The 56174-nt window shown below is 73.5% G+C and carries 51 protein-coding genes (2 of these 51 running past the window's edge); 26 read left to right on the plus strand and 25 right to left on the minus strand.

Annotation, left to right across the window (positions count from 1 at the left end; all coding sequences use genetic code 11):
* Positions 1-378, minus strand: partial view of a beta-ketoacyl-ACP synthase III gene (locus ACIF6F_RS04605; protein WP_399942142.1) — the 5' portion only. It extends 570 nt beyond the left edge of the window; the window shows 378 of its 948 coding nt (coding positions 1-378); its start codon is at positions 376-378; its stop codon lies beyond the left edge, outside the window.
* A 224-nt stretch (positions 379-602) separates the two neighbouring features.
* On the opposite strand from ACIF6F_RS04605, the gene fdhD reads away from it, so the two are divergent.
* Positions 603-1442, plus strand: coding sequence for a formate dehydrogenase accessory sulfurtransferase FdhD (gene fdhD / locus ACIF6F_RS04610; protein ID WP_399941158.1), 840 nt, complete (start codon positions 603-605; stop codon positions 1440-1442).
* A 28-nt stretch (positions 1443-1470) separates the two neighbouring features.
* Here the strand turns inward: fdhD and ACIF6F_RS04615 are convergent, their stop codons facing one another.
* Complete coding sequence (locus ACIF6F_RS04615) at positions 1471-1932, minus strand: (2Fe-2S) ferredoxin domain-containing protein (RefSeq protein WP_399942144.1); 462 nt, start codon at positions 1930-1932, stop codon at positions 1471-1473.
* 34 nt (positions 1933-1966) lie between these two features.
* On the minus strand, positions 1967-3070 hold the full coding sequence (locus ACIF6F_RS04620; protein WP_399941161.1) for a bile acid:sodium symporter family protein: 1104 nt from the start codon (positions 3068-3070) through the stop codon (positions 1967-1969).
* A 248-nt stretch (positions 3071-3318) separates the two neighbouring features.
* On the opposite strand from ACIF6F_RS04620, the gene ACIF6F_RS04625 reads away from it, so the two are divergent.
* Positions 3319-4188, plus strand: a complete 870-nt coding sequence (locus ACIF6F_RS04625; RefSeq protein ID WP_399942146.1) for a LysR substrate-binding domain-containing protein — start codon at positions 3319-3321, stop codon at positions 4186-4188.
* Positions 4189-4200: 12 nt separating this feature from the next.
* Here ACIF6F_RS04625 and ACIF6F_RS04630 read toward each other — a convergent pair whose 3' ends face one another.
* A complete protein-coding gene (locus ACIF6F_RS04630; protein ID WP_399941164.1) occupies positions 4201-7551 on the minus strand; it encodes an NACHT domain-containing protein in 3351 nt (1116 codons plus the stop codon).
* Between the two features lie 210 nt (positions 7552-7761).
* Here ACIF6F_RS04630 and ACIF6F_RS04635 point away from each other — a divergent pair, with 210 nt between their 5' ends.
* Positions 7762-8559, plus strand: a complete 798-nt coding sequence (locus ACIF6F_RS04635; protein ID WP_399942149.1) for a trypsin-like serine peptidase — start codon at positions 7762-7764, stop codon at positions 8557-8559.
* 25 nt (positions 8560-8584) lie between these two features.
* On the opposite strand, the gene narI is transcribed toward ACIF6F_RS04635, so the two are convergent.
* From narI to ACIF6F_RS04655, 4 genes are read right to left on the minus strand one after another with little or no spacing between them, the layout of a single operon-like run.
* The gene (gene narI, locus ACIF6F_RS04640) at positions 8585-9310 is read right to left on the minus strand and encodes a respiratory nitrate reductase subunit gamma (RefSeq protein ID WP_399941167.1); all 726 of its coding nucleotides are present in this window, start codon (positions 9308-9310) and stop codon (positions 8585-8587) included.
* A complete protein-coding gene (gene narJ / locus ACIF6F_RS04645; protein ID WP_399941170.1) occupies positions 9310-9948 on the minus strand; it encodes a nitrate reductase molybdenum cofactor assembly chaperone in 639 nt (212 codons plus the stop codon). Before narJ ends, narI begins: the two co-directional genes overlap by 1 nt.
* On the minus strand, positions 9945-11579 hold the full coding sequence (gene narH / locus ACIF6F_RS04650; protein WP_399941173.1) for a nitrate reductase subunit beta: 1635 nt from the start codon (positions 11577-11579) through the stop codon (positions 9945-9947). Before narH ends, narJ begins: the two co-directional genes overlap by 4 nt.
* Position 11580: 1 nt before the next feature.
* Positions 11581-15300, minus strand: a complete 3720-nt coding sequence (locus ACIF6F_RS04655) for a nitrate reductase subunit alpha (protein ID WP_399941175.1) — start codon at positions 15298-15300, stop codon at positions 11581-11583.
* A 654-nt stretch (positions 15301-15954) separates the two neighbouring features.
* Between ACIF6F_RS04655 and ACIF6F_RS04660 the strand changes: the two genes are divergently transcribed.
* Both ACIF6F_RS04660 and ACIF6F_RS04665 read left to right on the plus strand, forming a co-directional pair.
* Positions 15955-16614: a hypothetical protein gene (locus ACIF6F_RS04660; RefSeq protein WP_399941178.1), complete on the plus strand. Its 660-nt coding sequence runs from the start codon at positions 15955-15957 to the stop codon at positions 16612-16614.
* Between the two features lie 63 nt (positions 16615-16677).
* Positions 16678-17457 (plus strand): hypothetical protein, encoded by a 780-nt coding sequence (locus ACIF6F_RS04665; RefSeq protein ID WP_399941180.1) that lies wholly within the window; start codon positions 16678-16680, stop codon positions 17455-17457.
* Between the two features lie 45 nt (positions 17458-17502).
* Here the strand turns inward: ACIF6F_RS04665 and ACIF6F_RS04670 are convergent, their stop codons facing one another.
* From ACIF6F_RS04670 to ACIF6F_RS04680, 3 genes are read right to left on the minus strand one after another with little or no spacing between them, the layout of a single operon-like run.
* Positions 17503-18705: an MAB_1171c family putative transporter gene (locus ACIF6F_RS04670; RefSeq protein ID WP_399941182.1), complete on the minus strand. Its 1203-nt coding sequence runs from the start codon at positions 18703-18705 to the stop codon at positions 17503-17505.
* 3 nt (positions 18706-18708) lie between these two features.
* Entirely contained in the window at positions 18709-19263 is a 555-nt protein-coding gene (locus tag ACIF6F_RS04675; protein ID WP_399941184.1) for a toxin-antitoxin system, toxin component, read from the minus strand.
* Between the two features lie 35 nt (positions 19264-19298).
* Positions 19299-19967: a helix-turn-helix domain-containing protein gene (locus tag ACIF6F_RS04680; protein ID WP_399941186.1), complete on the minus strand. Its 669-nt coding sequence runs from the start codon at positions 19965-19967 to the stop codon at positions 19299-19301.
* A 184-nt stretch (positions 19968-20151) separates the two neighbouring features.
* On the opposite strand from ACIF6F_RS04680, the gene ACIF6F_RS04685 reads away from it, so the two are divergent.
* From ACIF6F_RS04685 to ACIF6F_RS04695, 3 genes are all read left to right on the plus strand, one after another.
* Complete coding sequence (locus ACIF6F_RS04685) at positions 20152-21174, plus strand: helix-turn-helix domain-containing protein (RefSeq protein WP_399941189.1); 1023 nt, start codon at positions 20152-20154, stop codon at positions 21172-21174.
* Between the two features lie 153 nt (positions 21175-21327).
* Positions 21328-22680 (plus strand): 6-phospho-beta-glucosidase, encoded by a 1353-nt coding sequence (locus ACIF6F_RS04690; protein WP_399941191.1) that lies wholly within the window; start codon positions 21328-21330, stop codon positions 22678-22680.
* Between the two features lie 57 nt (positions 22681-22737).
* Positions 22738-24843 (plus strand): MDR family MFS transporter, encoded by a 2106-nt coding sequence (locus ACIF6F_RS04695; protein WP_399941194.1) that lies wholly within the window; start codon positions 22738-22740, stop codon positions 24841-24843.
* Between the two features lie 281 nt (positions 24844-25124).
* Here ACIF6F_RS04695 and ACIF6F_RS04700 read toward each other — a convergent pair whose 3' ends face one another.
* On the minus strand, positions 25125-25619 hold the full coding sequence (locus ACIF6F_RS04700) for an NUDIX hydrolase (RefSeq protein WP_399941197.1): 495 nt from the start codon (positions 25617-25619) through the stop codon (positions 25125-25127).
* Between the two features lie 311 nt (positions 25620-25930).
* Here ACIF6F_RS04700 and ACIF6F_RS04705 point away from each other — a divergent pair, with 311 nt between their 5' ends.
* A complete protein-coding gene (locus ACIF6F_RS04705; protein WP_399941200.1) occupies positions 25931-27328 on the plus strand; it encodes an FAD-dependent oxidoreductase in 1398 nt (465 codons plus the stop codon).
* Between the two features lie 10 nt (positions 27329-27338).
* Here the strand turns inward: ACIF6F_RS04705 and ACIF6F_RS04710 are convergent, their stop codons facing one another.
* On the minus strand, positions 27339-28403 hold the full coding sequence (locus ACIF6F_RS04710) for an ATP-dependent DNA ligase (RefSeq protein WP_399941202.1): 1065 nt from the start codon (positions 28401-28403) through the stop codon (positions 27339-27341).
* 74 nt (positions 28404-28477) lie between these two features.
* Between ACIF6F_RS04710 and ligD the strand changes: the two genes are divergently transcribed.
* Positions 28478-29506: a non-homologous end-joining DNA ligase gene (gene ligD, locus ACIF6F_RS04715; RefSeq protein ID WP_399941205.1), complete on the plus strand. Its 1029-nt coding sequence runs from the start codon at positions 28478-28480 to the stop codon at positions 29504-29506.
* On the opposite strand, the gene ACIF6F_RS04720 is transcribed toward ligD, so the two are convergent.
* A complete protein-coding gene (locus ACIF6F_RS04720; RefSeq protein ID WP_399941207.1) occupies positions 29501-29887 on the minus strand; it encodes a DUF6193 family natural product biosynthesis protein in 387 nt (128 codons plus the stop codon). The genes ligD and ACIF6F_RS04720 overlap by 6 nt on opposite strands.
* 164 nt (positions 29888-30051) lie before the next feature.
* On the opposite strand from ACIF6F_RS04720, the gene ACIF6F_RS04725 reads away from it, so the two are divergent.
* Positions 30052-30915 carry an alpha/beta hydrolase gene (locus ACIF6F_RS04725; RefSeq protein WP_399941209.1) on the plus strand — a complete coding sequence of 288 codons (864 nt, stop codon included), beginning with the start codon at positions 30052-30054 and terminating at the stop codon, positions 30913-30915.
* Between the two features lie 42 nt (positions 30916-30957).
* Here the strand turns inward: ACIF6F_RS04725 and ACIF6F_RS04730 are convergent, their stop codons facing one another.
* Positions 30958-31608, minus strand: coding sequence for a TetR/AcrR family transcriptional regulator (locus ACIF6F_RS04730; RefSeq protein ID WP_399941212.1), 651 nt, complete (start codon positions 31606-31608; stop codon positions 30958-30960).
* A 193-nt stretch (positions 31609-31801) separates the two neighbouring features.
* Here ACIF6F_RS04730 and ACIF6F_RS04735 point away from each other — a divergent pair, with 193 nt between their 5' ends.
* Both ACIF6F_RS04735 and ACIF6F_RS04740 read left to right on the plus strand, forming a co-directional pair.
* Entirely contained in the window at positions 31802-32590 is a 789-nt protein-coding gene (locus tag ACIF6F_RS04735; protein WP_399941213.1) for a VOC family protein, read from the plus strand.
* A 123-nt stretch (positions 32591-32713) separates the two neighbouring features.
* Positions 32714-32962, plus strand: coding sequence for a WhiB family transcriptional regulator (locus ACIF6F_RS04740; RefSeq protein WP_399941216.1), 249 nt, complete (start codon positions 32714-32716; stop codon positions 32960-32962).
* 46 nt (positions 32963-33008) lie between these two features.
* Here the strand turns inward: ACIF6F_RS04740 and ACIF6F_RS04745 are convergent, their stop codons facing one another.
* The 4 genes from ACIF6F_RS04745 to ACIF6F_RS04760 form a co-directional block, all read right to left on the minus strand.
* Complete coding sequence (locus ACIF6F_RS04745; protein ID WP_399941219.1) at positions 33009-33983, minus strand: acyl-ACP desaturase; 975 nt, start codon at positions 33981-33983, stop codon at positions 33009-33011.
* Between the two features lie 116 nt (positions 33984-34099).
* A complete protein-coding gene (gene ddaH, locus ACIF6F_RS04750) occupies positions 34100-34876 on the minus strand; it encodes a dimethylargininase (RefSeq protein WP_399941222.1) in 777 nt (258 codons plus the stop codon).
* 105 nt (positions 34877-34981) lie between these two features.
* Positions 34982-35179, minus strand: coding sequence for a hypothetical protein (locus ACIF6F_RS04755; protein WP_399941223.1), 198 nt, complete (start codon positions 35177-35179; stop codon positions 34982-34984).
* Positions 35180-35257: 78 nt separating this feature from the next.
* Positions 35258-36109 (minus strand): helix-turn-helix domain-containing protein, encoded by an 852-nt coding sequence (locus ACIF6F_RS04760; protein WP_399941226.1) that lies wholly within the window; start codon positions 36107-36109, stop codon positions 35258-35260.
* Between the two features lie 274 nt (positions 36110-36383).
* Here ACIF6F_RS04760 and ACIF6F_RS04765 point away from each other — a divergent pair, with 274 nt between their 5' ends.
* On the plus strand, positions 36384-36785 hold the full coding sequence (locus ACIF6F_RS04765) for an ATP-binding protein (protein WP_399941229.1): 402 nt from the start codon (positions 36384-36386) through the stop codon (positions 36783-36785).
* A 16-nt stretch (positions 36786-36801) separates the two neighbouring features.
* Here ACIF6F_RS04765 and ACIF6F_RS04770 read toward each other — a convergent pair whose 3' ends face one another.
* Entirely contained in the window at positions 36802-37218 is a 417-nt protein-coding gene (locus ACIF6F_RS04770) for an SsgA family sporulation/cell division regulator (protein ID WP_399941231.1), read from the minus strand.
* Positions 37219-37444: 226 nt separating this feature from the next.
* On the opposite strand from ACIF6F_RS04770, the gene ACIF6F_RS04775 reads away from it, so the two are divergent.
* On the plus strand, positions 37445-38527 hold the full coding sequence (locus ACIF6F_RS04775) for a WD40/YVTN/BNR-like repeat-containing protein (protein WP_399941233.1): 1083 nt from the start codon (positions 37445-37447) through the stop codon (positions 38525-38527).
* A gap of 60 nt (positions 38528-38587) precedes the next feature.
* On the opposite strand, the gene ACIF6F_RS04780 is transcribed toward ACIF6F_RS04775, so the two are convergent.
* Positions 38588-38887: a YciI family protein gene (locus tag ACIF6F_RS04780; RefSeq protein ID WP_399941234.1), complete on the minus strand. Its 300-nt coding sequence runs from the start codon at positions 38885-38887 to the stop codon at positions 38588-38590.
* A gap of 25 nt (positions 38888-38912) precedes the next feature.
* Between ACIF6F_RS04780 and ACIF6F_RS04785 the strand changes: the two genes are divergently transcribed.
* A complete protein-coding gene (locus ACIF6F_RS04785; RefSeq protein WP_399941237.1) occupies positions 38913-39599 on the plus strand; it encodes an endonuclease V in 687 nt (228 codons plus the stop codon).
* A gap of 99 nt (positions 39600-39698) precedes the next feature.
* Complete coding sequence (mmpA, locus tag ACIF6F_RS04790; protein ID WP_399941239.1) at positions 39699-39845, plus strand: morphogenic membrane protein MmpA; 147 nt, start codon at positions 39699-39701, stop codon at positions 39843-39845.
* A 68-nt stretch (positions 39846-39913) separates the two neighbouring features.
* Here mmpA and ACIF6F_RS04795 read toward each other — a convergent pair whose 3' ends face one another.
* Complete coding sequence (locus ACIF6F_RS04795; protein ID WP_399941242.1) at positions 39914-41113, minus strand: saccharopine dehydrogenase family protein; 1200 nt, start codon at positions 41111-41113, stop codon at positions 39914-39916.
* Between the two features lie 78 nt (positions 41114-41191).
* On the opposite strand from ACIF6F_RS04795, the gene ACIF6F_RS04800 reads away from it, so the two are divergent.
* The 6 genes from ACIF6F_RS04800 (at position 41192) to ACIF6F_RS04825 (ending at position 48690) form a co-directional block, all read left to right on the plus strand.
* On the plus strand, positions 41192-41572 hold the full coding sequence (locus ACIF6F_RS04800; protein WP_399941245.1) for an MmcQ/YjbR family DNA-binding protein: 381 nt from the start codon (positions 41192-41194) through the stop codon (positions 41570-41572).
* A gap of 217 nt (positions 41573-41789) precedes the next feature.
* Entirely contained in the window at positions 41790-42950 is a 1161-nt protein-coding gene (locus tag ACIF6F_RS04805) for a CaiB/BaiF CoA transferase family protein (protein ID WP_399941248.1), read from the plus strand.
* A gap of 4 nt (positions 42951-42954) precedes the next feature.
* A complete protein-coding gene (locus ACIF6F_RS04810; RefSeq protein WP_399941251.1) occupies positions 42955-43980 on the plus strand; it encodes an LLM class F420-dependent oxidoreductase in 1026 nt (341 codons plus the stop codon).
* A gap of 9 nt (positions 43981-43989) precedes the next feature.
* On the plus strand, positions 43990-45132 hold the full coding sequence (locus ACIF6F_RS04815; protein ID WP_399941253.1) for an acyl-CoA dehydrogenase family protein: 1143 nt from the start codon (positions 43990-43992) through the stop codon (positions 45130-45132).
* Between the two features lie 123 nt (positions 45133-45255).
* Complete coding sequence (locus ACIF6F_RS04820) at positions 45256-46470, plus strand: acetyl-CoA C-acetyltransferase (RefSeq protein WP_399941256.1); 1215 nt, start codon at positions 45256-45258, stop codon at positions 46468-46470.
* Between the two features lie 51 nt (positions 46471-46521).
* Positions 46522-48690 carry a 3-hydroxyacyl-CoA dehydrogenase NAD-binding domain-containing protein gene (locus tag ACIF6F_RS04825; protein ID WP_399941258.1) on the plus strand — a complete coding sequence of 723 codons (2169 nt, stop codon included), beginning with the start codon at positions 46522-46524 and terminating at the stop codon, positions 48688-48690.
* Between the two features lie 21 nt (positions 48691-48711).
* On the opposite strand, the gene ACIF6F_RS04830 is transcribed toward ACIF6F_RS04825, so the two are convergent.
* Complete coding sequence (locus tag ACIF6F_RS04830) at positions 48712-49446, minus strand: MerR family transcriptional regulator (RefSeq protein ID WP_399941261.1); 735 nt, start codon at positions 49444-49446, stop codon at positions 48712-48714.
* Positions 49447-49530: 84 nt separating this feature from the next.
* Between ACIF6F_RS04830 and ACIF6F_RS04835 the strand changes: the two genes are divergently transcribed.
* The gene (locus ACIF6F_RS04835; protein ID WP_399941262.1) at positions 49531-51348 is read left to right on the plus strand and encodes an AMP-dependent synthetase/ligase; all 1818 of its coding nucleotides are present in this window, start codon (positions 49531-49533) and stop codon (positions 51346-51348) included.
* A gap of 81 nt (positions 51349-51429) precedes the next feature.
* Here ACIF6F_RS04835 and sph read toward each other — a convergent pair whose 3' ends face one another.
* Positions 51430-52434, minus strand: coding sequence for a sphingomyelin phosphodiesterase (gene sph / locus ACIF6F_RS04840; protein WP_399941265.1), 1005 nt, complete (start codon positions 52432-52434; stop codon positions 51430-51432).
* 130 nt (positions 52435-52564) lie between these two features.
* Here sph and ACIF6F_RS04845 point away from each other — a divergent pair, with 130 nt between their 5' ends.
* Positions 52565-53422 (plus strand): oxygenase MpaB family protein, encoded by an 858-nt coding sequence (locus ACIF6F_RS04845; RefSeq protein WP_399941267.1) that lies wholly within the window; start codon positions 52565-52567, stop codon positions 53420-53422.
* Between the two features lie 36 nt (positions 53423-53458).
* Here ACIF6F_RS04845 and ACIF6F_RS04850 read toward each other — a convergent pair whose 3' ends face one another.
* Positions 53459-54997 (minus strand): M1 family metallopeptidase, encoded by a 1539-nt coding sequence (locus tag ACIF6F_RS04850; RefSeq protein ID WP_399941270.1) that lies wholly within the window; start codon positions 54995-54997, stop codon positions 53459-53461.
* Between the two features lie 252 nt (positions 54998-55249).
* Between ACIF6F_RS04850 and ACIF6F_RS04855 the strand changes: the two genes are divergently transcribed.
* On the plus strand, positions 55250-56174 hold the 5' portion of the coding sequence (locus tag ACIF6F_RS04855) for an ABC-F family ATP-binding cassette domain-containing protein (RefSeq protein WP_399941273.1). 713 nt of this gene lie beyond the right edge of the window; the window shows 925 of its 1638 coding nt (coding positions 1-925); its start codon is at positions 55250-55252; its stop codon lies beyond the right edge, outside the window.

A 56174-nucleotide genomic window follows, 5' to 3' on the forward strand; every position in this document is an offset into this window, starting at 1 on the left:
GGCGTGGTCCGCGGTGGCCAGGGCGTGGGTGAAGCCCGCGCAGACCACGTTGAGGTCCATCACCGCCGGGGAGCCCATGCCGAGCCGGGCGGCGACCCGGGCGGCCGTGTTGGGCGAGCGGTCGATCGCGGTCGAGGTGGCGACCAGGACCATGTCGACGTCGGCCGGCGTCAGCCCGGCCTGGGCCAGCGCCTTCGCGCCCGCCTCGGCGGCCAGCGCGTCCACGGGCTCGTCGTCGCCGGCGATCCGGCGGGTCCTGATGCCCACCCGGGACCTGATCCACTCGTCGCTCGTGTCGACCATGGCGGCCAGATCCTCGTTGGTGAGGATCCGGGCGGGCTGGTAGTGCCCCAGCGCTACCACTCGTGAGCCGGTCATGGGCGTCATGGGCGGGTTCCCCCTCGTGCCTCGTACAGGAATTACCCAGCTTTGCCTGCTACTGCTGGGTATGGGGGCACGTGACCTCTCAGGATTCGACCCCAGCCTTGTGGAGGTCCCACAAGACCCGCCCGGGCCCGGGCCCCTCTGACGTGCAGGACAATGGGGTCGGGACGGCCGACGGGGGCCGCCCCGCCGTGTGCCGAGGGAGTGGGCTGATCGCCATGGGACGGGTCACCGAACGCCGTCGCGTCATCAGGATCCGGAACGGGCTGGCGGGTGTCCGGCCGGACACCCTGGTTGCCGAGGAGCCGCTGGAGATCCGGCTCAACGGCAAGCCGCTCGCCGTCACCATGCGCACGCCGGGCGACGACTTCGCGCTCGCCGCCGGCTTCCTGGTCAGCGAGGGCGTGCTCGGCGCGGCCGACGAGGTCCGGTCGATCGTGTACTGCGCCGGCGCCACCGAGGACGGCTCGAACACGTACAACGTCGTGGACGTGCAGCTCGCCCCCGGCGTGCCGGTGCCGGACGTCTCCCTGGAGCGCAACGTCTACACCTCCTCCTCGTGCGGCCTGTGCGGCAAGGCGAGCCTGGACGCGGTGCGTACGGCGACACGCTTCCCGGGGCTGGCCGGCGACCCCGTACGGATCGGCGCGGAGCTGCTCAGCGAGCTGCCGGACCGGCTGCGCGGGGCGCAGAAGGTCTTCGACACCACCGGCGGACTGCATGCGGCGGGGCTCTTCTCGCCGGAGGGAGAGCTGCTGGACCTGCGCGAGGACGTGGGCCGGCACAACGCCGTCGACAAGATCGTCGGCCGGGCGCTGCGCGAGGGCATGCTGCCGCTGGCCGGGACGGTGCTGCTGGTGTCGGGGCGGGCCTCGTTCGAGCTGGCGCAGAAGGCCGTGATGGCCGGCATACCGGTCCTCGCCGCCGTCTCCGCGCCGTCCTCTCTGGCGGTGGACCTGGCGGCCGAGTCGGGCCTCACCCTGGTCGGCTTCCTGCGGGGGGCCTCGATGAACATCTACGCCGGCGAGCAGCGCATCCGGACGGGGGCGGACGCGTAGCCGCCGGGGCCCCGGCCCGCCCCCCTCGTCAGCGCCGGCGGCGCCGGCCGCGGGTCTCTCGGGCGGGGGCCTGCTCCGGGGCCGGCGGTTCGATCATCTGGAGCTCCAGCGCCGGCGGGACCGGCGCCCGTCCCGGGCCCCCGGCCGCGGCCCAGGCCAGTACGTCCTCGGTGACGTCGTCGTCCAGCGCGAAGCCGATCCAGGCGGCCTTGGCGCCCCGGCGCCGCGCCTCCGACGAGGGCTGGACCACGATCACGTTCGCCTGCGCGCAGGGACCGAGGCAGTCGCTGGTCCGTACGGCCAGCGCGCCGCCCGAGGCGTCGGCGGCCGCCCGCAGCCGGGCCAGCTGGCCCTCGTGGTCGGAGCCCGGGTTCTTGCGGGGGTCCCCGCAGCAGCAGCCACGGCAGACGACGAGGGTGCAGGGGCGGGACGACGCGAGGGGCCGGAACCCGGGGGTGGCGGGCCGGACACCGGACGCGGTGGGTCGTATCGAGGTCACCGCGGCAACGGTATCCGCCCAGGACTCAGGGCTGTTGGGCGCCGGCTGAGACCTCCGCCACACGGCCGCCGGGGAGTTGCCCGCCCGGCTCTCCCGGCTCTCCCGGCTCATCCGCCCCGCCCGCCCCGTTCGACCCGCTCGACCCTTCCCGGGCTCCCTCCACCGGGTCCAGGGCGCGACGGCGGGCCAGCACGGCACAGACCATCAGCTGCATCTGGTGGAACAGCATCAGCGGCAGCACGGCGAGGCTCGCGTGGGCCCCGAACAGCACGCTGGCCATGGGGAGTCCGGCGGCCAGGCTCTTCTTCGACCCGGCGAACTGGAGGGCGATCCGGTCCGCCCGGCCGAAGCCGAGGCGCCGGGCCCCGTACCAGGTGACCGTCAGCATCACGGCGAGCAGCACGGCCTCGGCGAGCAGCAGCGCGCCCAGGCGGCCGACGCCGACCTGGTGCCAGATGCCGGCGGCCATGCCGGCGCTGAACGCGGCGTAGACGACGAGCAGGATCGAGCCGCGGTCGACGTGACCCAGCACCTTCTTGTGGCGCGTGAGGAACCCGCCCACCCGGGGGCGCAGCAACTGGCCCGCGAGGAACGGCAGCAGCAGCTGGACGACGATCTTCAGCAGGGAGTCGAGGGAGAACCCGCCCCCGGCCGAGCCGAGCAGCGCGGCGGCCAGCAGCGGGGTGAGGAAGATGCCCGCGAGGCTGGAGAAGGAGCCCGCGCAGATCGCGGCGGGCACGTTGCCGCGGGCGATCGAGGTGAACGCGATCGACGACTGGATGGTGGACGGGACCAGGCAGAGGAAGAGGAACCCGTCGTAGAGCTGCGGCGTGAGCACGTGCGGGACGAGCCCGCGGGCGGCGAGGCCGAGGAGCGGGAACAGGGCGAAGGTGCAGAGCAGGACCGCCAGGTGCAGCCGCCAGTGGCGCAGCCCGTCGAGGGCCTCGCGCGTGGACAGCCGGGCTCCGTAGAGGAAGAACAGCAGCGCCACCGCGCCGGTCGCGGCATCGTCCGCGACCCCGGCGAAGGCGCCGCGGGCGGGCAGCAGGGCCGCGAGGCCCACCGTGCCGACGAGGGCGAGGACGTACGGGTCCAGCGGGAGCCGGGCAGGTATCCGGGGGCGGGGCATGGGGCGCACCTACGGGGGACGGAGGACGGGGACGGGGACGGGGACGGGGACGGGCGGTCCGGGTACGGCCGGCCTGCACGAGGCGGGCCGCGTACGGCCGGGCCGCGCGAGACCGGTCCGGGTACGGCCGGACCGCGACGGCGCTCCCATCGTCCCCCCGCACCACGTCATCGGGAAACCCGCACACCGCTCTGACTGTCATCACGGATCGCGATGATCGGACTATCCTGGCGCCCATGACCGACGCGGTGTACGACCCCGTCCAGCTGCGCACCTTCCTCACGGTGGCCCAGACCCTGAGCTTCACGCAGGCCGCGCGGCGGCTCGGGCTGCGGCAGTCGACGGTGAGCCAGCACGTGCGGCGGCTGGAGGACGCCACCGGGCGGCAATTGTTCAGCCGGGACACCCACAGCGTGCGGGTCACCGAGGACGGCGAGGCGCTGCTGGGATTCGCCCGCACCATCCTCCAGGCCCACGAGCGGGCGGCGGCCTTCTTCGCGGGGCCCCGGCTGCGCGGCCGGCTGCGGTTCGGCGCCTCGGAGGACTTCGTGCTGACCCGGCTGCCGGAGATCCTGGAGGCCTTCCGCCACGAGCACCCCGAGGTGGACCTGGAGCTCTCCGTGGAGCTGTCCGGCACCCTTCACGAGCGGCTGGACGCGGGCCGGCTCGACCTGGTGCTCGCCAAGCGGCGCGGCCCGGGGGACGAACGCGGCCGGCTGGTCTGGCGCGACCGGATGGTGTGGATCGGCGCAGAGGGCGTCCACGTCGACCCGGACCGCCCGGTGCCGCTGATCGTCTTCCCGCCGCCGGGCATCACCCGGGCGCGGGCGCTGGAGGCCCTGGAGCGGGAGGGCCGGTCCTGGCGCATCGCGTGTACGAGCGGCTCGCTGAGCGGCCTGGTCGCGGCGGCCCGCGCCGGCCTCGGCGTGATGGCCCACACCCGGGGCCTGATACCGCCGGGCCTGGTCCGCGTCCCGGACCGCGCCGGGCTCCCCGAGCTGGGCGGCGTGGAGTTCGCCCTGCTGGGCACCCCCGACCCCGCCCCGGCCGCCGAAGCCCTGGCGGCGGCGATCCTGTCGAGCGCGGACCGGCTGGGGCCGGGGCGGGTGACGGGGTAGCGCCGTGCCGGGTCAGTACGTGTCCCCGCCGGTCTGCCCGTACACGTCGTTGACGACCTTCTGGGCGAGCGCCTCGTGGCCGTGCGGCACCTCGACGCGGACCCAGTACACGCGCCGGGTGGGGGAAGCACCGGGTTCGGTGCCGGTCCAGAACTGCCGGAGCAGGTACATGCGGTGCGTCCGGCCGGCGTTCGCGACGGCGTAGTGGGTGGTGGAACGGGGGGAAGCGGGGTCCCGGCCGGGACCCCGCAGCCAGCGCAGGCCCTTGTGGTCGGGCAGAGTGCGGACGTACGCGTCGTCCGTCCGGTCCCGCGTGCAGTCCCGCGAGCACGCGTCGACGGCGAAGTCGATCCGGATGTCCGGACCGTACGGGCCCCGGCCCGGCGGGGGCTCCGGGCGGGAGCAGGAGAGGACCAGCGGGGCGGGCAGCCCGACCCGGACGCAGCTCAGGTCCCTGGGCGCCCGGAACACGAAACCGAGGATCCCGTACGCCCACAGGCGGGAGGGCTCGTTCCCGTCCCAGGTCGCGCCGTACAGCCCCGGTCCCGCCGCGGCCCGCCGGTCGTAGGCCGCGAGGCGGATCAGGGGCGGCGGTCCCGGCCGCGGGGCGTCGGGGAGGGACACCGGCGGTCCCGCGTACCGGTCGAGGCCGGCCCGGCGCAGGGCGCGGCGGGCGAGGACCTCGGCCACGCTCGTCAGGCGTGCAGGGGCGGCCTCCTCCTCCCCGTACGAGACGTCGAGGAGCAGGTTCCCCGCGCGCAGGTGCAGCTCGGCCACGTCGTCCGGCACCACGCTCACGTAGGCCTCGTCGCCGAGGCGGGGGAGTCGCCGGACGTCGCCGCGGACGACATCCGACGCGCTGCGCCGCCGGTACTCGTCGGCCGCCTTCTCGGAGCCGCTCGTCTTGGGGCCTCCCCGGCGCAGGCCCACGCTCACCACGACGCTCGTGTCGGGCGCGAACGGCGCACGGGAGGCGTACGCGCACGTGGCCATGCCCGTCGCGTCCCGGTCCGGCCGCTGCGCCCCGTCGGCCAGCAGCTCCGCCACGTCCCGGCCGTCGATCAGGGCGCAGGGGTCCGGCACCGCCCGGACCGGCCCCGGCAGGCGCGATCCCCGCAGGGGCCCGGCGAGCGTGGCGACCAGGACCGCCGCGACGAGCACGGCGAACGGCACGCGCAGGACGCCGAAGACCCTGCGGGCACGCCCCGCACGGGGGCGACGGTCGTCCGGGGCCGTCTCGGCCAGCCGGTTGCGCAGCTCGACGTGCCGGAACCGGTACACGCCGCCCGCCTGCCGCAGCACACCGCGGGCGGCGGCATCCTCCAGGAACGGCAGCAGGTCCCCGGGCAGCTCTCCCCGCGCCGCCAGCCAGAGCCGGGCCAGCGTGAAGCGGCCCCAGGCCGAGACCGCGACCGAGTACAGGGTCCAGGACAGCAGCACCGCAGGCAGGACGGCCGCCCAGAGGCCCACGGAGACCAGGTCCCGGCCCACCGAGACCTGCCACAGGAACTGCACCGCGACCGGTGCGCAGAGCAGGAGGAACAGCAGGTCCTCGTCCCGGATCCGAGGCTGCGGCACCAGCCAGCCCAGCAGGACCGCCGCCCTGCGGTCGGACCGCAGCAGGGCGGCGGGGGAGGCGGCGCGGGCGGGATCGGCCGGACGCCACACCAGGGGTCCCACGGCCTGCACGAAGCCGAGGAGGAGGAAGCCGGTGTACAGGCCCATCGCCCATCGCCCGACCGCCGCGGCGGCCGACGCGCCCGCGGCCGCGGTGAGCGGCCAGCCGAGCACCAGGACCAGCACCGCGGCCGATCCGCCCGCCAGGGCCGACGGGTTCGCCGGCCCCGAGGAGCGGATGGCCTGCCGGTTCGGCCGGACCATCCGGTGCGGCCGGACCCGCCGGCCGGACCGCATCGATCCGCCCGCCAGGAGCAGCAGGGCGACCGACGAGGCGAGGAACGCGGCCCAGGCCGGTACGGGCACCCATGACTCCCACCAGGTCGTGGCCAGGGCGGGGCCGGCGAAGACCCAGGCCATCACCGCGAACGCGGGCACGTAACGGACCGCCCGAACCGGCCTCGGCAGCTCCTCGTCCAGCCGCCACCAGGCGAACTCCTGGTGCCCGCCGTCCCGCATGCGCCGGGCCAGGTGCTCCGTCCACCGGCGGGCGCTCCGCCGGCCCCAGCGTCCCTCGTCGTCGCGCGCGTCGCTGTAGACGACGTCCAGGAAGGCCTCGTACAGATGCCGTTCCAGCTCCCGCCGGGTGGTGAACCTGCCCGGCTTGACGAGTTCCACCGGGTACGTGTCGCCCGTGCCGTACGCGACCCGGGCCAGCTCCACCATCAGCGGGACGCGGAGCACCCGGCGCAGCCTGCGCGCCTCCCGTGTGGTGCCCGCCCTGAGCAGCTTGAGGACCGGGTCCCAGGGCTCGCCGGAGGGGCGGTCCCGTCCGAGGTAGTCCTCCAGGGCGTCGGAGGTCAGGCCGTCCAGCGTGACCTCGGTCCGCTGGAAGGTGCGGTGCTTCCGGGCTTCCTTGCGGTATGCCGGGCCCCGGCTCGTCAGGACGAAGGGCCGGCCGGTCTCCCGCAGGGTCTCCGCGATCTGCTGGAAGGCGTCGGCCCGCGCCGGCTCGGGGAGTTCGTCGAAGCCGTCGAGCACGGGCAGCATGCGCCCGCTGCGCAGCAGGTGGAGGGCGACCTCGTCCGGCGGAGCACCGGGCACCGGGGTGCAGGCCTCCGGGTGCGCGGCCGCGAGCTGGGCCGCGGCCCAGGCGAGCAGGCCCTGCTCGGGGTCCCAGGAGGCGAGGGGGAGCACGGCGGGTACCCGGTCGTACCGGCCTTTCGCGCGCTCGGCCAGCAGGTCCCGCGCCAGGGCGAGGGCGAGGAAGGTCTTTCCCGCGCCCGCGCCGCCCAGCACCACCAGCCGCCCGTGCGGCACGGCGCGGAAGTACCCGGCGGCGGTCGAGGTGTCCGCGTCCGGGGCCGGCGCATGGGTGCCGCCCGTGTACGACCAGGTCACCGCGATCGGCTTGGGACCCGAGATGCGGGACCGGCCGTCCTGCGCGTACCGGCTCGCGAGGACCTCCGCCAGGGCGTCCGCCGCGCGGTCCAAACGCTCGGCCGAACGCCAGGCCCGGGCCCTGCGCCGCCGCCTCCACGTGCGGGCGCGGGCGAGGGCCTCGACCGCCGCGGCCGTGCCCACCAGGACCCAGCCTGCCGTCGTGCCGGCGCCCGCCCGGTGGTACGGGCGCGGCACCGGCAGCCGGTCGCCGGCCACGAGCAGCCCCGCCCCGAGCACGGCGAGGAGCAGGCACAGCACGGTCCGGGCGCGTTGCAGCCCGTGACGCGTCCCCTGGTCGTCCATCGAGCGGCCGCCCCCCGAATCGCGTACTGCGCGTGCCCCGGCCCCGCGGCCGCAGCACCGCCGACGGTACGGCGAGCGGCCGCCCGCCCGCACCCGGTTCCACCGGGCACCCCCGCCGCGGGCTTTCTGTTCGTACGCGCCACTCTGTACCGTCTGGGGTGGTACGGGCAGGGCGCGCGAGGGGCGCGTGGGGTGGGAGGGGTGACGGTGATGGACCGGCGGTCGGTGGTGACCGGGGTGCTCTGTGCCGCGGCGGCGCTCCTGGCGTCGGCCGCGATGACGGTGCTGGTGCCCCCGGAGACGACCGCCCACCAGCGCAACGCCCGCGCCGACGCGCGCGACGGGGCCGCGGGCGCCCAGGCCCCCACCCCGCTCCGGGCCCCGGCGACGTCCGTTGCCGACCCGGCCGCCCTCGCCGGCGCCCTCTTCGAGCACGGCCTGGACGGCGGCCACCACTGCACCGCCACCGTGGTCCGCAGCCCCGGCCGGAACCTGATCGTCACCGCCGGGCACTGCCTGGCCGCCGGCCCCGCCGGGGAGGACACGCTCTTCGCGCCCGGCTGGAACCAGGGCAAGGCCCCCCACGGCGCCTGGCGCGTCGAGGAGGTCTTCGAGGACCCCCGCTGGTCCGACGACGGGGACGACGCCTACGACCTGGCCTTCGCCCGGCTCGCCCCCGACGCGCAGGGCCGCCGCATCGAGGACGTGGTCGGCGGCGCCGAACTCGACACCGGTGCCCGCTCCGACGAGCCGGTGACCGTACGCGGCTACCCCAGCGACCGGGACGTGCCCCGCACCTGCACCGCGCCCGCCGCCCGGGCCGGGGACTCGCTCCAGCGCTTCGACTGCGCCGACTTCCCCACCGGCACCAGCGGCAGCGCCTGGATCGCCGCCGACGGGAAGATCATCGGCGTGCTCACGGGCGGCGACACCGACGACGAGTCCACCAGCACCCTGCTCGGCGGCTACGCCCGGGAGCTGTACGACAGGGCCACCGCGGCCCGTTGACGACGCGTCAGCGGCACCAGGACCGCTACCGGTCCACCCGCTCCCAGCCCCGCCGCGGCGGACGCTGCCCCAACTGCCCCTGCTCCTTGGCCCGGTAGACCACGTACGGACGGAACGGGTACTGCACCGGCGCACTGAACATGTGCACCAGCCGGGTGAACGGCACCAGCGCGATCAGCACCATCCCGATCACGATGTGGACCTGGAACGTGACCGGGACGCCCTCCATCAGCGACACCTTCGGCTGCAGCGTGAACAGGCTGCGCGCCCAAGGTGCGATCGTCTGCCGGTAGTCGTAGCCCGAACTGATGGACGAGTTGGCCAGCTTCGCCCACAGGCCCATCACGATCGCGGCCAGCAGCATCACGTACATCGCCTTGTCGTTGCGCGTGGTCGCCTTGAACACCGGGGCGTTGGTGCGCCGCCGGTACACCAGCATCCCGATGCCCACGACCGCCAGCGCGCCCGCGGCCGTGCCGCCGAACAGCGAGAACAGGTGGTACGTGTGCTCCGACATGCCCACCGCGTCCGTCCACGACTCCGGCACGAACAGTCCCATCAGGTGCCCGACGAGCACGAACAGGATGCCGTAGTGGAACATCGGCGAGGCGATGTTCAGCAGCCTCGACTCGTACACCTGCGAAGACCGGGTGGTCCAGCCGAACTTGTCGTAGCGGTGCCGCCAGATCAGCCCCGACACCAGCAGCACGAAGGCGACGTACGGCAGCACGCCCCACAGCAGCGTGCCCATCAGCTCTCCCCGCTCAGCACCGGCAGCAGCCCCAGGTGCCCGTACGGGGGGAGGCCGTCCAGCCCCACGTCCTCGCGCGGCGGACCCGACCGGGCCAGCGCCCGCGCCTCGGCCCGGTCCTTGGGGGAGGGGCCGGGCAGCGTCGCGCAGACGGCCGCCACCACATGCGCGTACGGGGTGCCGGTCTCCGCCAGCGCCAGCCGCAGCAGCTCCAGGCCCGGCCGGTGCTCGCGCAGCAGCGCACCGTCACCGGTCTGCGCCGTGAACTCCAGCACCGCCGGCAGGAAGTCGGGCAGCTCCTCGTTGCTGAACTCCAGCCCGTGCGCCCGGTACGCCTCCTTGAACCGCACCAGGGACTCGCCGCGCCGCCGGGTGTCCCCGTCCAGCCACCAGCTCAGGTACAGGCAGTGCTTGTTCTTGAAGTCGAAGACCCGCACGTAGTGCGCGGCCAGCGCGTCCAGCGGCACGGACTCGGCGTGGTCGAGGAAGCCGTGCAGCTGGGGCGCGGCGGCCCGCAGCAGCGGCAGCCGCTCCTCGAACGCGGCGTCGGGGTACGTCAGGCACAGCGCGGCGGCCTGGTGCAGGACCGCGGGGTCGGCGGCCGGGGAACCGGGCCGGATACGGGTTCCGGTGCTCACTTCTCCTCCTCCTTGTCGGCGGTCTGCCGCCTGCGCAGGGCATGGAAGTTCTCCAGGGTCACCAGCGGCAGGGCCTTGCGCCCCGAGTCACCGCCGAACGACCCGTCGTCGGTCGGGCCGGCGCCGCCCATGCCGGGCCCGTCGGCGTGGTCCAGGCTGCACGCGTCGGGCACCGCGGACTCCTCCAGCCGCCGGGCGTCGCCGACCGCGGCCGTCGGGATCACGTACCGCTCCTCGTACTTGGCGACGGCAAGCAGCCGGTACATGTCCTCGATGTCCTGGCCCTTCATCCCGACCCGCTCCGCCACCGAACTGTCGGGCCGGCGACCGAGGTTGACGTCACGCATGTACGAGCGCATCGCCGCCAGCCGGTCCAGCGAGGCCCGCACGGGCTCGGTGTCGCCGGCCGTGAACAGCTCCGCCAGGTACTCCAGCGGGATCCGTAGCGTGTCGATGGCGCCGAACAGGTTCCCGGCGTCCTCGCCGTCGAAGCCCGTCTCGGCCAGCGCGTCCACCACCGGCGACAGCGGCGGGATGTACCAGACCATCGGCATGGTCCGGTACTCCGGATGCAGGGGCAGGGCCACCCGGTACGTGCTGATCAGGGCGTGCACCGGGGAGCGCCGCGCGGCCTCGATCCAGTCGTGCGCGATGCCGTCGCGCTCGGCGGCCCGCCGGACCTCGGGGTCCTCCGGGTCGAGGAACACGCCCAGCTGCGCCTCGTACAGGTCCTGCTCGTCCGCCGTGGACGCGGCCTCGGTGACCCGGTCGGCGTCGTACAGCACCACGCCGAGGTAGCGCAGCCGGCCCACGCAGGTCTCCGAGCAGACCGTGGGCAGCCCCACCTCCAGGCGCGGGTAGCACAGGGTGCACTTCTCGGCCTTGCCGGTGGCGTGGTTGAAGTAGACCTTCTTGTACGGGCAGCCGGTGACGCACATCCGCCAGCCGCGGCAGCGGTCCTGGTCGACCAGGACGATGCCGTCCTCCTCGCGCTTGTACATCGCGCCGGACGGGCAGGACGCCACGCAGGCCGGGTTCAGGCAGTGCTCGCAGATCCGCGGCAGGTAGAACATGAAGGTCTGCTCGAAGGCGAACCTCACCTTCTCCGCGGCCTTCTCACGGGTCTTCACCACCATCGGGTCGGCGCCGCCGTGCTCGGTGGCGCCGCCGAGGTTGTCGTCCCAGTTGGAACTCCACTCCACCTTCATGGGCTTGCCGTCGAGCAGCGACCGCGGCTCCGCCACCGGGAAGTCCTCGCCCAGCGGCGCGTCGGTCAGGTTGCGGTAGTCGTACGTCCAGGGCTCGTAGTAGTCCTTGATCTCCGGCAGCACGGGGTTGGAGAAGATCGACACGAGCTTGTGGAAGCGGCCGCCGGCCTTGAGTTTCAGCCGCCCGCGTTTGTTCAGCTCCCAGCCGCCGCGCCACCGCTCCTGGTCCTCGTAGCGCCGCGGGTAGCCCTGGCCGGGCCGCGTCTCGACGTTGTTGAACCACACGTACTCCATGCCCGTGCGGTTGGTCCACGTCTGTTTGCAGGTCACCGAACACGTGTGGCAGCCGATGCACTTGTCGAGGTTCATCACCATCGCGAGCTGTGCCATGACACGCCCGATGGGGGCTCCGTCACGGGCCATGTCAGTACTCCACCTTCTGCGACCGGCGCCGGATGACCGTCACCTCGTCGCGCTGGTTGCCGGTCGGCCCCAGGTAGTTGAAGGCCCAGGAGAGCTGGGCGTACCCGCCGATCAGATGGCTCGGCTTGAGGATGAGTCGGGTCAGCGAGTTGTGGATGCCGCCGCGGCGGCCGTTGTGCTCCGCCTTGGGCACGTTGACCGTGCGCTCCTGCGCGTGGTGCATGTAGACCGTGCCCTCGGGCATGCGGTGCGAGACGATCGCCCGCGCCACGACCACGCCGTTGCGGTTGACCGCCTCGATCCAGTCGTTGTCCGCGACGCCGATCGCCTCCGCGTCCTGCGGCGACATCCAGACGGCCTGGCCGCCGCGGGACAGGGACAGCATGAACAGGTTGTCCTGGTACTCGGAGTGGATGGACCACTTGTTGTGCGGGGTGAGGTAGCGGACCGTCACCTCCCGGTTCCCGTCCGGCCCGAGCACCGGCTCGCCGAACAGCCGGTGCATGTCCAGCGGCGGCCGGTACACCGGCAGGCCCTCGCCCAGCTCGTGCATCCAGTCGTGGTCCAGGAAGAACTGCTGGCGGCCGGTGAGCGTGTGCCACGGCTTGAGGTGCTCGGTGTTCAGCGTGAACGCCGTGTACCGGCGGCCGCCCGACTCGCTGCCCGACCACTCCGGGGAGGTGATCACGGGCACGGGGGCCGCCTGCGTGTCGGCGTACGTGATGTGCTTGCCCTCGTGCTCGGACGCCAAGTGCGCCATCTCCCGGCCGGTGCGCTCCTCCAGGGTGCGGAAGCCCTGCGTGGCCAGCCGCCCGTTGGTGGTGCCGGAGAGCCGCAGGATGGTGTTGGCCGCCTTGACCGCCGTGTCCAGCAGCGGGCGGCCGTCGGCCGGACCGCCGCGGACCGTGCCGTTCAGTGCGCCGAGCGCCTCGACCTCCTCGTCGGGCCGGAGCACGATGCCCTTGGCCGCCAGGCCCAGCTTCTCGACCAGCGGGCCCAGCGAGGTGAACTTGGCGCCGACCGCGGTGTAGTCGCGCTCCACGACGGTCAGCTGCGGCATCGTCCTGCCGGGCACCGGCTCGCACTCGCCCTTGCGCCAGTCCAGCGCCACGCCGCCCGGCTGCGCGATCTCGCCCGGGGTGTCGTGCTGGAGCGGCGAGGCGACCAGGTCCTCGCGGGTGCCCAGGTGGTCCCGGGCCAGTTCGCTGAACCGCTCGGCCACGGCCTTGAAGGTCTCGAAGTCCGTGCGCGCCTGCCAGGGCGGGTCCACGGCCGGGGTGAAGGAGTGCACGTAGGGGTGCATGTCGGTGCTCGACAGGTCGTGCTTCTCGTACCAGGTGGCCGCCGGCAGCGTGATGTCGGACAGCAGGGTCGAGGAGGTCATCCGGAAGTCGAGCGACAGCAGCAGGTCGAGCTTGCCCTCCGGAGCCTGCTCGTGCCATGTCACATCGCGCGGCCGCACCTCGGGCTCCGCCTCCTGCGCGTTCAACGACGAGTGCGTGCCCAGCAGGTGCTTGGTGAAGTACTCGGCGCCCTTCGCGGAGGAGCCCAGCAGGTTCGCCCGCCACAGCGTCAGCACCCGCGGCCAGTTCTCCGGAGCGTCCGGGTCCTCGCAGGCGAAGCCCAGCCGCCCGGCCTTCAGCTCGTCCACCACGTACGCCGCCGGCTCCAGGCCCGCCGCCCGCGCCTGTTCCGTGAGGTCCAGGGGATTGCGGTCGAAGGTGGGGTACGAAGGCATCCAGCCCGAACGCGCCGACTGCGCCAGGCAGTCGGCGCCGGTCATCCCCGCGAACCGGCCCTCGCCCAGCGGCGAGGCCAGCACGTCCGCGGTGAACCGGTCGTACCGCCACTGGTCGGTGTTGAGGAACCAGTACGCGGCGCCGATCATCTGCCGCGGCGGCCGCGACCAGTCCGACGCGGCGGCCAGCGTGGCCCAGCCCGTCACCGGACGGCACTTCTCCTGGCCGACGTAGTGCGCCCAGCCTCCGCCGTTGCGGCCCTGGCAGCCGGTGAGCTGGAGCAGCGCCAGGAAGGCCCGGTAGATGGTCTCGGAGTGGAACCAGTGGTTGGTGCCGGCGCCCATCAGGATCATGCAGCGGCCCTGGGACTCCTCCGCCGTGGCGGCGAACTCCCGCGCGATGCGCACCGCCCGTGCCGCCGGCACCGAGGTGTGGGTCTCCTGCCAGGCGGGCGTGCCGGGCTGGCTCGCGTCCTCGTACGATGCCGGCCACTCGCCCGGCAGGCCCGGGCGGCCCACGCCGTACTGGGCGAGCAACAGGTCGTACACCGTGGTCACCAGCCGTCCGGCGATCCGGTGTACGGGCACGCCGCGGCGCATCACCTCGCCCCGGCCCTGGCCGTGCGTGCCGCCCTCGGTGTCGAAGCGCGGCAGCAGCACCTCCGCGGTGCCCGCCGCGCTGTCGCCGCCCTGGAGGGTGAGGGCCGGCCGGATGCCGCCCAGGTCGAGGTTCCACCTGCCCTTGCCGGACTCCGTCCAGCGGAAGCCCAGCGACCCGCCCGGCACCACCGCCTGCCCGGTGGCCTCGTCCAGCACCGCGGTCTTCCACTCCGCGCCCTCGGAGGTGTCGCCCAGATCGGAGGCGCGCAGGAACTTCGCGGGCACGTACGCGCCGTCGCGCTCCTCCAGCGTCACCAGGAACGGAAGGTCGGTGAACCGCTTCACGTAGTCGGTGAAGAACGGCGTCTGCCGGTCGACGAAGAACTCCTTGAGGATGACGTGCCCCATCGCCAGGGCCAGCGCCCCGTCGGTGCCCGGGTGCGGGTGGAGCCACTCGTCGGCGAACTTCGCGTTGTCCGCGTAGTCCGGCGCGACCACCACCACCTTCTGGCCGCGGTAGCGCGCCTCGGCCATCCAGTGGGCGTCGGGGGTGCGGGTGACGGGGACGTTGGAGCCCCACATCATCAGGTAGGCCGCGTCCCACCAGTCGCCGGACTCGGGTACGTCGGTCTGGTCGCCGAACACCTGCGGGGAGGCGACCGGCAGGTCCGCGTACCAGTCGTAGAAGCTCAGCATCGGCGCGCCGATCAGGCTCATGAACCGGGCGCCGGCGGCGTGCGAGACCATCGACATGGCCGGGATCGGGGAGAAGCCGGCGACGCGGTCGGGACCGTACTCCTTGATCGTGTGGACGTGCGCGGCCGAGATGATCTCGACGGCCTCGTCCCAGTTCGCCCGTACCAGGCCGCCCTTGCCGCGCGCCTGCTGGTACCTGCGGCGCCGCTCGGGGTCGGCCTGGATGTCGGCCCACGCCAGCACGGGGTCCTTCAGGCGGGCCTTCGCCTCGCGGTACATCTCCAGCAGGACGCCCCGCACGTACGGGTAGCGCACGCGGGTGGGGGAGTACGTGTACCAGGAGAACGCGGCGCCGCGGGGGCAGCCGCGCGGCTCGTACTCCGGGCGGTCCGGGCCCACGGACGGGTAGTCGGTGGCCTGGGTCTCCCAGGTGATGATCCCGTCCTTGACGTACACCTTCCACCGGCAGGAACCCGTGCAGTTCACCCCGTGCGTCGAGTACACGACCTTGTCGTGGCTCCACCGGTCCCGGTAGAAGGCGTCGGCCTCCCGGCCGCCGGTCAGCCGCACGCTGTGGAGGTCCGGCGCGTCCTCGCCGCGCCGGAAGAACCGCCCGGCCTTCAGCAGCACCGCGCCCGGCTCCGATGTGGTGTCCCGCACCCGTGCCTCCCCGAAACGATCAGCCATGAATCACCATGAAAGTGGCATCTGCCTGATTCCGCGCGGCGGGGCGGTCGACCGGGGGACCCGCCGGCACCCCCGCGCCCACCGCACGGCCACTACGCCGCGCCGCGCACCGGGAAGCCGCGGACCGGAACGAAGAGGCCGGCCGGCAACGGCCGCACGAACCGCGGGTACTTGCCGCGATCCACAGCAGGAAGCGCAGCACGAGCGGGGCGCCGCCGGTCGCGGGGCGGCGTACGAGCGAGCCCGTCGCGAAGACCGCCGTGACGAACGCCGTGACGAACGCGCCGATCGCCGGCACGGAGAGGAACACCCCGGTGCTGCCGTACGGTTCACCGATCGGTCGCCGGCCGGCACCAGGAGGCCGGCAGCCGCCCCCGGCCGTCACCGGCGCGAGCACCGTCAGGGCGCTCGGCAAGGCGACGCGGCGGGGCGGCCGGTCCTCGCGGGGCTCCCGCCGGCGGGGCCGCCGGTGTGACCGGCGCCCGCCGGGACCACGTCGGCCGGCAGGCCGGGACCCCGTCCCCCGATCGGCCGGAACGCGACCCGGCCGGGCGCCGGGCGCGCGCGGGCGCGTATCGATCCCGGCCCGTGATCGTTTCTCCTCCCGGAGCCACCACGCCCGTGGTGCGCCCGACGGGACCGGGAGGACGCGCGGTGACCGCTTGGCAGTACCTGGCCGGCGCAGGGATGCTGGCCGCCCTCAGCCCGCTGCACGCCCAGACGGCCCAGGCCGCCGAACCCCCGCCGGACCCCGCCGCGTTCCCCGCCGCGGTACGGCCCGACGCCTGCCCGGGGGAGCCCCCGGCCACTCCGCCCGCCCCGGCCCCGGCCACCCCCGCACCCCCGCCCCCGCTCACCGTGCCCCCGGCCGAGCCCGCCCCCGAGCCACCGGCGCCCCCGGCCCGCCCGACGCCGCCCCCCACCCCGCCCCCGGCACCCCCGCGGCCCGCGCCCCGGCACCTGCCCCCGGCCGGGCCGTCACCCGCACGGCACGCCCCGCCGGCAGCACCGGCAGCACCGGCAGTACCGGCCACCGCGCCGACGCCGGCGCCCGAGCCCGCGTACCCGCCGGCCGAAGCCCCCCCCCCCGCCCCCGCCCCCGCAGCGCCCGCGGCCGCGCCCCAGACCCCCGCCGCCGCACCGGCACCGCCCGCACGGGCCTTCCACGTCCGCCCCTACCACCGCTCGGCGCTGCTCCAGCGCCACGGCCCGCAGGGCATGTCCACCATGACGCTCATGATCGTCGTGACCACCCCGGCGGTCCTGGCCGCCGCAGCCCTGCGCCCCCGCGGCAGGTCGCGCTCCGGTTCCTGACCGGCCCCCGGCCGCGACCACCCCCGACCCCGAACCGCCCCGAACCGACAACCGGAGACCCCCGTGTACGAGTGGCTGATCCTGGCCGTCTCCATGGTGCTCGTCTGCGCCGCCGTCCTCGCCTTCACCAACCTGCGCCACCGCAGGGTCGCCGAGGACGAGGACACCAACGAAACCCCCGACGTCATCGAGTACATGACGATGATGGTCGGCGTCGTCTACGCCATCGTCCTCGGTCTCGCCATCGCCGGCGTCTGGGAGGCCCGCGGCGCCGCCGAGGACAACGTCCGCCGCGAGGCCCAGGCCCTGTACGAGGTCAGCCAGCGCGTGGACGTCTACCCCGGGCCCGTCCGCGACCGCATCCGCGACGAGGTGAGCGACTACGTCTCCCACACCGTGGCCGTCGACTGGCCGCTCCTGACCGACGACAAGGCCCCCTCCGCGGAGGGCACCGCACTGCTGGGCAAGCTCCGCACGGACCTCACGCACCAGAGCCCGGCCACCGAGCTGCAGGCCCAGGCCTACCAGCCGCTGCTCGACCACATCGCGACGGCCGACGACGCCCGGCACGCCCGCAACCAGGGCGCGGGCTCCACCCTCCCCGGGATGGTGTGGTTCGGCCTGCTCACCGGCGCCGTCGTCACCATCGGCCTGATCTTCACCCTGCAGATCCGCCGCTCGGGCCGCGAACTGCTGCTCGCGGGCCTGTTCAGCGCCCTGATCGTGTTCCTGCTGTTCCTGGTCTGGAGCCTCGACGCGCCGTTCGGCCGCGAGGGCACGGACGCCGCGGCGCCCTTCCTGGACCTGTTCCCGGCCGCCGTCGCCCAGGCCGCCGCAGGCTGACCCGGCCACCCGGCCCGCCGGGCGGCGGCACGCCGCCGCCCGGCCTCAGCCGGTGCCCGTGGCGCGCCGGGCCGCCGCCACCTCGCGGGAATGCCGCAGCGCGTGGGAGATGCGCACCAGGTCCCTCGGTCCCTCGGCCGGCCCGGGCACCCCCGGCGGGGCCTCGTCCCCGTCCGGGCCGTCGTCGAGGGCGTCGGGGCCGTCGGGCTCCTCGGCGGCCGCCGAGCGGGCCCGTACCGCGGCCGCGACCATCGCCGCGTCGGCCACGGCCTTGGCGCCGTCCGGCCCCTCGCCGGCCGCCAGGCTCCGCTCGTACACCCGTGCGTGCAGGGCGAGGTCGAAGTACGGGCCGAGCGTCAGGAAGCCGTCGTGGATGTCCGACTCCCGCTGGAGGATCCGCAGCTCCGCCGGCGACCACCAGGCGATCCGCACGCTCGGCGTGCCCGCCGGCACCGCTCCGCGCAGCTCGCGCCAGAGCGCCCCCAACTGCCGGTACGTCGCCCAGGTGTGCCAGTTGTCCGCGGCCCGCTGGCACATCAGCGGCAGGATGAACCCGATCGCGCTGACCAGCGCGCCCATCGACGCCAGCGGGGGAGCGAGGTACGTGCTCAGGCCGTCCCAGTCCCGCCCGGCCCAGCGCGCCCCGACGGCGGCGAACTTCGTCATGTCGTAGGCGATCGTGAAGCCGTAGCCCACGACGATGATCACGAGACCGGTGCGCAGCCAGCCGCGGACCTGGAGCGACCAGCGCCAGCAGAGCACCGTCATCACCACGGCGGCGATGTGGTGCGTCACCAGGTACAGCGCGATCATCTCGCGGATGTACGGGGTGTTGGCGTAGTACGTGTCGAAGTCGCGCAGCCGCTCCACGGGGGTCTCCCCGAGGAAGAACAGCACCACCACCGCCACGATCGCGACCCCGTAGAAGGTCATCCAGCGGCGCGAGAAGCGCCGGGTGTCCTCGGGCGGCCCGCCCCGCCAGTTCACGATCAGGATCAGACAGGACGCGCTGAACGCGCTGATCAGCGCATACACCAGCGGGGCCGAGAAGTTCGGGGTGCCGGTCAGCCGGTTGACCACGGAGATCGTGGGCGGCGCGGCGAAGACGAAGACCGCTCCCGAGAGGATCAGCAGCGAGCAGACGGAACGCAGCAGCGGATCACGCCAGTTGTGTCGCAGCGCCGGCAGCTTGAAGGCCAGCGAGATCCACAGCGCGGCCGCGGGAATGTAGTAGTCCCCACCAGTCAACGGTCAGGCCTGCGGTCCTCGGTAGCCCAGCGAGGCCTCGATGCGGCCCGCCAGCCCGTCGCGGCGGGCCGGGGCACGGCCGATGCCGCCGCTGCGCGCCAGCCAGGGACGGCACTTGCTGCCCAGGAGCAGCCCGAACGTCTCGGCCTCCGTCTCCTCCGAGACGTCGGCCCGGGTCCGGGCGGCCACCCGGCGGACCGTCTCGCTGAGGTCGGCCTCCTCCGACAGCAGCCGGGCCGCCACCGCCGCGCCGTCGACGTGGTGGCTGCAGTGTCCGGCCTTCATGTGCCACAGTTCGTGCCCCAGGATCACCAACTGGTGGTCCGGGGCGGTGCGTTCCTCGACCACCACGAGGTCCCGGTCCGCCATGTCGAGCCACAGGCCACTGGCCGTCCCGGGCGGGAACGACGCCATGCGGAACTGCACCGGCCGGCCGCGGTGGCGGCTCATGCCCTCGCACAGGGCGGCGTAGAGGTCCACGGGTTCCGCGGGCGCCGGGAGCCGGAGGCCGGCCACCAGCTCTCCGCACAGCCGCCGCTGCTCTCTGCCTATGCTCACCGTTCTCCCCGTCGGCGCGGATCCGGATCAGGACTTCAGGAATCTGTCGGTTTGACGCTCTCGAGCAGCATGTCCAGCCACTCGGTCACCTTGTCCCGGTGTTTGTCCGTGGGCAGTTGGGCGGCCCGCCAGGCGATGCCGCGGACCCCGTGGTCCTGGAGCAGTCTGGCCAGCGGGTCGGCCCCCGCGGGGACCTGGGCCGGCACGGTCTCCCGCTCCCGTCCCGCGAAGTCCTGCAGCAGCTGCTGCTCCGTCCGCAGGAGGGCGTCGGTGAGCGCGTCCGCGTCGTGGGCGGTGAGGAACCCGGCGTGCACGCCGAAGAACCGCTGGATCGCGTCGCAGTGCTCCATCGTGGGCCGCCGGTCGCCGTTGATCAGCGCGCCCGCCTGCTGGCGGGACATGCCCGCCCCGTCCGCGATCTCCTGCTGGGTGTAGCGGCGGCCGTTGGGCTTCACCCGGGTGCGGCGGAGCAGGGCCAGCCGCTGGAGGAAGCGCGCCTGTACGTCGGGCTCGCCGGCCGGTCGGCCGTCGAGGAGGGCCCTGACCACGTCCGCCGGCACACCGGAGGCCTCGGAGAGGCGCCGGAGGTCGAAGACCTCCGCGTGGGCCCGCCCGAGCTTGTCGGCGAGTTCGGCGACGCGCGCCACGGTGGCCGTCAGAGGCGCGGTGGCCACTGGGACGGGAGCCGGGAAGCCGTCTGTCACCAGTGGTTCTCCTAGATCACGCGAGATTGGTTCGGACACGCGGTTGGCCTGAGGAGGCTAACCCGGATGCCCGCCCGACGGCTAGAACTTGCCACAGCTGTGGCGTGAATAAGGCGTCCCCCGGCTGGAATTGCCACAATAGTTGACACTCCATCGAGGCTGGTAGCAGGATCGCCACACGGAAATGAAGATCGCAGACCGTGAGAAGGGGGAGCTCTCGGTGTCACATCTCGCAGCGGTGGGCCCGTCCGATGCCCTCGCGCGGTCCGGCCAGGAAGCCCTGGCGGGCGAAGAGCCCGTACGCGGAACGGTTCGGTCGGAGCGGCGCAAGGAACTCCTGCGGCAGCGCCGCGAGGAACTCGGCCTCAGCCAGGAGGACGTGGCCGCACGCCTGCGCATCAGCGTGCGCGCGTACGGGAACTGGGAACGGGGCCTGGTCAAGGAGTGGACCGACCGGAAGCTGCTGGCACTCGCCCAGGCCCTGGAAATGAGCGAGCGGCAGTGCTTCTGGCTGTTCCGCGTCATGGCCGACCGCGACCCGCCGCAGTCCTGGCGCCCCTCCGAGGAGAGCCGCCTGCCCGACGACCCCGCACAGCGCGACTACCTCCGCGACTACGCGGCGCTCATGGAGGCCGTGCCCTATCCCTCCTTCCTCGTCGACCACCGCTGGGACGTGGCGCTCACCAACTCCGCCTTCGACCAGCTCTTCCAGTCCGTGCGACCGCACCCGACGGCCCTCCCGGACGACAACTTCCTGCGGTTCGTGCTCTTCCACCCGGACGCCGCCGCGGTCCTGGAGGACCACGAGCCGGCCTGGTGCGTGCCCCTGCTGGCGCAGTTCTCCACCGCCCTGGCCGCGGCCCCGGAGGACGCCGGACTGAAGAGCATCCGGCAGGACATCGCCCGCGACCCGTTCATGGAGGCCGCGTACCGCTACGGCGTCCCGCACTGGCTGAGCACGTACGGACCCCAGGCGGCCGAGCGTGACGGCAGCGTACGCGCCGTGCGGCACCCCGACCCCCGCTGGGGGCGGGCCCGGTGCCGCCTGGTGGCCGAAAACGGCCCCATGCTGGACGGCATGGGCTTCACCCGGATCACCCTGGTCCTCTCCGCCCCGCAGGGCGGGTACGGACCGCCCGTCGGCACGCCCCCGGCGCCCGCGCAGCAGGCCCCCAGACTCCGCGCCGTCCCGCCGCTCAAGGACTGAGCGGCCGGGACCGCGGAGCCCCCCGGGTCCGCCCGCGGGACCACCGGAACCCGCGGCCGGCCGGGGCGCCGCTCCCCGGACGGACCGCACGGAGGCCACACTGTGCGGTACACGGTGACCTGTGACCGTGCAGTGTGAAGGGTGGTATGTCACGTGAAACTGACGATCCTCGGCGGCGGCGGGTTCCGGGTCCCGCTCGTCTACGGCGCGCTCCTCGGCGACCACGCCGAGGGCCGCATCGACCGCGTCACCCTCCACGACGAGGACCCGGCCCGCCTCACCGCCATCGGCCGCGTCCTCGCCGAACAGGCCCGCGGCGTCCCCGACGCCCCCGCCGTCACCGCCACCCGCGACCTCGACGAGGCCCTGCGCGGCGCCGACTTCGTCTTCTCCGCCATCCGCGTCGGCGGACTCCAGGGCCGCGCCGACGACGAACGCGTCGCCCTCGAACAGGGTGTCCTCGGCCAGGAGACCGTCGGCGCCGGCGGCATCGCGTACGGACTGCGCACCGTGCCCGTGGCCCGCCGCATCGCCCGCCGGATCGCCGAACTCGCCCCCGACGCGTGGACCATCAACTTCACCAACCCGGCGGGCCTCGTCACCGAGGCGATGGCCCGCGACCTCGGCCGGCGGGTCATCGGCATCTGCGACTCCCCGGTGGGCCTCGGCCGCCGCCTCGCCCGGCTCGCCGGCGCCCGCCCCGACCGCGCCTTCGTCGACTACGTCGGCCTCAACCACCTCGGCTGGGTCCGCGGTCTGCACGTCGACGGCCGCGACGAACTGACCCGGCTGCTCGCCGACACCAAGGCCCTGGAGTCCTTCGAGGAGGGCCGGCTCTTCGGCGCCGACTGGATCCGGTCACTCGGCGCCGTCCCCAACGAGTACCTGCACTACTACTACTTCAACCGCGAGGCCGTCGCCGCCTACCGGCAGGCCCAGCAGGACGGCCGCACCCGCGGGGCCTTCCTCCGCGACCAGCAGGCCGGGTTCTACGCCGAGGCAGCCCGGGAGGGCACCTCCGCCCGGGCCGCCTGGGAGCGCACACTGGCCGAGCGCGAGGCCACCTACATGGCCGAGAACCGCGAGGCGGCCGGCGTCGGCGAACGCGACGAGGACGACCTCGAGTCCGGCGGCTACGAGAAGGTCGCCCTCGCCCTGATGCGGGCCATCGCCCGCGACGAGCGCACCACCCTCATCCTCAACGTCCCCAACCGCACCACCCTGTCCCTGCTCGACGCGGACGCCGTCATCGAGGTGCCCTGCCTCGTCGACGCGAGCGGCGCCCACCCCCTCGCCGCGGCGCCCCTCCCGTACCACGCGGCGGGCCTGGTCACCGCCGTCAAGGCGGTCGAGCGCGAGGTCCTCGCCGCGGCCGAGAGCGGATCGCGGGCCGCCGCCGTCAAGGCCTTCGCCCTGCACCCCCTGGTCGACTCGGCGGCGGTCGCCAAGACCCTGCTCGACGGGTACGTCGAAGTCCACCCCGGCCTGTCCTACCTGCGCGGATAGCCGGACCGCGACCGTCCGGCACCGCCCGCGCCGGCGCCCCGTACGGCGTAATGTCACATGCGACACCCACACCCCGGTGTGAGAGTGCGAGATGTGACCACCCTCCGAGAGTCCGCCCCCGCGGCCGCCGAGCCGCCGCCCGTGCTGGACCGGCGGCGGCGCAACGTCGTCTTCGGCACGATCATGCTCGGCGTGCTGCTCGCGGCCCTCGACCAGACCATCGTGGGCACCGCCCTGCCCACGATCGTGGCGGACCTCGGCGGCGCCGCCCACATGTCCTGGGTGGTCACCTCGTACCTCCTGGCGGAGACCGTCGCCACCGTGCTCGTCGGCAAGTTCGGCGACCTCTTCGGCCGCAAGGTCATCTTCCAGATCTCCGCCGTCGTCTTCATCATCGGCTCGTTCCTGTGCGGCCTGGCCACCAACATGTCGCTGCTCATCGTGTGGCGCGGCCTCCAAGGCGTCGGCGCCGGCGGCCTGATGGTCACCTCCATGGCGCTGATCGCCGACGTGATCCCGCTCCGCGAACGCGGCAAGTACCAGGGCGCCATCGGCGCGGTCTTCGGCGTGGCCACCGTCATCGGCCCCCTCCTCGGCGGCCTGTTCACCGACCACCTCAGCTGGCGCTGGGCGTTCTACGTCAACGTCCCCCTCGCCGTCATGGTCGTCGTGGCCGCCGCCCGCTCCATCCCGTCCGTGCGCTCCGCCGTCCGCCCGGCCATCGACTACCTCGGCATCGCCCTGGTCGCCGTCGGCTCCAGCGCCCTCATCCTCGCCACCAGCTGGGGCGGCAACGAGTACGCCTGGGGCTCGCCCGTCATCATCGGCCTCTTCGCCGGCGGCGCCGTGGCCCTCGCGCTGTTCTGCGTGGTGGAGACCCGCGCCGCCGAACCCATGCTGCCGATGCGGCTGTTCCGCAACCCGGTCTTCACCGTCTGCTCGGTGCTCAGCTTCGTCGTCGGCTTCGCCATGCTCGGCGCGATGACCTTCCTGCCCACCTACCTCCAGTACGTCGACGGGGACTCGGCCACCGTCAGCGGCGTGCGCACCCTGCCCCTGGTCATCGGCCTGCTCATCGCGTCCGTCTTCAGCGGCAACGTGGTCAGCAAGACCGGCCGCTACCGGGTCTTCCCCATCGTCGGCTGCCTGGTCATGGGCGCCGGCCTCTACCTGCTCTCCCGCATGGGCCCCGGCACCGGCACCTGGCTGGAATCGCTCTACATGTTCGTCCTCGGCGTCGGCATCGGCCTGTGCATGCAGGTCCTGACCATCGCCGTGCAGAACACCGTCGACTACGCCGACCTCGGCACCGCGACCTCGGGCGTGACGTTCTTCCGCACCCTCGGCAGCTCCTTCGGCACCGCCGTCTTCGGCACCCTCTACGCCAACAACCTGGGCCCCAACCTGGCCGCGGGCGTCGCCGAGGCCGCCCGCACCACCGGCACCCCGCCGGCCGAACTGGCGCGCGCCGCCCAGAGCCCCCAGGGCGTCCACTCCCTCCGCCCCGCCGAGGCCGCGCCCATCGTCCAGGCCTACGCCGACACCCTCCACACCGTGTTCCTGTGGACCGTGCCCGTCGCCGCCGTCGGCTTCGTCGTCGCCCTGTTCCTCAAGGAGGTCAGGCTCCGCGACAGCGCACGCGCGACCTCCACCGACATGGGCGAGGGCTTCGCCTCCCCGGCCACCACCGGCGACTCCGCCAAGCTCCTCGAACTGGCCGTCGGCCGGCTCGTCCGCGGCATGGACCCGGCGCAGGCCCGCCGCATCGTCCAGGAGTCCGACACCCGCCTCGACATCGCCGGGGCCTGGGCCGTCATGCAGGTCGACCTGCTCACCCGCACCGTCGGCCACGCCAGCCTCGGACTGATCGCCGCCCGCCGCCACCTGCCGCCGGAGGTGCTCGTACCCGTCTTCGACCGGATGACCGAGGAGGGCTACCTCTCGCGCGAGGGCAGCTTCTTCTCCCACACCGAGGCCGGCCGCCGCGAGGCCGCGGTCATCTCCGCGGCGTGGGCCGACTGGCTCGGCGCCGAACTGGAGAAGGACCGCGGACGCCCGCGCAGCGCCGAACTCCGCGCCGCCGCCGACGCGATCGCCAAGCGGCTGCTGGCCGAGGACCTCGCCGAGGGCGGCTTCGCCCGAGTCCCGGCCCTCCCGGGCTGACCGCCGCGGCACGCCGCCCCGGCGGGGACGCCGCCGTACGCCGGTCCTGCGGGCCGGCCCCCCACGGCGCTGATCGGGCCCGGCGTCAGCCGCCCGTGCGCCGGGCCGCCCGCCGTACGCCGGACCGCCCGTCCCGGGCTGCGCCTCGTGTCCCGTGCCGGGCTGGGCCCCCTGCCGGGCTGCGTCCCGTGCGGGGCTGCGTCCCGTGCCGGGCTGGGCCTCGTGCGGGGCTGCGTCCCGTGCGGGGCTGCGTCCCGCGCCTGGCTGCGTCCTGCGCCCGGCTACGTCCCCACCACCGGGTAGCAGTGCGCCGGTACCGCCGCCACGTCCAGGCCGGGGCGCCACACCCGCAGCACCGCCGCCGACGGCGCGAACATCTCCGCGGGCAGCCGCTCCGGCGCGAACCACTCCCACCGCACGATCTTGTCCGGCTCGGTCACCCGCGCCTCGCCGCCGGCATCCCCGGGCAGCTCCGCCACCGCGGCCGCCGTCACCCGGCTCACGCCGCCCTTCGCGTCTTTCAGCACCGCCAGCACCCGCACCCGGGCCGGGTCGACCAGCAGCCCCGTCTCCTCCGCAAGCTCCCGCGCCCCCGCGGCCTCGAAGCTCTCCTCCGGATCGGTCTTGCCGCCCGGCAGCTCCCAGCGCCCGTCGTGCGCGAGCCCGAGCAGTACCCGTCCGGCCGGGTCCACGACCACCATCCCCACGCCCGCCACCGCGTTCGTGGCCGGCAGCGCCCGGTCGGGCCGCTCCTCGCCGGGCTTCCCGTCCGTCATCGCGCATCCCTCCGCAGGTCCGTGCCAGGGCGCCGCCACGGCACGCGACGCCCAGCCGAGGATACGGGCGCACCGCCCCCGGCACGCCCGGCCACCACAAGCCCGCCGCCGGCACGGCCCGCTCCCGGCACGGCCGCCCCCGGCACACCCGGCCCCGGCAAGCCCGCCGCCGGCACGGCACGGCACCGCACGACCCGTCCGGCACGGCCCCCCGCCCCGCCCCCGCCGCCCGGGTTTCGCCCCGGCCCCGCCCGCGCAGTCTCTTGGGCGACGCGGTGCACCGGCCCCGCGCGCGGGCGGCAGGAGGGGCAGTGGCGCATTTCCTGGTCATCGGCGGAGGCATCGGCGGCATGGCCACCGCCCTGCTCGCCGCGCGGCACGGGCACACCGCCGAGGTCTTCGAGCAGGCCGAGCGCGCCCCCGGCGCCGACCTCGACGGCGACTTCTTCGGCTGGCACCGCCCCGGCGTCCCCCAGGCGAACCAGCCGCACGTGCTGCTCGGCGCCGCCCGCACCCTGCTCCGCACCGAACTCCCCGACGTGTACGCGGAGATGCTCCGCCTCGGGGCCCGCGAGCGGCACGAGCTGGACTGGTTCGAGGAACGCCCGCCCGCCCGGCCGGGCGACGACGACCTCGTGATGGTGCAGGCCCGCAGGATCGTCCTGGAGAGCGCCCTCGCCTCCGCCCTGCGCGCCGAGCCCCGGGTCACCCGCCACTTCGGCACCCCCGTCACCGGGCTCCTCACCCGGCCGGCGGCGGGCGCGCAGCCGCCGCGCGTGACGGGCGTACGGACCGCGGACGGCCGCTCCGAGGGCGACCTGGTCGTCGACACCGCCGGGCGCCGCGGCGCGGTGGACCGCTGGCTCGCCGAGTCCGGCTGCCGGCCCGGCAGGACCGAGCAGCACCGCACCGGCATCGCCTACTTCGGCCGCTGGTACCGGCTGCCCGGCGGCACCCTCGACGGCCCCGCCCGGCCCTGGTCGGTGGCCGGCGGCAGCTTCGCGGGCTGCGCGGTCTTCCCGTCCGACAACGGCATGTTCGCCGTGACGCTGTTCGTCCACACCTCGGACCCCACCCGTGCGGCCCTGCGCGACCCGGCCGTCTTCGAGGCCGCCGCCCGCACGTTCGCGCCCGGCGCGGCCTGGCTCGCCCTCGGCGCCGAACCACTGTCCGACGTACTGGCGATGGCGGGGCTCGACAACCGCTGGAGCGCGCCCGCCGACGAGCGGGGGCCGGTGGCCAGCGGCCTGGTGCCGGTCGGCGACGCCCTCACCCACACCAACCCCACCCTCGCCCAGGGCGTGTCCCTGGCCCTGTGGGCGGCCCGCCGGGTCGCCGCGACGGCGCACGAGGACCCGGGCGGCGCGCGCTTCGCCGCCGGCTACCGCGCCTGGGCGGTCCGCACGCTGCGGCCCTGGTTCGACCTCCAGGTGGCGGCCGACGACTCCACCGGCGACCGGCTGGCGAGCCGGGCGGCGCGCACCGGCGCCGCCCGGGAGTCCGCGGCCCTCTTCGACTGCGCGCTCGACGACCCGGAAGTGATGCGGGTACGGGCCCGGGTCCGGCACCTGGCGGAGTCGCCGGAGCGCGCGTACGCCGACCCGGCGGTGCGGCGGCGGGTGGCGGACTGGCTGGCCGCGCGGCCCGGGTACGTACCCAACCAGGCGGGTCCCGACCGGGACGAGTGGGAGAAGATCACCGCGCGCTGAGGCGGCGGGGTCAGCCGGTGCCGAGCACCTCGGCCAGGTCGTAGCGGACCACTTCCTCCAGCTGGGCGTACGTACAGCCGTCCGGCGTACGGTCGGGCCGCCAGCGGCGGAACTGCGTGGTGTGCCGGAACCGGTCGCCCTCCATGTGGTCGTATGCGACCTCCACCACCCGCTCGGGCCGCAGCGGCACCCAGGCGAGGTCCTTCTTGCCGGACCAGCGGCTCGGGGCACCGGGCAGCCGGGCGCCCTCGTGCGCGGTCTCGTCGGACCAGGCGGCCCAGGGGTGGCCCGAGGCGTCGTCGATCCGCAGGGGCTCCAGCTCCTCGACGAGCTCGGCGCGCCGCTTCATCGGGAAGGCGGCGCAGACGCCGACGTGCTGGAGGGCGCCCCGGTCGTCGTACAGGCCGAGGAGCAGGGAACCGACGACGGGGCCGCTCTTGTGGAAGCGGTAGCCGGCGACCACGACGTCGGCGGTCCGCTCGTGCTTGATCTTGTACATGACCCGGGCGTCGGGCCTGTAGGGCAGGTCGAGGGGCTTGGCGACGACGCCGTCGAGGCCTGCGCCCTCGAAGCGGTCGAACCAGTCCCGTGCCAGCTCGGCGTCGGTGGTGGCGGGAGCGAGGTGGACCGGGGGCCGGGCGGGGGACAGGGCCTCGGTGAGCCGGGCGCGGCGGTCGGCGAGCGGCGCGGGCGTCAGGTCCTCGTTGCCGAGGGCGAGCAGGTCGAAGGCGACGAAGCTGGCGGGGGTGCGCTCGGCGAGCAATGTCACACGTGACGTGGCGGGATGGATGCGCTCGGTGAGCCGGTCGAAGTCCAGCCGGCCGTCGTGGACGACCACGATCTCGCCGTCGACCACGCAGCGGTCGGGCAGGTTGGCCTTCAGGGCCGCCGCCAGCTCGGGGAAGTACCGGGTGAGGGGCTTGCCGGTGCGGCTGCCGAGCTCGATCTCCTCGCCGTCGCGGAACACGATGGCCCGGAAGCCGTCCCACTTGGCCTCGTACTGCATGTCCGCCGGGATCCTGGCCACGGACTTGGCGAGCATCGGCTTCACGGGCGGCATCACCGGCAGGTCCATGGGTCGATTCTGCGCCGGGGCCGCGCGGGCCGCCCGGTGTGCGGGGCCCGCCGGGCGCGCTTACCGTGGCGGGCATGGGATCTGCGGTGGAGCTGGACGCGGGCGGACGCACGGTCCGGCTGTCCAATCCGGACAAGGTGTACTTCCCGGAGCGCGGGCTGACGAAGCTCGACGTGGCCAACTACTACCTCGCCGTGGGGGACGGGATCCTGCGCGCCCTGCGCAACCGGCCGACCACCCTGGAGCGCTACCCCGACGGGGTGGAAGGCGAGTCCTTCTTCCAGAAGCGGGCCCCGAAGAACCTGCCCGACTGGATCCCGACCGCGCACATCTCCTTCCCCAGCGGACGGACGGCGGACGAGATCTGCCCGACCGAGGTGGCGGCCGTGCTGTGGGCGGCGCAGCTGGGCTGCATCACCTTCCACCCGTGGCCGGTGCGCCGGGACGACACCGACCGGCCGGACGAGCTGCGCATCGACCTGGACCCGCAGCCGGGCACGGACTACGGCGACGCGGTGGAGGCCGCGCACGAGCTGCGGGACGTGCTCGACGGGCTCGGGCTGCGCGGGTGGCCGAAGACCTCGGGCGGCCGCGGGCTGCACGTGTTCGTGCCGATCGCGCCGCGGTGGACGTTCACCGAGGTCAGACGGTGCGCGATCGCGATCGGACGGGAGCTGGAGGAGCGGATGCCGGGCCGGGTGACCACGGCCTGGTGGAAGGAGGAGCGCGGCGAGCGGATCTTCGTGGACTACAACCAGACGGCGCGGGACCGCACGATCGCCTGCGCGTACTCGGTCCGCCCGCGCCCGCACGCCCCGGTCTCCGCGCCGCTGCGCTGGGACGAGGTCGGCAGTGCCGAGCCGCGCGACTTCGACATCGTGACGATGCCGGCCCGGTACGCCGAACTGGGCGACGTCCACGCGGACATGGACGACCACGCCTTCACGCTCGACGCGGCCCTGGAGCTGGCGGAGCGCCACGAACACGACCACGGCCTGGGCGACATGCCGTACCCGCCGGACTACCCGAAGATGCCGGGAGAGCCCAAGCGCGTCCAGCCCAGCCGCGCCAGACACGACGACCCTCCCGGCCAGGATTCATGACGCGGGCCCCAGCCCCTCGGGCAGGTTGGCGGTGACCAGGCGGACGGCCTCGTCGGCACTGGCGGCGTAGCCGATCACCCGGGAGCTGCGGGCCTCGCACACGCGGAACCGCCCGTCGGGCAGGGGGTCGACGGCGGGCGCCTGAACGTCGTACGGGAAGGTCGTGGAGGTGCTGAGGCGCAGGGTGTGGTCGGAGGTGAACGGGAAGAGTTCCCGCAGCCTCGGTTCCGCACGGGCCGCCTCCAGCAGGGCGACGATGTCGGGGAACGGACTCCCCGGCGCGCGGACCTCGTGATCGTCGCGCTGGCGCTGCCAGGTCAGGATCAACTGCTGCCATCTCGCCTCGACCGCGCGGGGCGGCATGGATGCGTTCGAATTCACCGTCGGAGTCTGCCGTCCCGCCGGCCTTTGCGGAAGGTGTGCGTCCACAACGATCGAACTTCGTGTGACCGGACAAACACGGGATCAAAACAACACGAACGATCGTGCTAATATCTTCGCATCCGCCGTCCTGAGCGAGATCCGGAGAAACGGGCATGCAACCCATGGCTTCACTGCTCGGCGCCGCCCTCGGGGCCGGCTCGTACGTCGCGCCGGCCCTCACCGGGCGGGCCGCGTTCCACCTGTTCGTCCGCCCCGCCGGGCGCAGCACCGCGCGGCCCGACGAGGCCGCCCTGATGCGCGAGGCCGTCGTCGGGCAGATCGAGGTCGACGGCCATCCCGTCACCACCTACCGCTGGGGGACCGGTGGCCGGCCCGTGCTGCTGGTGCACGGATGGTCCTCCCGGGCCGCCAAGTTCGCCGGGTTCGTACGAGCCCTCCGCGAGGGCGGCCACACCGTCGTCGCCTTCGACGCCCCCGGCCACGGCGCCTCCGCCGGCCGCGCCGCGAACATCCGCCAGATGCGCGACGCCATCCGGCAACTACAGGAGCAGAACGGCGAGTTCACGGCCGTCGTCGCCCACTCCTTCGGTGTCCTCGCGACCTTCTTCGCGCTCCGCGGCGGCGTGCGCGCCGACCGCGTCGTCGCACTCGGCGGGGTCGCCGACTTCGACTACCTGCTGGAGCAGTTCTCGGCCCGGCTGGGCCTCGGCACCCGGGTGCAGCGCGCCCTGCGCGCCCACGTCGAGGAGAAGATCTTCCCGGGCGAGCCCGGCATCTGGGACCGGCTCGCCGCCACTCACCGGCCCGACGAGACCGGCGTACGCGTCCTGCTCCTGCACGACGCCGACGACGAGGTCGCGGCCCCCGCCCAGGCGCGGGCCATCGCCGCCGCGTACGGCGACCGCGCCCGGCTCGTCGAGACCCGCGGCCTCGGCCACCGCCGCATCCTGCACGACCCCCGGGTGATCGCGAGCGCCGTCGAGTTCGCCGTCACCGACGAGAGCCTCCCGTCGGCCGTCGCCTGACCGGCGCGCCACGGGGCCGCGGACGGTGCCGGCGGAGTGGAATCAGGCGGTGCCGAACAGGGGCGGCCGCTCCGGGAGTTCCTCCGGGGCGGCCGCCGCCGCGCGCAGCCGGGACAGGATGCCGCGCGCGGCCCGCCCGTACGCCGACGGGTCGTCGTGCAGCACCGACTCGGCGTTCGCCATCTCCATCAACGCGATGATTTCGAAAGCGAGTTGGGGTACGTCGAGGTCCGCGTCGAACCCGCCGGCCAGGCGCGCCCGGTCCAGGGTCCCCTCCACGTACCGCCGCCAGTCCCCACGCGTCTTCGCGATCTCGTCGTGCACGGCGCCGGGGCGGGCGTCGAACTCGGCCGAGACGGAGTGGAAGAAGCAGCCGCCGGGGAACACCCGCCGGTCCGAGTACTCCAGCCACAGCTCGCAGAGCCGCCACGCGCGCCGGACGCCCTGCGGCTCGTCCCGCAGCGGCCGGATGACCTGGTCGGTGAACAGCTCCACCGCCGCGCGGACGGTCGCGAGCTGGAGGTCCTCCTTCGAGCCGAAGAGAGCGAACACGCCGCTCTTGCTCAGGCCCAGCTCGGTGGCCAGCTTGCCCAGGGAGAGCCCCTCCAGGCCGTCCACGGAGGCCGTGCGCATGGTCCGGTCGAGGACGAGCCTGCGCGTCTGGTTTCCGCGTTCCACGCGACCGTCAGTCATGCCCCCAGCTTACTGAACGCACGGTCGTGCGGTCTGTGGCCCCGGGGGCCTGGAGGAAGCGGCCGCAGCCCCGGGCCGACGCGCGAGGGAACCCGAACCCGGCGGATTGTCGGTGCCGGGTGCCATGCTCGGAGGTGTCGGAGTCCTGCGGTGAGTCCGGGGTGCCCGGAGAAGCGGCGGCAAGGAGGCCACGATGCTGACCACGAACCACGTCGACGGCGCGCCGAACTGGGTCGACCTGGGCACTCCCGACGTCGCCGGTGCGGAGACCTTCTACGCGGCCCTCTTCGGCTGGACCTTCGAGGCGGCCGGCGAGGACGTCGGCGGATACGGCACCTTCCGCCTCGGCGGCAGTGCCGTCGCGGGCGGGACGGCCGTCGGCGACGAGCAGGGCCCGCCGGCCTGGACCGTCTACTTCCGGAGCCCGGACGCCGACGCGACCGCGCAGGCCGTGCGCCAGGGCGGCGGCCGGGTCCTCGTCGAGCCGGCGGACGTCCCGGACCGGGGCAGGACGGCGGTCTTCGCGGACCCCGCGGGAGCCGCCTTCGGCATCTGGCAGCCGCGCGCCGGCCGGGGCCTGGACGCCGTGACGGACGTGGGCACCCTCTGCTGGACCGAGCTGTACACGTCCGACCCGGCCGCGGCGGCCGACTTCTACCGCGGGGTCCTCGGCTGGGACGTCTCGGAGGTGCCCTTCGGCGGCGGCGCGTACTCGGTCGTCAAGCCCCCCGGCACCCCGGACGAGCACGCCTTCGGGGGACTGGTGCCGCTCGGGTCCGATCCCGTGGACGACGTGCCGTACTGGACGCCCTACTTCGAGGTCCCCGACTGCGACGTGACCGCCGCCCGCGCGGAGGAGCTGGGCGGCAAGGTCCGGCTGACACCGGAGTTCATGGAGGGGGTGGGCCGGTTCGCCAAGCTCGCTGACCCCGCCGGTGCCCGCTTCGCCGTCATCGCCAGCGCCCCGCCCCCGGGAGGGTGACCGCCCGCGGGGCGGCGGAGGGCCCGGCGCGGGTGGCGGTGGCAGCGCGGGCGGAAGACGCGGGGCGGCCGCGTTGAACGGTCGTTGATCAGCCGTTTATCGGCCCCCGGCACGATGCCGTTCATGCCGATCACCAAGACTCTCTCGCCGCTGGACTGGACGACCGACGCGCTCTGCGCCCAGACGGGCCCCGCCTTCTTCTTCCCGGAGCCGGGTACGTCGGTGCGCGACGCGAAGCGGCTGTGCGGGGCCTGCACGGGGCGCGCGGCCTGCCTGGAGTACGCCCTGGCCAACGACGAGCGCTTCGGCGTGTGGGGCGGGCTCTCCGAGCAGGAGCGCCTCGCCCTCCGCCGCAGCCGCTCACAGGCCTGACCATCCGGCCCGGTCCGGACGCCGGGCCCGGCGGCCCGGAAGGTGCCTACGCCTTGCCGCGCGCGGCCATCCGCGCCGCGCGCGCGGCCAGGCGCTCGTCGAACTTCTTGGCCTCGGCGTCCAGGCCGTTCATGAACAGCCCGAGCTCGTCCTGCGCCTGCTGCCCGGCGGGGCCGAGACCGGCGATCTCCATGACCTTGAGGAAGCGGAGCACCGGCGCCAGGACGTCGTCGTGGTGGATCCGCAGGTTGTAGACGCCGCCGATGGCCATCTGCGCGGCCATGCGCTCGAAGCCGGGCATGCCGTGTCCGGGCATCCGGAAGTTGACGACCACGTCCCGCACCGCCTGCATGGTCAGGTCCGGGGCCAGCTCGAAGGCCGCGGAGAGCAGGTTGCGGTAGAAGATCATGTGCAGGTTCTCGTCCTGCGCGATGCGCGCCAGCATCCGGTCGCAGACCGGGTCGCCGGACTGGTGGCCCGTGTTGCGGTGCGAGATGCGGGTGGCCAGCTCCTGGAAGGACACGTACGCCACGGAGTGCAGCATCGAGTGGCGGTTGTCGGACTCGAAGCCCTCCGACATGTGCTGCATGCGGAACGCCTCGAGCTTGTCCGGGTCCACGGCCCGCGAGGCCAGCAGGTAGTCACGCATCACGATGCCGTGGCGGCCCTCCTCGGCCGTCCAGCGGTGCACCCAGGTGCCCCAGGCGCCGTTGCGGCCGAAGAGGGTCGCGATCTCGTGGTGGTAGCTGGGGAGGTTGTCCTCGGTCAGCAGGTTGACGACGAGCGCGATCTTGCCGATCTCCGTGACCTTGGACTGCTCCGGGTCCCACGCCTCGCCGTCCTCGAAGAAGGCCGGGAAGTTCCGCCCGTCGCCCCACGGCACGTACTCGTGGGGCATCCAGTCCTTCGTGACCTTCAGGTGGCGGTTGAGCTCCTTCTCGACCACCTCTTCCAGCGCGTACAGCAGCTTGGCGTCCGTCCACGCCGCAGAGCTGCCGAGGTGGGGAGAGGTAATGGTCACGGGTACTCCAGGGGGCAGGCCGAATACTTACGGCTTCGTAGGTTACGAAACCGTAGGTTAAAGCCGCCGTGAGGGGTCGCCAACCCCCACCTATTGAATTGTCCGGTTACGCTGCGTTATGAGTAGAGGTCGCGCAGGCGAACAGAGAGACAAGTCACGCAGCCTTCGAGCTTCTCGAACTCGCTGATGTCCACCTGAACCGGTTCATATCCAAGGTCCGCGAACAGCTCCGCGCTCCTTGGTGCGCTCGCCGCCATCAGCAGTTTCCGGCCACCGAGCAGCACCACGTGAGACCCCGCCTCCTCAGGTACCGGAAGGAACCGGCCGAACGCGCTCGGCGTATCGACCAGCGGCGGGTGGCCGACAACCGTCCCGTCGGGCAGCGCGGTGACCGCCGACTTCAGGTGCAGCACCTTCGTCACCGGTACCGCCACCACGCGCGCGCCGACCGGCTCGAAGGCCGCGCGCAGCTGCCGTACGCCCTCCGCGTTGGTCCGGCCGCCCCGGCCGACGTACACGGTGTCACCGATCTTCAGTACGTCGCCGCCGTCGAGGGTGCCGGGCTCCCTGATCCGGTTCACCGAGCAGCCCAGGCGCGCGACCGCCTCCTCCACGGCCGCGGTCTCCGGGCGGCGGGAGTCGGCGCCGGGCCGCGTGACGAGGGCGACGTTGCGGAACATCACCACCGCGTCCTCGACGAACACCGCGTCCGGGCAGTCGTCCGCCGGGTCGACCTCCACCGTCTCCCAGCCGTGGGCGCGCAGGGCGTCGGCGTACGCGCCCCACTGCTCCAGGGCGAGGCCGGCGTCGACCGGCTCCCGCTCGATGTGGGTCACGAGCCCCTCGGTGAGGCGGGGTCCTGGGCGGCGGATGAGTGCTTTGCGGCTGGGCACCGTACGTGGCTCCTGGGTCCGGGAGTGGGCGGGGCGCCCATCATCGCCCGCACCGCCCGCCGCCGTCAGCCCTCTTGATCGGTTCGGCGCGCCGCCCCGGCCGCATCAGGCCAGCAGGTGGTCCGCCGCGCCCGCCTTCACCGCGAAGATCAGGGTGCGGAGCGCCTCGATCGAGTCGGTGACGTACTCGCCGGTCGCGGTCGTGCCGATGTACGCCCGGCCGGACGCGTCCCGTCCGAAGCGGAAGCAGTTGGCGCCCTCGCTGCAGAAGGCCTCGTCCCAGGCGATGTTGCTCGTGGTCATGTCGTCTCTCCTCAGGCGTGCGATCGCGGATCGGCTCGGTGCGCGCGGGTGCCGCCCCGTCCGGGGCACCCGCGGCCGTCACAGGTCCTGTGCGAGTGCGTGGATGAAGTCGGCGGAGGCCCGCTCGGGCAGCGCGAGCCCGCGCAGCCGGTCCAGCAGGCCCCGGTAGCGCCGCAGTTTCATGTCCGAGTCCAGGAGCATCGAGCCGTGCGAGGTGTCGAGCTGCACGGTGTCCAGCTGGGCGATCGTGGCGGCGGCGTACGTGAAGGACTGCCCCGCGCCCGGGAAGCCGCCCGCGGTGAAGGGGATGACGCGGACCGTGGTGTGGTCGCTCCCGGACTGCTCCAGGATGTGTTCGAGCTGGGCCCGTGCCACCTTCGGCCCGCCGAACTGCATGCGCAGCGCGGCCTCGTGGATCACGGCCTCGTACCGCGGGGGCCGGTCCCGCTCGAATATCCGGCGGCGGCTCATCCGCAGTTCGAGCCGCGCCCCCAGGTCCGCCTCGGGCAGCGGGGGGTCGGCGGTGTCGAAGACGGCCCTGGCGTGCTCCTCGGTCTGCAGCAGCCCGGGTATGTGGGTGGTCACCGCGGTGTGCAACTCGGCTGCGTGGTGTTCGAGTTCGGCGATGTCGAGCAGTCCCGGGGGCAGCATCCCGCGGTGGCGTTCCCACCAGCCCTTGTCGCGCTCCCGTGCCATCGCGGCCAGCAGGTCGACCAGGGTCGTGTCGGGGCAGTCGTAGTTGAAGGCGAGGGTGCGGACACGCTCGGCGGTGATGCCGATCCGGCCGGATTCGATGTTCGGGATCCGCGTCCGGTCGACCCCGAGGAGCGCGGCGGCCTGCTGGACCGTCATGCCCGACTGTTCGCGGAGTTTGCGCAGCTCACTGCCCAGTCGCTGCTGCCGTGCTGTCGGGGTGCTCCTGGGCGGCACGATTCCCCCTCCTGTGCCGGGACGGGCGTGCGGGGCCCGGACCGGTTTCCGAAATGCCATGAGAAAACACCACGTGGTCACACAAGTAGTAGCACCGTGCACCCCGTTGCGCTACGGTCGGTAGTGCAAGTCTCACACGGGGCGACCCTGGCCATGCAATGACCACGCACCACGCACCATGCACCTCAGAACTGGGAGCAGCACGATGACGGGCACCCTCCGTGGCCTGCGGTCGACCCATGAGTCCGGGCCTTCCGGGTCGGGTACACCGGGTGTGGAGAAGCTGAGTTACTCCATAGGCCTGCCGGGTGGCGCGTACTGCGCGGGCAGCGCGCGGTCGGCCGTACGGTCCCTGCTCACCCGGCACGGACTGGCCGACCTGTGCGACACGGCGGCGCTGGCCGCGTCCGAACTGGTCGCGGGCGCCTACCGGTTCACCCCGGACCAGGAACTGGTGCTGAAGATCCGCTGGCAGTTCGGGGCGCTGCGGATCGTGGTGTACGACCAGCACCCCGCCCACGCCTCGCCGGCCGAGAGCGAGGAGTGCCGGCGCCGGCGCAGCCGGGGGATGTGGCTGCTGGCCGCGGTGGTGGAAGCCTGCGGCGGGGACTGGGGGCTGACGCCGGTGATGACTCCGATGGGCGGCACCAAGTCCTGGGCCTTACTGCCGCGTTGACCTGACAGCCGGAGCCTCACGGCACGTCGCGCAGCAGCTCCGCGAGGCTCCGGTCCATGTCCAGGTGGAGGTGTTCGAGGCCCAGGGGTACGACCGCGGCGGCGCGGTCCAGGAACTGGCGCAGCTCGTCCGTGCCGATGAGGACGATGGCGATGCCCTCGGGGGCGTGGAACTCGACCACCGTCCGGCCGGCGTCGTACGGGCGGACGCGCACGTCACCGAGACCGGTGGCCTGCTCGACGCCGGCCTCCAGCAGCTCCCGTGCGAAGGTCCACGAGACCTCGATGCCCTCCAGCGTCGCGGGAGCGGGGAAGGCCATGCGGACGGCGAACGGGTCGGAGCGGTCGTAGCAGAGCGTGACGGGCACGGTCTCCACCTTGGGTGCGGTGGCGACCAGGCGGGCCTGTACGGCTTGCTCGATGACGGTGATCAAGGCCTGCTCCCTTGTGGCGGATCAGTGGCGGAACGATGGGTCGGTCCGGCACAGGGGTAGACGCTGGAACCGGCCATTCCGTGCATGCGCGGGGTGCGTGAGCTACGTCACCGCGCACGGCCTGCGGTGCTGTGTGATCGCACGGTGTGATCGAACGGGGAGGCGCCCTGGACGGAGATCACCGGGTGCGTTAGCTTCCGGCGCCATGAGACTACTGGGACTTGGCATGTCTGCGGCAGCCTTGGCCGCGGCCGTATCCGTCACCGTGTTACCCGCTTCGGCCGCCCCCGCGCCGGAAGGGCGTGCGACCGCCGCCGCGCCGGGCGCGGGCGCGCGCCCCGGCTGGGCGCTCAAGGCCACCGGCACCGAGGCCCGCTTCCGGGGGCTGGCCGCGGTCAGCCGTACCACCGCCTGGCTCGCCGGCTCGAAGGGCACCGTGCTGCGCACCGCCGACGGCGGGCGCACCTGGCGGGACGTGTCCCCGCCGGGGGCCGCGGCGGAGGCCCTGGAGTTCCGTGACGTCGAGGCCTTCGACGGCCGGCGCGCGGTGGTGCTGGCCATCGGCGAGGGCGAGGCCTCCCGCGTACTGCGCACCGAGGACGGCGGCGCGACCTGGACGGAGACCTTCCGCAACACCGACGCACGGGCCTTCTACGACTGCCTGACCTTCTTCGACCCCCGGCACGGCCTCGCGATGAGCGACCCCGTGGACGGGAGGTTCCGCATCCTCTCCACCGCCGACGGCGGCCGCAGCTGGCGGGTGCTGCCGGACACCGGCATGCCCGTGGCGCTGCCCGGCGAGGCGGGATTCGCGGCCAGCGGCCAGTGCCTGGTGAGTGCCGGGCCGAAGGACGCGTGGCTGGCCACCGGCGGCGGCGCGCAGGCGCGCGTGCTGCACTCCCGCGACCGGGGCCTGAACTGGGAGGTCGCCGCGACCACCATCCCGGCGGGCGAGGGGGCGAAGGGCGTCTTCGCGCTCGCCTTCCGCGACCGCGGGCAGGGCCTGGCGGTGGGCGGCGACTACCGCAAGGACCAGGCCTCGCCGCTGGCCTCGGCGGTCACGGGGGACGGCGGGCGCAGCTGGCGGGCCTCCGCCGTGCCACCGGCCGCCTACCGGTCGGGGGTCGCCTGGCTGCCGTACACGCGTGCCGCCGCCCTCGCCGTGGGGCCGACCGGCACCGACATCACCCACGACGCGGGCCGCACCTGGCAGCCGCTGGACACCGGCTCCTTCGACACCGTGGACTGCTCGCGGTCCGGGGCCTGCTGGGCGGCGGGCGAGAAGGGCCGCGCCGCCCGCCTGGAGTAGCGGGCGCCGGGCCGCCGCCGTACGGGGGCGGCCCGGCCGGCGGCCGCCGTGCCGCGGGGTCTACGAGGGAAGGGTCTCGCGGACGGCGGCCAGGGACGGGGCGGTCTTCGTGGCGACGAACTCGGTGATGCGGTACGCGCACACACCCGCCAGCACGAAGGGGTCCCCGGCCGCGATGGCCTCCGCCTCCGCACGGGAGACGCCGGTGGCCAGGATCACTCCGCCGTCGCGCGGGACCTTGCGGCCGGAGGCGAGGAAGACGCCCTTCGCGTAGTGGGTGTCGAGCCACGCGAGGTGTGCATCCATCTCCCTTTCGACGGCTTCGAGCGGGGCGGTGTAGGTCAACTCCATGACGAACATGGTCGGAAGACTACGCTCGGACCCCATGACGAGCGTGAGGACCCCCGTGGACGAGGCCGAGGCCCGGGCGATTCAGGACGAACTGCGCGCCCGCGTGGTGCTGGACGAGACCGGGCCCGTGCCCGGCGCCGGGCTGGTCGCCGGCGTGGACGTGGCCTACGACGACGAGCGGGACCTGGTGGCCGCGGCCGCGGTGGTCCTGGACGCCCGCACGCTGGAGGTGGTCGAGGAGGCCACTGCAGTGGGACATGTGACATTTCCCTACGTCCCGGGGCTCCTCGCCTTCCGCGAACTGCCCACCGTCCTGGCCGCGCTCGACGCCCTCTCCGCCACCCCCGGCCTCGTCGTGTGCGACGGCTACGGCCTGGCCCATCCGCGCCGCTTCGGCCTGGCCTGCCACCTCGGCGTGGTCACCGGCCTGCCGACGATGGGCGTCGCGAAGAACCCGTTCACCTTCACCTACGAGGAGCCGGGCGACCGGCGCGGCGACGGCTCGCCCCTGTGCGCGGCCGACGGTGCGGAGGTGGGCCGGGCCCTGCGCACCCGCGACGGGGTGAAGCCGGTCTTCGTCTCCGTCGGCCACCGGATCACCCTGGACACGGCCTGCGCCCACGCCCTGGCCCTCAGCCCCCGCTACCGCCTCCCGGAGACCACCCGCCACGCGGACTCCCTCTGCCGCCGGGTGCTGGCCGGCCTCGCCCCCACGGCCTGACCGCCCGGCCCGTCCGTGCCGGCACCCGGGCCCGGCTGAGTAGCCGGCTGAGTACCCGTACGGATGCCGGGGTCCGGCAGGCCGCGCGAGGCTGGGGGCATGACGACACGACACCGTGCACCGAAGCCCGAGGCGCTGCCCGCCGTCGAACGGACCGTGCTGGCCGGGCTGGTCGTGGCCGGACTCGCCGGTGCGGGCTGGCTCGGCTCGATGATCTGCACCCTGGTCAGTTGGTCCACCGGATGACCAGGGTGCCGCCCCGCCGGGGAGACGCCTGACCCCGGCGAGGGGGCGCGCCTCCCCGTACGGCCGGCTCAGCGCCTCGCGACCACCCGGAAGCGGATGCCCGCCGCCGTGAGCCGGGACGTGAGCGCGTCGCCCATCGCCACAGCCGTGGTCAACTGTCCGGCCCGTGCCGGGAGTTCGTCGTACGCCAGACACAGCGCCGACTCCGCCAGCATCTTCGCGGTCTCCCCGTACCCGGGATCGCCGCCCGACACCTCCGTGAACACCCGGCGCCCGCCGCCCTCACCGACGAACCGCACCGTGAACCAACTGCGCGCACGCCGCTCCGCGTCCGGACCGCGACCGGGCTCCCAACGCCCCATCAGCCAGCGCCGGGCGGCCGGTACTTGGGCCAGCGCCACGGTAGCGCCCAGCGCCGCCGTACCGCCCAGCGCCACCGGCAGCCACTTGACCGACGCGTAGTGCCGGTACCGGAAGTCCGGCCCGTACCGGTCGAGTACGGCGGCCGACCGCGCCACGATCCGCGGGTCCAGCGTGGGCAGCGGCAGCGCCCAGGTGCCGGTCTCCCGGCTCAGCCGCGGCGCGCCCAGCGGTGCCCGGGCCCGCCGCCCCAGCAGCCGCGGCTCGTGCAGTCGCCGCTCCCGCGCGGCGCGCAGGGTCTCGGGCCCGCGCCCCATCGCCGTCAGCGCGGAGGCCAGCGTGCCGCCCGAGAACAGCGCGTTGGAGCGGACGTACCCGTCCACCGTCAGCGGCACGCCCTCGGGCAGCTGCCGCACGGTGAAGTACGCGCCGAGGTCGTGCGGCACCGAGTCGAAGCCGCAGGCGTGCACGATCCGGGCGCCCGTCTCGCGCGCCCGCGCGTCGTGCTCCACGAACATGCGGTCCACGAACTCCGGCTCGCCCGTGAGGTCGCAGTAGTCGGTGCCGGTGTCCGCGCAGGCGGCGACGAGCCCCTCGCCGTACCAGACGTACGGGCCGACGGTCGTGGCCAGCACCCGGGTGGACGCAGCCAGCTCGCGCAGCGCGGCCGGGTCGCCCGCGTCCGCCACGACCACCGGCAGCTCCGCGCACTCCGGCCGGAGCTCGGCCAGCCGTTCCCGCAGCCGCTCCAGCCTGGCCCGGTCCCGGCCCGCGACGGCCCACCGGCAGTCCGCCGGGGCGTGCGCGGCGAGGTACTCGGCGGTGAGGGCGCCCACGAACCCGGTGGCCCCGAAGAGCACCACGTCGTAGGCGCGGTTCGCCCGCTCGGGCCCGTCCTGTCTGTTCATCCCCGCTCCTCCCGGCTGGTGTCGGTGGCGAAGGCTAGCGTGAGCCGGAACCGGCCGTGCGATCAGGGAGGTCCGCCGATGCGGAACGCGGTGCGCAAGTGGGAGAAAGTGCGGGCATTCGCCCTCTCGCTGCCCGAGGCGGTGGAGGAGTTCCCCTGGGGGCCGGAGGACTGCGTGGTCAAGGTGAACAAGAAGATCTTCGTGTTCCTCGGCAACACCGACGGCCCCTCCGACCCCGGCCTGTCGGTCAAGCTCAAGGACGAGGCGCTGCACGGCCACGCCATGACCGCCCCCGGCGCCGAGCCCACGGGCTACGGCCTGGGCCGGGCCGGCTGGGTGTCCCTCCCGCTGGGGGAGGGGTCGCCGGCGCCCGAGGTGCTCTGCGAGTGGGTCGAGGAGAGCTACCGCACCGTGGCGCTCAAGCGGCACGTCAGGGAACTGGACGAGCGGCGCGCGTAGCGGAGGCGTACCCGGCCGGCCCCGGCGCCCCGCATCCGCACCGGCCCCGGCGCCCCGCATCCGCACCGGCCCCGGCGCCCCGCATCCGCACCGGCCGCCGCCCCGGACGAATTCGGCTAAGCGCTTGCTCGCCCGGGGGTTGTGCTGAGTGGAACACGTTCCTAGCATCGCTGGTGTTACATCAGTTGTGTCACATACCTGAGTACCTGGGGGCTCGATGGCGGTGGCAGGGCACGAGGCGGGGAACGCGACAGGGAACGGCCCGCTCGCGGGGGTACGCGTCGTCGAGCTGGCGGGCATCGGCCCCGGCCCGTTCGCCGCCATGCTCCTGGCCGACCTCGGCGCGGACGTGGTGCGCGTGGACCGCCCCGGTGGCGGGGGCCTGGCGATCAACCCCGCGTACGACGTCACCAACCGCAACAAGCGCTCCGTGGTGATCGACCTCAAGGCCGAGGACGGCCCCGCCGCCGTGCTCGGCCTCGTCGAGCGTGCCGACGTCCTCATCGAGGGCTTCCGCCCCGGCGTCGCCGAACGCCTCGGCGTCGGCCCCGACGCGTGCCACGCGCGCAACCCGCGCCTCGTCTACGGCCGGATGACCGGCTGGGGCCAGGACGGCCCCCTCGCCCAGCGCGCCGGCCACGACATCGCGTACATCGCGGTCACCGGCGCCCTCGGCATGATCGGCAACCCGGACGAGCCGCCCGCCGTCCCCGCCAACCTGGTCGGCGACTACGCCGGCGGCTCCCTCTACCTGGTCGTGGGCCTGCTCGCCGCCCTCCACCACGCCCGGGCCACCGGCACCGGCCAGGTCGTCGACGCGGCCATCGTGGACGGCACCTCCCACCTCACCGCGATGATCCACGGCATGGTCGCGGCCGGCGGCTGGCAGGACCGGCGCGGCGCGAACCTGCTCGACGGCGGCTGCCCCTTCTACGGCACGTACGAGACCGCGGACGGCGGGTTCATGGCCGTCGGCGCGCTGGAGCAGCAGTTCTACGACGAGTTCACCGCGCTCCTCGGGATCGCGGACGAGGCCCCCGCCCGCAAGGACCTGGCCCGCTGGGGCGAGCTGCGCGAGGCCGTCGCCGCCCGCTTCCGCACCCGCACCCGGGCGGAGTGGACGGAGGTCTTCCAGGACAGCGACGCCTGCGTCGCCCCCGTGCTCTCACTGCGCGAGGCCCCGCACCACCCCCACCTCGCCGCCCGCGGCACCTTCACGGAGTTCGGCGGCATCACCCAGCCCGCGCCCGCGCCCCGGTTCTCGGCCACCCCCGGCACCGTGCACAGCGGCCCCGCCATGCCCGGCGCCCACACGGCCGAGGTCGCCCGCGACTGGGACCTCCCGGACCTGGCCGCCGCCGTCACGAAGGAAGCCTGAGGCCATGGAACTCTCCATGCTGCTGGACTACGCCGGCGACCCGCGCCGCGCCGCGGACGAGGCCGCGGCCCTGGAGTCGGCCGGACTGGACGCCGTCTGGGTCGCCGAGGCCTGGGGCTTCGACTCCCCGACGATCATGGGCTACCTCGCCGCCCGCACCGAGCGGATGAAGATCGGCTCGGCCATCGTCAACGTCTACTCCCGCACCCCCGCCCTCATCGCCCAGACCGCCGCCGGCCTCGACGCCCTCTCCGGCGGCCGGGCCATGCTGGGCCTGGGCGCCTCCGGCCCCCAGGTCGTCGAGGGCTGGCACGGCAAGCCGTACGACCGCCCGCTCGGCCGCACCCGCGAGACCGTCGAGCTGTGCCGCCGCATCTGGCGCCGCGAGACCATCGACCACCACGGCATCACCGACATGCCCCTGCCGCCCGAGAAGGGCGGCCGCCACGGCAAGCCGCTGAAGATCCTCACCCGGCCGGTCCGCCCTGACATCCCCGTCTACGTCGCCTCGCTGGGCCCCGCCAACGTCCGCCTCACCGCCGAGGTCGCCGACGGCTGGCTGCCCACGCTCTTCATCCCCGAGAAGGCCCGCCGGGTCTGGGGCACCGCCCTGGACGAGGGCGCCGCCCGGCGCGACCCCGCCCTCGGGCCGCTCCGGACCGTGGCCGGCGGCCTGCTCGCCATCGGCGAGGACGCGGCCCGCGCCCGGGACCTCGCCCGCCCCCAGATCGCGCTGTACGTGGGCGGCATGGGCGCGCCGGGCAAGAACTTCTACAACGACCTCGCCGTGGCCTACGGCTACGAGGAGGAGGCCCGCCGCATCCAGGAGCTGTACCTCTCCGGCCGCAAGCGCGACGCGGCCGCCGCCGTGCCGGACGAGTTCTGCGAGCTGATGACCCTGTGCGGGCCCGAGGGGTACGTACGCGAGCGCATCGAGGCCTTCCGCGAGGCGGGGGTCACCATGCTCAACGTCACGCCCGTGGGCCCCGAACCCGCGCGGCTCGTCGAAACCGTCAAGAACTGGCTCTAGGGGGAGCGGATGCAGCGACAGATCTACACCGAGGACCACGAGGCCTTCCGCGAGACGGTCCGCACCTTCCTCACCAAGGAGGTGCTGCCGCACTACGACCAGTGGGAGAAGGACGGCATCGTCTCCCGCGAGGCGTGGCTGGCCGCCGGCCGCCAGGGCCTGCTCGGCCTCGCCGTGCCCGAGGAGTACGGGGGCGGCGGCAACCCCGACTTCCGCTACGCCGCCGTCCTGGCCGAGGAGTTCACCCGGGCCGGCGCGGCCGGACTCGCGATCGGCCTGCACAACGACATCATCGGCCCCTACCTGACCTCCCTCGCCACCGAGGAGCAGAAGCGCCGCTGGCTGCCCGGCTTCTGCAGCGGCGAGACGATCACCGCCATCGCCATGACCGAGCCCGGCGCCGGCTCCGACCTCCAGGGCATCAGGACCACCGCGGAGGACGGGGGCGACCACTGGCTGCTCAACGGCTCCAAGACCTTCATCTCCAACGGCATCCTGTCCGACCTGGTGATCGTGGTCGCCCGCACCACCCCCGAGGGCGGCGCGCACGGCCTGTCCCTGCTGGTCGTCGAGCGCGGCACGCCCGGCTTCGAGCGCGGCCGCAACCTCGACAAGATCGGCCAGAAGTCCCAGGACACCGCCGAGCTGTTCTTCAACGACGTACGCGTCCCCAAGGACAACCTGCTCGGTGAGCTCAACGGCGCCTTCGTGCACCTGATGACCAACCTCCCGCAGGAGCGGATGACCATCGCCATGGCCGCGATCGCCGCGGCCGAGCACCTGGTGGAGATCACCACGGCGTACGTCAAGGAGCGCGAGGCCTTCGGCCGGCCGCTCGCCAGGCTCCAGCACATCCGCTTCGAGATCGCCGAGATGGCCACCGAGTGCGCCGTCACCCGCGCCTTCCTCGACCGCTGCATCACCGAGCACGCGGCCGGCACCCTCGACGCCACCCACGCCTCCATGGCCAAGTGGTGGGCCACCGAACTCCAGAAGCGCGTGGCCGACCGCTGCCTCCAGCTCCACGGCGGCTACGGCTACATGACCGAGTACCGGGTGGCCCGCGCCTTCACCGACAGCCGCATCCAGACCATCTACGGCGGGACGACCGAGATCATGAAGGAGATCATCGGCCGCTCCCTGCTGGGCTGACCAGCCCCGCCGCGTCCCTCCGTACCCCGTCGGCGGCAGGACTTCCGTCCGGCCGCAGGACCCCCTCCCGCACCCGCAGGACACCTCCCGCACCCCGCAGGACCCTCAGGAAAGGCTTGACCAGTGAGCAGCGAAGCTTACGTGTACGACGCGATCCGCACCCCGCGCGGGCGCGGGAAGGCCAACGGCGCCCTGCACGGCACCAAGCCCATCGACCTGGTCGTGGGCCTCATCGACGCCCTGCGCGAGCGCAACCCCGGGCTCGACCCGGGCACCATCGACGACATCGTGCTCGGCGTCGTCGGTCCGGTCGGCGACCAGGGCTCCGACATCGCGCGGATCGCCGCCATCGCGGCCGGCCTGCCCGACAGCGTCGCCGGCGTCCAGGAGAACCGCTTCTGCGCCTCCGGCCTGGAGGCCGTCAACATGGCGGCCGCCAAGGTCCGCTCCGGCTGGGAGGACCTGGTCCTCGCGGGCGGCGTCGAGTCGATGTCCCGCGTGCCGATGGCCTCGGACGGCGGCGCCTGGTTCGCCGACCCGATGACCAACTTCAACGTCAACTTCGTGCCCCAGGGCATCGGCGCCGACCTGATCGCCACCCTGGAGGGCTTCAGCCGCCGCGACGTCGACGAGTACGCCGCCCTCTCGCAGGAGCGCGCCGCCGCCGCCTGGAAGGAGGGCCGCTTCGCCAAGTCCGTCGTCCCGGTCCTCGACCGCAACGGCCTGACCGTCCTCGACCACGACGAGTTCATGCGCCCCGGCACCACCGCCGACTCCCTCGCGAAGCTCAAGCCGTCCTTCGCGGACATCGGCGAGCTCGGCGGCTTCGACGCCGTCGCCCTGCAGAAGTACCACTGGGTCGAGAAGATCGACCACGTGCACCACGCCGGCAACTCCTCCGGCATCGTCGACGGCGCGTCCCTCGTCGCCATCGGCTCCCGCGAGGCCGGCGAGCGCAACGGCCTGGCCCCGCGCGCCCGCATCGTCTCCGCCGCCGTCTCCGGCTCCGAGCCGACCATCATGCTCACCGGCCCGGCCCCGGCCACCCGCAAGGCCCTCGCCAAGGCCGGCCTGACCATCGACGACATCGACCTGATCGAGATCAACGAGGCCTTCGCCGGCGTCGTGCTGCGCTTCGTCAAGGACATGGGCACCACCCTGGACAAGGTCAACGTCAACGGCGGCGCCATCGCGCTGGGCCACCCGCTGGGCGCCACCGGCGCGATGATCCTCGGCACCCTCGTCGACGAGCTGGAGCGCCAGGACAAGCGCTACGGCCTCGCCACCCTCTGCGTCGGCGGCGGCATGGGCATCGCCACCATCGTCGAACGCCTCTGAACCCGTCCTGTATCCCGCCCACGGCACGCCACCCACACGGAAGTTGAGAACATGAGCGAGTCCACCACGATCCGCTGGGAACAGGACGAGACCGGCGTCGTCACCCTGGTCCTCGACGACCCGAACCAGTCCGCCAACACGATGAACCAGGCCTTCAAGGACTCCATCGCGGCCGTCGCCGACCGCGCCGAGGCCGAGAAGGACTCCATCCGCGGCATCATCTACACCTCCGCGAAGAAGACCTTCTTCGCCGGCGGCGACCTCAAGGACATGATCCGGCTGCGCCCCGAGCACGCGCAGCTCGCCTTCGACACCGGCACCGAGATCAAGGCCTCCCTGCGACGCATCGAGACCCTCGGCGTGCCCGTGGTCGCGGCGATCAACGGCACCGCCCTCGGCGGCGGTTACGAGATCTGCCTGGCCTCCCACCACCGGGTGGCCCTGGACGCCCCCGGCACCAAGATCGGCCTCCCCGAGGTCACCCTCGGCCTCCTCCCGGCCGGCGGCGGCGTCACCCGTACCGTGCGCCTCATGGGCATCGCCGACGCCCTCCTCAAGGTGCTGCTCCAGGGCACCCAGTACAACCCGCAGCGCGCGCTGGAGAACGGCCTGGTCCACGAACTGGCCGCGACCCCCGAGGAGATGCTGGCCAAGGCCCGCGCCTTCATCGACGCCAACCCGGAGTCGAAGCAGCCCTGGGACGTCCCCGGCTACAAGATCCCGGGCGGCACGCCGTCCAACCCGCGGTTCGCAGCCAACCTCCCGGCCTTCCCGGCCAGCCTGAAGAAGCAGCTCAACGGCGCCCCGTACCCGGCCCCGCGCAACATCCTGGCCTGCGCCGTCGAGGGCTCCCAGGTGGACTTCGAGACCGCCCTGACGATCGAGGCCCGCTACTTCACCGAGCTGGTCACCGGCCAGACGGCGAAGAACATGATCCAGGCCTTCTTCTTCGACCTCCAGGCCGTCAACTCCGGCCAGTCCCGCCCCAAGGGCGTCGAGCCCCGCAAGGTCGCCAAGGTCGCCGTCCTCGGCGCCGGCATGATGGGCGCGGGCATCGCGTACTCCTGCGCCCGGGCCGGCATCGACGTGGTCCTCAAGGACGTCACCGCCGAGGCCGCCGCCAAGGGCAAGGCGTACTCCGGGAAGCTCCTCGACAAGGCCCTCTCGCGCGGCCGCACCACCGAGGCCAAGCGCGCCGAGCTGCTGGCCCGCATCACCCCGACCGCGGACCCGGCCGACCTCGCCGGCTGCGACGCCGTCATCGAGGCCGTCTTCGAGGACACCACGCTCAAGCACAAGGTGTTCCAGGAGGTCCAGGACGTCGTCGCCCCCGACGCGCTGCTCTGCTCCAACACCTCGACGCTGCCCATCACCTCCCTCGCCGAGGGCGTCTCCCGCCCGGCGGACTTCATCGGCCTGCACTTCTTCTCGCCCGTCGACAAGATGCCGCTCGTCGAGATCATCAAGGGCGGGGCGACCGGCGACGAGGCGCTGGCCCGCGCCTTCGACCTGGTCCGCCAGATCAACAAGACCCCGATCGTGGTGAACGACTCGCGCGGCTTCTTCACCTCCCGCGTGATCGGCCAGTTCATCAACGAGGGCGTCGCCATGCTCGGCGAGGGCGTCGAGCCGGCCTCCATCGAGCAGGCCGCCGGCCAGGCCGGCTACCCGGCCAAGGTGCTCTCCCTGATGGACGAGCTGACCCTCACCCTCCCGCGCAAGATCCGCAACGAGACCCGCAAGGCCTTCGAGGCCGAGGGCCGCACCTGGACCGCGCACCCCGCCGACCAGGTCATCGACCGCATGGTGGACGAGTTCGAGCGCCCCGGCCGCAGCGGCGGGGCCGGCTTCTACGAGTACGCCGACGGCAAGCGCACCCGGCTGTGGCCGGGCCTGCGGGAGCACTTCACCCAGGCCGGGTACGAGATCCCGTTCGAGGACATGAAGGAGCGGATGCTCTTCTCGGAGGCGCTCGACACCGTCCGCTGCATCGAGGAGGGCGTGCTGACCTCCGTGGCGGACGCCAACATCGGCTCGATCATGGGCATCGGCTTCCCGGCCTGGACCGGCGGCGCGATCCAGTACATCAACGGCTACGAGGGCGGCCTGCCCGGCTTCGTCGCGCGCGCCCGCGAGCTGGCCGAGCGCTACGGCGACCGGTTCACGCCGCCCGCCCTGCTGGTCGAGAAGGCCGAGCGCGGCGAGGTGTTCGCGGACTAGCGCCCGGACGGGCGGCGTTCGTCAGGAGTCCTCCGGCTCCGGGACGAACGCCGCCCGCAGCTCCTCCTTCAGCGACCGCTGGAACGCGGTCACCAGCGCCTGCACCACCATCGGCTGCATGTGCGCCGACAGCGACTTCATCGCCTCCACCCGGTCCGGGTCGTCCTCGCCCTCCGTGAAGGGCCCCCACACCTCGTCCCGGAACAGCCGGGTCAGCTCGTGCGCCGCCGACCGGGTGTGCTCCAGCAGCACCTGCCGGGCGGCCAGGATCGTCTCGTGCGAGATCGGCACGTCGAGCAGCGCCACCCCGAGCCGCAGCAGCCCCAGGTCCACGCGGTAGCCCTCGCCCGCGGCCGACAGCACGTTCATCGCCGCCAGCCGCCGCACGTCGGCGTCCGCCAGGGACCGCCCCGCCCGCCGCTCCAGCTCCTCCCGCGAGATCTGCTCCGCCGAGTCCGGCGCCCACGTGGCCACCAGCGCCCGGTGGATCGCCAGGTCGTGCGCGCTCAGGTCGTCCGGCAGCGCGTCCAGGTACCGCTCGATCGCCGACAGGGTCATGCCCTGGAGCTGCAACTCCTCGATCAGCGCCAGCCGGTACAGGTGCTCGGGCCCGTAGTGGCCCACCCGACGGGGTCCGATCACGGGAGGGGGCAAAAGACCGCGCGTGCTGTAGAAACGTACGGTGCGGACGGTGACGCCCGCCCGGGCCGCCAGCTCGTCGACGGTGAGCGTGGACTCCGGCGCCTGGGTGTTCATCGTCTCCGCCTCGCTCTCTGCTCCACAGCTTGGGTTCAACAGTATTGCTGTCGCACCAACGATGTGAAACGGCCAGGAGCTGCCATGACCACGAATCTGCGACTGCCCGCCGACCCGCACGCGCTGACCATCCCCGCCCTCCTCGCCCGCAACGCCGAGGAACTCGGCGACCTCCCCGCCCTTTCCTGGCGGGACGGCCCCGACTGGACGACCCTCAGCTGGGCCGACGTACGCCGCAAGGTGGCGGTGCTCGCCTCCGGCTACGCCGCGCTCGGCGTCGCCCGCGGCGAACACGTCCTGATCATGATGGGCAACCGGCCCGAGCACTGGCTCACCGACCTGGCCCTCGTCCACCTCGGGGCCGTGCCCGTCACCGTGTACGGCACCTCCGCCCCCGAGCAGGTCGCGCACATCGCCCGCCACAGCCGGGCCCGCCTCGCCCTCGTCGAGGGCGCCCGCGAACTAGGCCGCTGGGAGCCCCTCCTGGCCGACCCAAACACCCCCCTGGAGCGGCTGGTCGTCGCCGAGCCGGCCGAGGCCGCCGGCCACACCACGTACGGCGCCGTCCACGCCGCGGGCGCCCGCACCCACCGCGCCGAAGCCTTCGAGAAGGGCTGGCGGGACATCCTCCCCGAGGACCCGCTCACCGTCGTCTACACCTCGGGCACCACCGGCGACCCCAAGGGCGTCCGCCTCACCCACCGCAACATCGCCCTCCAGTCCGTCCGCCTGGACCGGATGACCGAACTCCCCGAGCACGCCGAGCACATCTGCTACCTCCCCTTCGCCCACATCGCCGAGCGCATCCTCGGCATCTACCTGCCGCTGCTCCGCGCCGCCCACGTACGGCTCTGCGCCGACCCCACCGCCGTCGCCGCGGCCGTCCGGGAACTCCACCCCGTGCAGTTCTTCGGCGTCCCCCGGGTCTGGGAGAAGCTCGCCGCGTCCGTGCGCGCCGCCCTCGCCCAACTGCCCGAGGACCGGCGGGCCGTCATCGAGGCCGCCACCGAGCTGGGCCGCGCCCACGCCGGGCACCGCGAGCGCGGCGAGGAGGTGCCGGCCGAGCTGGCCGCCGCGTACGAGAAGGCCAGGAGAGAGGTCCTCGTCCCGCTGCTCTCCCTGGCCGGCATGGACCGCCTGGTCTGGACGGCCAGCGCCACCGCGCCCATGCCGCTGGACGTGGTGCGCTTCTGGGCCGGCTTCGGCATCACGATCATGGACGCGTGGGGGCTCACCGAGACCTCCGGCGTCTGCACGGTCAACCGCGTGGACGACTTCCGGCTCGGCTCGGTGGGCCGCCCCATCGAGGGCCTGGAACTGCGGATCGCGGAGGACGGGGAGATCCTTACCCGCGCCGAGACCGTCTTCGGCGGCTACCTCCGGCCGGACGGCTCGCTGGAGAGCGCCTGCGACGCCGACGGATGGTTCCCCACCGGGGACGTCGGCCGCATCGACGGGGACGGCTTCCTCTGGATCACCGACCGCAAGAAGGAACTCATCATCACCTCCAACGGCAAGAACGTCTCGCCCGCGCTGGTGGAGAACACCCTCAAGGAACACCCCCTGATCGGCCAGGCGTACGCCCACGGCGACGGCCGCTCCTACCTCGTCGCGCTGCTCGTCCTCGACCCCGACCTCGCCCCGGCCTGGGCCGCCGCCCGCGGCATCGAGGCCGACGGGCCCGAGGCACTGGCCGCCCACCCCGCCATACGCGAGGAGGTCGACCGGGCCGTCGAGGCGGCCAACGCCCGGCTCAACCGCACCGAGCAGATCAAGCGCCACCGCCTCCTCACCCGCGAATGGGGCCCCGACACCGGCGAGCTCACCCCCTCGCTGAAGCTCCGCCGGCGCGTGGTGCGCGAGAAGTACGCGCAGGCCATCGACGCCCTGTACGAGGACTGACCGCCCTCCGGCACCACGGCACTGCGCCCTGGCGAGGAACCCGCCGGGGCGCAGTGGCCCGACCCGCTCGGCGACGACCGGCTAGCCGGCGGTCACCGGGTAGTGGTCCGAGAGGTTGTCGTACGTGTAGCTGGTGCCCCAGCTGCTCACGGTCCAGGGCGCGCTCTGCTCCTTGACCACGGTGTTGTTCCAGCCCGCCGGACGCGCGTGGCCCGCACGGTGCAGGACGTAGTCCAGGTCCTCCCGCGGGTCGGACGGGTAGCGGTAGTTGGCGATCGAGTTCTCCGCCGTGTCGAACGAGTACGGGTGACCGGTGCGCGAGTCCGCGCCCACCAGGCCCGCGTCGGCGAGCATCGTCGCGTACTCCGGCGTGCGCGAGTCCACGTTGAAGTCGCCCGCCACGATGACCTGTTCGCCGGCCGGGATGGCCTTGGCGTCCAGGAAGGCGTCGATGTTGCGGAACTGCCGGCTGCGCATCTGCGCCGCCTCGCCCGCGCCGCAGCCCGGGTCGGTGGACTGCGCGTGGGTGCCCACCACGTGCACCCTGGTGCCGTTGACGTTCAGCACCGCGTACACGAAGCCCTTGTTGGACCACCAGTCGGCGCCGCAGGCGTCCTTGTAGACGTACTGCTCCTTGCGGACGATCGGCCACTTGCTCAGGACCGTCACCCCGCCGTCCTCGGGCGTGGTCGCGGAGTACGCGCCGCTCGTGGCGTCCCAGCCGGTCTTCGAACGGCCCATCACCGGCGTCTGGTACGGGTACTGCGCGGCCGCGTTGGACTTGAGCGCGTCCGACGAGGAGTTGTCGAAGGCCTCCTGGAGGACGACGACGTCCTTGCCCTGGAAGAAGGAGGTCTTGGGTATCTCGGCGGCGCGGTGGTCCTGGCCCCAGTTCGGGTACAGGTTCTTGCTCATCAGGAACACGTTGTACGACAGCACGGACAGCCGGGGCACCGTGGTCGTGCCGTCCTCGGCGGCCGAGGCGGCCGAGGCGGCGGGGGTCGCGGTGGCCGTGAGGGCCGCGGCGGCCAGGACGGCGACGGCCGCGCCGGCGGCCCGGCCGCGGCGGATGCGATTGAGCGCCATGGAGTCTCCTGATTCCCGGTGAACCGGTGGGGGAAAGATCGGCTCCGCCATCAAAGCAGCCGGAGTTACCCTCAGGTAACACCCATGCACCGGGAATCTTGCCGGCCCGCGACGAGCGGATACTGGAGGCATGAGCCGGACCCCAGCACCCCAGCCTCCCCCGCCCGGCGGCATCCTCTGGACCATCGCGGGCGACATCAGGGCGCTGCTCCTGCTGCCCGCCGCCTTCACCATGCAGGTGGCCCACCCGGTGGTCGCCGCGGGCGTCGACACGTACTCCGTCTTCCGCACCGACCCCTGGGGACGCGGCGAACGCTCCCTGCGCTCCGTCCAGCTGTGGGTGTACGGCGGCGAGGCCGCGGCCGAGGAGGGCCGCCGGGTCCGCCGCCTGCACCGTGACATCAGCGGCACCGACGAGGACGGCCGCAGCTACCACGCCCTGGACCCCGCGTACTACACGTGGATCCACGCCACCGGCTTCCCCGTCTACCGCCACGGCCTCGCGTACGTCTTCCGTCCGCTGACCGAGGCCGAGGAGCGCCGGCTGTACGCGGAGTGGCTCATGGTCGGCCGGGTCCTCGGCATCCGCGACCGGGACATGCCCGCCACCGTCGAGGAGTTCTGGCCCTACTACCGCAGGATGCTGGCCGAGGAGATCCGCTCGACCGCCGTGGCCCGCGAACTCGTCGCCACCGACGTCGACCTGCCGCCCCCCACGGGCGGACCGCTGCCGGTGCGCCTCGCGGTCCGCGCCGCCTGGCCCGTACTCAGCCGCGCCTTCCTCCGCTTCCGCGCCTTCGTCACGGTCGGCCTGATGCCGCCCGATGCCCGCGCGGCCATCGGCCTCGACTGGACGCCGGCCCAGGAACGCCGCCTGCGCCTGCTCGGCCGCACGGTCCGCACCCTCGTCCCCCTCCTCCCGGAACGCCTCCGCTACCTCCCCATCGCGGCCCGGGCCAGAAGGACCCACCGCACCGCCGGCCGCTGACACCCGCGGCGGCGGTGCGGTGGAGTTTCGGAGGCCTCAGTGGTCGTGGACCGTGTTGGTGGCCGCGATCTTCTTCCAGGACTTCGGGGCCGTGCGGCCGGGCGGGGTCAGGCGGTCGGCGGACGCGGTGTCCTTCGGGCCCTTTGCGTTCTTCGGGGCGCTGCCCAGGGCCTTGGCCGCGGTGCCGAAGGCCGGCTTGCCCGCCGTGTACAGCCACGTGTCGAAGAGCGCCGCGAGCGGCTTGCCCGACACCTTCTCCGCGTACTTCACGAAGTCGCCGACCTTGGCGTTGCCGTACGCGAACTCGGTCGGCCAGCCCTTGAGGATCGCGAAGAAGGTCTGGTCGCCCACCTGGTTGCGCAGCGCCTGGAGGGCGATCGCGCCCCGGTCGTACACGGCGCCGTGGAACTGGTTGTCCGGGCCCGGGTCACCCGGCTTGACCTGCCAGAACGGGTCCTCCGCGGGGCGCGAGTCGTACGCCCACTGCGCCAGCTCCTGCGCCGTGCCCTCGCCCTCCTTCTCCGACCACAGCCACTGGCTGTAGCGGGCGAAGCCCTCGTTGACCCAGATGTCCTTCCAGTTGTTCACCGACACCGAGTCGCCGTACCACTGGTGCGCCAGCTCGTGGACGACCACCGAGACGTTCGCGCCGTTCGCGAACTGCCGCGGGCTGTAGAACGGGCGGGTCTGGGTCTCCAGGGCGTAGCCGCTGGTCACGTTCGGCACGTAGCCGCCCAGTGCATTGAAGGGGTACGGGCCGAAGACCTCGGAGAGCCAGTCGGCGACCTCGCCGGTCCGCTCGATGCTGGCGCGCGCCGCGCCCGCGTTGTCGCCCAGGTCCTTGCTGTACGCGTTGAGGACCGGCAGTCCGTTGGCCGTGGTGTCCTGCGTGATGTCGAACTTTCCGATCGCGAGCGTGGCCAGGTACGTCGCCTGCGGCTTGTTCGAGCGCCAGTTGTAGCGCGTCCAGCCCAGGCGCGAGCTGGTCGACTGGAGCACGCCGTTGCTGATCGCCTGCGTGCCGTCCGGGACGCTGACGGACACGTCGAAGGTCGCCTTGTCCAGCGGGTGGTCGTTCGAGGGGAACCACCAGATCGCCGAGTCCGGCTCCTGCGCGGCCACACCGCCGTCCGGCGTGCGGTGCCAGGCCGTCCAGCCGTCGACCTTCAGCTCCGAGGGCTTGCCCGCGTACTTCACGACCACGGTGACGGCCTTGCCCTTCGGCAGCGGAGCGGCCGGCGTGACCTCCAGCTCCTGTGTGCCCGAGGTGGCGAACTTCGCCTTGATGCCGTTCACGCGGACCTCGCCGACCTTCAGGCCGAAGTCGAGGTTGAAGCGGGACAGGTCCTGCTTCGTGGTGGCGAGGATGGTCGCGGTGCCTTCGAGGAGGTCGGTGACCGGCTGGTACTTCAGCCTCAAGTCGTAATGGGAGACGTCGTAGCCGCCGTTGCCGCTGGCCGGGTAGTAGGTGTCGCCGATGCCCGGCGCTCCGGGGACGAAGCTCGCGGCCGACGCCGGGATCGCCAGCAGGACCGAGGCGGCGAGCACGCCGGGGACGATGACTTTGCGGTGCACGGATGCTCCAAAGGGGTGGTGGGGGCCGTGGGTTGCCCGTCGTGATCTTGTCGACCGGCCGTTCGAACGTATTCATCCCCGACGCCACAAGTCATGTCCACGCCCCCATCTGTCACACGATCGCCATTCGGCCGTCACGCTCGCCGAGGAACGCCCCGCCCCCGCCCGCCCCGACGTGATCAAGGCCCTGACCTGCCCGCTCGGAAAATCGAGAAAGTCCGGAAAGCACCGGGCGATAGAATCGGCCCCCTCATGACTGCAACCCTCGTCGCCAAAGACCTCGCCGCCGGGCACGGTGAGCGCTCCCTGTTCTCCGGGCTCGACCTCGTCGTCGCCCCCGGGGACGTCATCGGCCTCGTCGGCGTGAACGGCGCGGGCAAGTCCACCCTGCTCCGCCTCCTCGCCGGGCTCGACACCCCCGAGGACGGACAGCTCAGCCTCTCGCCGCCCACCGCCACCGTCGGCCACCTGCCCCAGGAGCCCGACCGCCGGCCCGGCGAGTCGGTACGCGCCTTCCTGGCCCGCCGCACCGGCGTCGCCGCCGCCCAGACCGCCCTCGACGCGGCCACCGAGGCTCTGGTCGAGGGCGCGCCGGGCGCCGACGACGCGTACGCCGAAGCCCTCGACCGGTGGCTGGACCTCGGCGGCGCCGACCTCGACGAGCGCGCCGAGGAGGTGGCCGGCTCCCTCGGCCTCGCCATCAGCCTCGACCTGCCCATGACCGCGCTCTCCGGCGGCCAGGCCGCCCGCGCCGGCCTCGCCTCCCTCCTCCTCTCCCGCTACGACGTCTTCCTCCTCGACGAGCCCACCAACGACCTCGACCTCGACGGCCTGGAGCGGCTGGAGGCCTTCGTCACCGGGCTGCGCGCCGGCACGGTCGTGATCAGCCACGACCGCGAGTTCCTCGCCCGCACCGTCACCAAGGTCCTGGAGCTGGACCTCGCCCAGCAGGAGGTCAACCTCTACGGCGGTGGCTACGAGGCGTACCTGGAGGAGCGGGCCACCGCCCGCCGCCACGCCCGCGAGGAGTACGAGGAGTACGCCGACAAGCGCTCCGCCCTCGAAGGCCGCGCCCAGATGCAGCGCAACTGGATGGACAAGGGCGTCCGCAACGCCCGCCGCAAGGCCACCGACAACGACAAGATCGGCCGCAAGCACCGCGCCGAGTCCACCGAGA

It is taken from the genome of Streptomyces sp. NPDC086023, from assembly GCF_044540325.1.
Classification (GTDB): domain Bacteria; phylum Actinomycetota; class Actinomycetes; order Streptomycetales; family Streptomycetaceae; genus Streptomyces.

Excerpts from the sequence above, each read along its gene's own strand:
- ACIF6F_RS04825 (WP_399941258.1), top strand. The coding sequence starts at position 46,522 with ATGAGCGAGTCCACCACGATCCGCTGGGAACAGGACGAGACCGGCGTC.
- ACIF6F_RS04630 (WP_399941164.1), bottom strand. The coding sequence starts at position 7,551 with ATGGACGACCAGGGGACGCGTCACGGGCTGCAACGCGCCCGGACCGTG.
- ACIF6F_RS04695 (WP_399941194.1), top strand. The coding sequence starts at position 22,738 with ATGCGACACCCACACCCCGGTGTGAGAGTGCGAGATGTGACCACCCTC.
- ACIF6F_RS04830 (WP_399941261.1), bottom strand. The coding sequence starts at position 49,446 with ATGAACACCCAGGCGCCGGAGTCCACGCTCACCGTCGACGAGCTGGCG.
- ACIF6F_RS04700 (WP_399941197.1), bottom strand. The coding sequence starts at position 25,619 with ATGACGGACGGGAAGCCCGGCGAGGAGCGGCCCGACCGGGCGCTGCCG.
- mmpA (WP_399941239.1), top strand. The coding sequence starts at position 39,699 with ATGACGACACGACACCGTGCACCGAAGCCCGAGGCGCTGCCCGCCGTC.
- narI (WP_399941167.1), bottom strand. The coding sequence starts at position 9,310 with ATGGGCACGCTGCTGTGGGGCGTGCTGCCGTACGTCGCCTTCGTGCTG.
- ACIF6F_RS04725 (WP_399941209.1), top strand. The coding sequence starts at position 30,052 with ATGGCTTCACTGCTCGGCGCCGCCCTCGGGGCCGGCTCGTACGTCGCG.
- ACIF6F_RS04845 (WP_399941267.1), top strand. The coding sequence starts at position 52,565 with ATGAGCCGGACCCCAGCACCCCAGCCTCCCCCGCCCGGCGGCATCCTC.
- ACIF6F_RS04635 (WP_399942149.1), top strand. The coding sequence starts at position 7,762 with ATGGACCGGCGGTCGGTGGTGACCGGGGTGCTCTGTGCCGCGGCGGCG.
- ACIF6F_RS04620 (WP_399941161.1), bottom strand. The coding sequence starts at position 3,070 with ATGCCCCGCCCCCGGATACCTGCCCGGCTCCCGCTGGACCCGTACGTC.
- ACIF6F_RS04805 (WP_399941248.1), top strand. The coding sequence starts at position 41,790 with ATGGCGGTGGCAGGGCACGAGGCGGGGAACGCGACAGGGAACGGCCCG.
- ACIF6F_RS04775 (WP_399941233.1), top strand. The coding sequence starts at position 37,445 with ATGTCTGCGGCAGCCTTGGCCGCGGCCGTATCCGTCACCGTGTTACCC.
- ACIF6F_RS04795 (WP_399941242.1), bottom strand. The coding sequence starts at position 41,113 with ATGAACAGACAGGACGGGCCCGAGCGGGCGAACCGCGCCTACGACGTG.
- ACIF6F_RS04685 (WP_399941189.1), top strand. The coding sequence starts at position 20,152 with ATGAAGATCGCAGACCGTGAGAAGGGGGAGCTCTCGGTGTCACATCTC.
- ACIF6F_RS04755 (WP_399941223.1), bottom strand. The coding sequence starts at position 35,179 with ATGACCACGAGCAACATCGCCTGGGACGAGGCCTTCTGCAGCGAGGGC.
- ACIF6F_RS04740 (WP_399941216.1), top strand. The coding sequence starts at position 32,714 with ATGCCGATCACCAAGACTCTCTCGCCGCTGGACTGGACGACCGACGCG.
- ACIF6F_RS04835 (WP_399941262.1), top strand. The coding sequence starts at position 49,531 with ATGACCACGAATCTGCGACTGCCCGCCGACCCGCACGCGCTGACCATC.
- ligD (WP_399941205.1), top strand. The coding sequence starts at position 28,478 with ATGGGATCTGCGGTGGAGCTGGACGCGGGCGGACGCACGGTCCGGCTG.
- ACIF6F_RS04810 (WP_399941251.1), top strand. The coding sequence starts at position 42,955 with ATGGAACTCTCCATGCTGCTGGACTACGCCGGCGACCCGCGCCGCGCC.
- ACIF6F_RS04800 (WP_399941245.1), top strand. The coding sequence starts at position 41,192 with ATGCGGAACGCGGTGCGCAAGTGGGAGAAAGTGCGGGCATTCGCCCTC.
- ACIF6F_RS04710 (WP_399941202.1), bottom strand. The coding sequence starts at position 28,403 with ATGGACCTGCCGGTGATGCCGCCCGTGAAGCCGATGCTCGCCAAGTCC.
- sph (WP_399941265.1), bottom strand. The coding sequence starts at position 52,434 with ATGGCGCTCAATCGCATCCGCCGCGGCCGGGCCGCCGGCGCGGCCGTC.
- ACIF6F_RS04730 (WP_399941212.1), bottom strand. The coding sequence starts at position 31,608 with ATGACTGACGGTCGCGTGGAACGCGGAAACCAGACGCGCAGGCTCGTC.
- ACIF6F_RS04785 (WP_399941237.1), top strand. The coding sequence starts at position 38,913 with ATGACGAGCGTGAGGACCCCCGTGGACGAGGCCGAGGCCCGGGCGATT.
- ACIF6F_RS04655 (WP_399941175.1), bottom strand. The coding sequence starts at position 15,300 with ATGGCTGATCGTTTCGGGGAGGCACGGGTGCGGGACACCACATCGGAG.
- narH (WP_399941173.1), bottom strand. The coding sequence starts at position 11,579 with ATGGCCCGTGACGGAGCCCCCATCGGGCGTGTCATGGCACAGCTCGCG.
- ACIF6F_RS04780 (WP_399941234.1), bottom strand. The coding sequence starts at position 38,887 with ATGTTCGTCATGGAGTTGACCTACACCGCCCCGCTCGAAGCCGTCGAA.
- fdhD (WP_399941158.1), top strand. The coding sequence starts at position 603 with ATGGGACGGGTCACCGAACGCCGTCGCGTCATCAGGATCCGGAACGGG.
- ACIF6F_RS04815 (WP_399941253.1), top strand. The coding sequence starts at position 43,990 with ATGCAGCGACAGATCTACACCGAGGACCACGAGGCCTTCCGCGAGACG.
- ACIF6F_RS04735 (WP_399941213.1), top strand. The coding sequence starts at position 31,802 with ATGCTGACCACGAACCACGTCGACGGCGCGCCGAACTGGGTCGACCTG.